This window comes from Sphingopyxis sp. GW821-FHT12C06, from assembly GCF_058807415.1.
This window is the reverse complement of sequence record NZ_JBXAQR010000005.1, coordinates 108,754-162,869: the sequence shown is the minus strand read 5'-3', so window position 1 is coordinate 162,869 and position 54,116 is coordinate 108,754. Positions and strand designations below refer to the sequence as shown.

Annotated in this window: 60 protein-coding genes (2 of these 60 only partly in view); 32 read left to right on the top strand and 28 right to left on the bottom strand. The window is 65.0% G+C overall.

Going from position 1 to position 54,116, the window contains the following annotated elements; translation table 11 throughout:
• The 4 genes from AC1RRJ_RS16090 to AC1RRJ_RS16075 all read left to right on the top strand — a co-directional run.
• On the top strand, nt 1-1,040 hold the 3' portion of the coding sequence (locus AC1RRJ_RS16090; RefSeq protein WP_493124451.1) for an efflux transporter outer membrane subunit. The gene continues 367 nt to the left of window position 1, outside the view; only the last 1,040 of its 1,407 coding nucleotides appear in the window; its start codon lies off the left edge, out of view; its stop codon occupies nt 1,038-1,040.
• Nucleotides 1,041-1,189: 149 nt separating this feature from the next.
• Nucleotides 1,190-1,978, top strand: coding sequence for an ImuA family protein (locus AC1RRJ_RS16085; RefSeq protein WP_493124449.1), 789 nt, complete (start codon nt 1,190-1,192; stop codon nt 1,976-1,978).
• Nucleotides 1,884-3,419 carry a Y-family DNA polymerase gene (locus AC1RRJ_RS16080; protein WP_493124447.1) on the top strand — a complete coding sequence of 512 codons (1,536 nt, stop codon included), beginning with the start codon at nt 1,884-1,886 and terminating at the stop codon, nt 3,417-3,419. Before AC1RRJ_RS16085 ends, AC1RRJ_RS16080 begins: the two co-directional genes overlap by 95 nt.
• Nucleotides 3,416-6,688 (top strand): error-prone DNA polymerase, encoded by a 3,273-nt coding sequence (locus AC1RRJ_RS16075; RefSeq protein WP_493124445.1) that lies wholly within the window; start codon nt 3,416-3,418, stop codon nt 6,686-6,688. The genes AC1RRJ_RS16080 and AC1RRJ_RS16075 overlap by 4 nt, the downstream gene beginning before the upstream one ends.
• Before the next feature lie 130 nt (nt 6,689-6,818).
• On the opposite strand, the gene AC1RRJ_RS16070 is transcribed toward AC1RRJ_RS16075, so the two are convergent.
• From AC1RRJ_RS16070 to AC1RRJ_RS16060, 3 genes are all read right to left on the bottom strand, one after another.
• Nucleotides 6,819-7,637: a flagellin N-terminal helical domain-containing protein gene (locus AC1RRJ_RS16070; RefSeq protein WP_493124443.1), complete on the bottom strand. Its 819-nt coding sequence runs from the start codon at nt 7,635-7,637 to the stop codon at nt 6,819-6,821.
• 233 nt (nt 7,638-7,870) lie between these two features.
• A complete protein-coding gene (locus tag AC1RRJ_RS16065; protein WP_493124441.1) occupies nt 7,871-8,737 on the bottom strand; it encodes a flagellin N-terminal helical domain-containing protein in 867 nt (288 codons plus the stop codon).
• Nucleotides 8,738-8,976: 239 nt separating this feature from the next.
• A complete protein-coding gene (locus AC1RRJ_RS16060; RefSeq protein ID WP_493124439.1) occupies nt 8,977-9,792 on the bottom strand; it encodes a flagellin N-terminal helical domain-containing protein in 816 nt (271 codons plus the stop codon).
• 247 nt (nt 9,793-10,039) lie between these two features.
• On the opposite strand from AC1RRJ_RS16060, the gene fliE reads away from it, so the two are divergent.
• The 17 genes from fliE to AC1RRJ_RS15975 are packed head-to-tail and all read left to right on the top strand — an operon-like array spanning nt 10,040 to nt 23,565.
• Nucleotides 10,040-10,381, top strand: coding sequence for a flagellar hook-basal body complex protein FliE (gene fliE, locus AC1RRJ_RS16055; RefSeq protein ID WP_493124437.1), 342 nt, complete (start codon nt 10,040-10,042; stop codon nt 10,379-10,381).
• A gap of 4 nt (nt 10,382-10,385) precedes the next feature.
• Entirely contained in the window at nt 10,386-12,032 is a 1,647-nt protein-coding gene (fliF, locus tag AC1RRJ_RS16050) for a flagellar basal-body MS-ring/collar protein FliF (protein WP_493124435.1), read from the top strand.
• On the top strand, nt 12,025-13,065 hold the full coding sequence (gene fliG, locus AC1RRJ_RS16045) for a flagellar motor switch protein FliG (RefSeq protein ID WP_493124433.1): 1,041 nt from the start codon (nt 12,025-12,027) through the stop codon (nt 13,063-13,065). The genes fliF and fliG overlap by 8 nt, the downstream gene beginning before the upstream one ends.
• Nucleotides 13,058-13,660: a FliH/SctL family protein gene (locus tag AC1RRJ_RS16040; RefSeq protein ID WP_493124431.1), complete on the top strand. Its 603-nt coding sequence runs from the start codon at nt 13,058-13,060 to the stop codon at nt 13,658-13,660. Before fliG ends, AC1RRJ_RS16040 begins: the two co-directional genes overlap by 8 nt.
• Nucleotides 13,657-14,988: a FliI/YscN family ATPase gene (locus AC1RRJ_RS16035; protein WP_493124429.1), complete on the top strand. Its 1,332-nt coding sequence runs from the start codon at nt 13,657-13,659 to the stop codon at nt 14,986-14,988. Before AC1RRJ_RS16040 ends, AC1RRJ_RS16035 begins: the two co-directional genes overlap by 4 nt.
• On the top strand, nt 14,985-15,431 hold the full coding sequence (locus AC1RRJ_RS16030; RefSeq protein WP_493124427.1) for a hypothetical protein: 447 nt from the start codon (nt 14,985-14,987) through the stop codon (nt 15,429-15,431). The genes AC1RRJ_RS16035 and AC1RRJ_RS16030 overlap by 4 nt, the downstream gene beginning before the upstream one ends.
• The gene (locus AC1RRJ_RS16025) at nt 15,428-16,582 is read left to right on the top strand and encodes a flagellar hook-length control protein FliK (RefSeq protein ID WP_493124425.1); all 1,155 of its coding nucleotides are present in this window, start codon (nt 15,428-15,430) and stop codon (nt 16,580-16,582) included. The genes AC1RRJ_RS16030 and AC1RRJ_RS16025 overlap by 4 nt, the downstream gene beginning before the upstream one ends.
• A 17-nt stretch (nt 16,583-16,599) precedes the next feature.
• Nucleotides 16,600-17,205 (top strand): flagellar basal body-associated FliL family protein, encoded by a 606-nt coding sequence (locus AC1RRJ_RS16020; protein ID WP_493124423.1) that lies wholly within the window; start codon nt 16,600-16,602, stop codon nt 17,203-17,205.
• A complete protein-coding gene (locus tag AC1RRJ_RS16015; protein WP_493124421.1) occupies nt 17,202-18,149 on the top strand; it encodes a flagellar motor switch protein FliM in 948 nt (315 codons plus the stop codon). The genes AC1RRJ_RS16020 and AC1RRJ_RS16015 overlap by 4 nt, the downstream gene beginning before the upstream one ends.
• The gene (fliN, locus tag AC1RRJ_RS16010) at nt 18,142-18,480 is read left to right on the top strand and encodes a flagellar motor switch protein FliN (protein ID WP_493124419.1); all 339 of its coding nucleotides are present in this window, start codon (nt 18,142-18,144) and stop codon (nt 18,478-18,480) included. Before AC1RRJ_RS16015 ends, fliN begins: the two co-directional genes overlap by 8 nt.
• Nucleotides 18,480-18,758, top strand: a complete 279-nt coding sequence (locus AC1RRJ_RS16005; protein WP_493124417.1) for a FliO/MopB family protein — start codon at nt 18,480-18,482, stop codon at nt 18,756-18,758. Before fliN ends, AC1RRJ_RS16005 begins: the two co-directional genes overlap by 1 nt.
• A complete protein-coding gene (fliP, locus tag AC1RRJ_RS16000; RefSeq protein WP_493124415.1) occupies nt 18,748-19,533 on the top strand; it encodes a flagellar type III secretion system pore protein FliP in 786 nt (261 codons plus the stop codon). The genes AC1RRJ_RS16005 and fliP overlap by 11 nt, the downstream gene beginning before the upstream one ends.
• A gap of 4 nt (nt 19,534-19,537) precedes the next feature.
• Nucleotides 19,538-19,807 (top strand): flagellar biosynthetic protein FliQ, encoded by a 270-nt coding sequence (locus tag AC1RRJ_RS15995; protein WP_088471796.1) that lies wholly within the window; start codon nt 19,538-19,540, stop codon nt 19,805-19,807.
• 7 nt (nt 19,808-19,814) lie between these two features.
• The gene (fliR, locus tag AC1RRJ_RS15990; protein WP_493124413.1) at nt 19,815-20,594 is read left to right on the top strand and encodes a flagellar biosynthetic protein FliR; all 780 of its coding nucleotides are present in this window, start codon (nt 19,815-19,817) and stop codon (nt 20,592-20,594) included.
• 3 nt (nt 20,595-20,597) lie between these two features.
• A complete protein-coding gene (locus AC1RRJ_RS15985) occupies nt 20,598-21,737 on the top strand; it encodes an EscU/YscU/HrcU family type III secretion system export apparatus switch protein (protein ID WP_493124411.1) in 1,140 nt (379 codons plus the stop codon).
• Between the two features lie 53 nt (nt 21,738-21,790).
• Nucleotides 21,791-23,164, top strand: a complete 1,374-nt coding sequence (fliD, locus tag AC1RRJ_RS15980) for a flagellar filament capping protein FliD (protein WP_493124409.1) — start codon at nt 21,791-21,793, stop codon at nt 23,162-23,164.
• Between the two features lie 11 nt (nt 23,165-23,175).
• On the top strand, nt 23,176-23,565 hold the full coding sequence (locus tag AC1RRJ_RS15975; RefSeq protein ID WP_088471939.1) for a flagellar export chaperone FliS: 390 nt from the start codon (nt 23,176-23,178) through the stop codon (nt 23,563-23,565).
• A gap of 192 nt (nt 23,566-23,757) precedes the next feature.
• On the opposite strand, the gene AC1RRJ_RS15970 is transcribed toward AC1RRJ_RS15975, so the two are convergent.
• The 14 genes from AC1RRJ_RS15970 to AC1RRJ_RS15905 all read right to left on the bottom strand — a co-directional run bounded on the left by AC1RRJ_RS15970 (nt 23,758) and on the right by AC1RRJ_RS15905 (nt 34,548).
• On the bottom strand, nt 23,758-24,903 hold the full coding sequence (locus tag AC1RRJ_RS15970; RefSeq protein WP_493124406.1) for a sigma-54 interaction domain-containing protein: 1,146 nt from the start codon (nt 24,901-24,903) through the stop codon (nt 23,758-23,760).
• A 97-nt stretch (nt 24,904-25,000) separates the two neighbouring features.
• A complete protein-coding gene (locus tag AC1RRJ_RS15965; RefSeq protein WP_493124404.1) occupies nt 25,001-25,864 on the bottom strand; it encodes a flagellar motor protein MotB in 864 nt (287 codons plus the stop codon).
• A complete protein-coding gene (motA, locus tag AC1RRJ_RS15960; RefSeq protein ID WP_493124402.1) occupies nt 25,864-26,727 on the bottom strand; it encodes a flagellar motor stator protein MotA in 864 nt (287 codons plus the stop codon). The genes AC1RRJ_RS15965 and motA overlap by 1 nt, the downstream gene beginning before the upstream one ends.
• Nucleotides 26,728-26,830: 103 nt before the next feature.
• A complete protein-coding gene (locus tag AC1RRJ_RS15955; RefSeq protein ID WP_493124400.1) occupies nt 26,831-27,637 on the bottom strand; it encodes a flagellin in 807 nt (268 codons plus the stop codon).
• A gap of 37 nt (nt 27,638-27,674) precedes the next feature.
• A complete protein-coding gene (flgK, locus tag AC1RRJ_RS15950; protein ID WP_493124398.1) occupies nt 27,675-29,006 on the bottom strand; it encodes a flagellar hook-associated protein FlgK in 1,332 nt (443 codons plus the stop codon).
• Nucleotides 29,003-29,302: a rod-binding protein gene (locus AC1RRJ_RS15945; RefSeq protein ID WP_493124396.1), complete on the bottom strand. Its 300-nt coding sequence runs from the start codon at nt 29,300-29,302 to the stop codon at nt 29,003-29,005. Before AC1RRJ_RS15945 ends, flgK begins: the two co-directional genes overlap by 4 nt.
• Nucleotides 29,299-30,408: a flagellar basal body P-ring protein FlgI gene (locus tag AC1RRJ_RS15940; protein WP_493124394.1), complete on the bottom strand. Its 1,110-nt coding sequence runs from the start codon at nt 30,406-30,408 to the stop codon at nt 29,299-29,301. The genes AC1RRJ_RS15945 and AC1RRJ_RS15940 overlap by 4 nt, the downstream gene beginning before the upstream one ends.
• Nucleotides 30,409-30,421: 13 nt before the next feature.
• Complete coding sequence (locus AC1RRJ_RS15935; RefSeq protein ID WP_493124393.1) at nt 30,422-31,090, bottom strand: flagellar basal body L-ring protein FlgH; 669 nt, start codon at nt 31,088-31,090, stop codon at nt 30,422-30,424.
• Complete coding sequence (gene flgG / locus AC1RRJ_RS15930) at nt 31,071-31,859, bottom strand: flagellar basal-body rod protein FlgG (protein ID WP_493124391.1); 789 nt, start codon at nt 31,857-31,859, stop codon at nt 31,071-31,073. The genes AC1RRJ_RS15935 and flgG overlap by 20 nt, the downstream gene beginning before the upstream one ends.
• Before the next feature lie 12 nt (nt 31,860-31,871).
• Nucleotides 31,872-32,615: a flagellar basal body rod protein FlgF gene (locus AC1RRJ_RS15925; protein ID WP_493124389.1), complete on the bottom strand. Its 744-nt coding sequence runs from the start codon at nt 32,613-32,615 to the stop codon at nt 31,872-31,874.
• 35 nt (nt 32,616-32,650) lie between these two features.
• Nucleotides 32,651-33,478, bottom strand: coding sequence for a flagellar hook-basal body complex protein (locus AC1RRJ_RS15920; RefSeq protein WP_493124387.1), 828 nt, complete (start codon nt 33,476-33,478; stop codon nt 32,651-32,653).
• A 4-nt stretch (nt 33,479-33,482) separates the two neighbouring features.
• Complete coding sequence (locus AC1RRJ_RS15915; protein WP_493124385.1) at nt 33,483-33,797, bottom strand: flagellar hook assembly protein FlgD; 315 nt, start codon at nt 33,795-33,797, stop codon at nt 33,483-33,485.
• A gap of 2 nt (nt 33,798-33,799) precedes the next feature.
• Nucleotides 33,800-34,207 carry a flagellar basal body rod protein FlgC gene (gene flgC, locus AC1RRJ_RS15910; protein ID WP_493124383.1) on the bottom strand — a complete coding sequence of 136 codons (408 nt, stop codon included), beginning with the start codon at nt 34,205-34,207 and terminating at the stop codon, nt 33,800-33,802.
• A 2-nt stretch (nt 34,208-34,209) separates the two neighbouring features.
• Entirely contained in the window at nt 34,210-34,548 is a 339-nt protein-coding gene (locus AC1RRJ_RS15905) for a flagellar basal body rod protein FlgB (protein ID WP_493124953.1), read from the bottom strand.
• Nucleotides 34,549-34,821: 273 nt separating this feature from the next.
• On the opposite strand from AC1RRJ_RS15905, the gene AC1RRJ_RS15900 reads away from it, so the two are divergent.
• From AC1RRJ_RS15900 to AC1RRJ_RS15875, 6 genes are all read left to right on the top strand, one after another.
• Nucleotides 34,822-35,340, top strand: coding sequence for a flagella basal body P-ring formation protein FlgA (locus AC1RRJ_RS15900; RefSeq protein WP_493124381.1), 519 nt, complete (start codon nt 34,822-34,824; stop codon nt 35,338-35,340).
• A gap of 187 nt (nt 35,341-35,527) precedes the next feature.
• Nucleotides 35,528-35,830: a flagellar biosynthesis anti-sigma factor FlgM gene (gene flgM / locus AC1RRJ_RS15895; RefSeq protein ID WP_493124379.1), complete on the top strand. Its 303-nt coding sequence runs from the start codon at nt 35,528-35,530 to the stop codon at nt 35,828-35,830.
• On the top strand, nt 35,830-36,135 hold the full coding sequence (locus tag AC1RRJ_RS15890) for a hypothetical protein (RefSeq protein ID WP_493124377.1): 306 nt from the start codon (nt 35,830-35,832) through the stop codon (nt 36,133-36,135). Before flgM ends, AC1RRJ_RS15890 begins: the two co-directional genes overlap by 1 nt.
• Nucleotides 36,136-36,213: 78 nt before the next feature.
• Nucleotides 36,214-37,044, top strand: coding sequence for a transglycosylase SLT domain-containing protein (locus tag AC1RRJ_RS15885; protein WP_493124375.1), 831 nt, complete (start codon nt 36,214-36,216; stop codon nt 37,042-37,044).
• Nucleotides 37,041-39,164, top strand: coding sequence for a flagellar biosynthesis protein FlhA (gene flhA / locus AC1RRJ_RS15880; RefSeq protein WP_493124374.1), 2,124 nt, complete (start codon nt 37,041-37,043; stop codon nt 39,162-39,164). Before AC1RRJ_RS15885 ends, flhA begins: the two co-directional genes overlap by 4 nt.
• Nucleotides 39,154-39,900, top strand: coding sequence for a sigma-70 family RNA polymerase sigma factor (locus tag AC1RRJ_RS15875; RefSeq protein WP_493124372.1), 747 nt, complete (start codon nt 39,154-39,156; stop codon nt 39,898-39,900). The genes flhA and AC1RRJ_RS15875 overlap by 11 nt, the downstream gene beginning before the upstream one ends.
• Before the next feature lie 57 nt (nt 39,901-39,957).
• Here the strand turns inward: AC1RRJ_RS15875 and AC1RRJ_RS15870 are convergent, their stop codons facing one another.
• From AC1RRJ_RS15870 to AC1RRJ_RS15855, 4 genes are all read right to left on the bottom strand, one after another.
• The gene (locus AC1RRJ_RS15870; protein WP_493124371.1) at nt 39,958-40,470 is read right to left on the bottom strand and encodes a MarR family transcriptional regulator; all 513 of its coding nucleotides are present in this window, start codon (nt 40,468-40,470) and stop codon (nt 39,958-39,960) included.
• Nucleotides 40,471-40,500: 30 nt separating this feature from the next.
• Entirely contained in the window at nt 40,501-40,914 is a 414-nt protein-coding gene (locus AC1RRJ_RS15865) for a hypothetical protein (RefSeq protein WP_493124370.1), read from the bottom strand.
• 27 nt (nt 40,915-40,941) lie between these two features.
• A complete protein-coding gene (locus tag AC1RRJ_RS15860; RefSeq protein WP_493124368.1) occupies nt 40,942-41,322 on the bottom strand; it encodes a hypothetical protein in 381 nt (126 codons plus the stop codon).
• A gap of 61 nt (nt 41,323-41,383) precedes the next feature.
• Nucleotides 41,384-41,863, bottom strand: a complete 480-nt coding sequence (locus AC1RRJ_RS15855) for a response regulator transcription factor (protein WP_493124366.1) — start codon at nt 41,861-41,863, stop codon at nt 41,384-41,386.
• A gap of 214 nt (nt 41,864-42,077) precedes the next feature.
• Here AC1RRJ_RS15855 and AC1RRJ_RS15850 point away from each other — a divergent pair, with 214 nt between their 5' ends.
• The 4 genes from AC1RRJ_RS15850 to AC1RRJ_RS15835 are packed head-to-tail and all read left to right on the top strand — an operon-like array spanning nt 42,078 to nt 46,426.
• Entirely contained in the window at nt 42,078-42,239 is a 162-nt protein-coding gene (locus tag AC1RRJ_RS15850) for a hypothetical protein (RefSeq protein ID WP_493124364.1), read from the top strand.
• Entirely contained in the window at nt 42,232-43,914 is a 1,683-nt protein-coding gene (locus AC1RRJ_RS15845) for an MFS transporter (protein WP_493124362.1), read from the top strand. The genes AC1RRJ_RS15850 and AC1RRJ_RS15845 overlap by 8 nt, the downstream gene beginning before the upstream one ends.
• Nucleotides 43,911-45,059, top strand: coding sequence for an HlyD family secretion protein (locus tag AC1RRJ_RS15840; RefSeq protein WP_493124360.1), 1,149 nt, complete (start codon nt 43,911-43,913; stop codon nt 45,057-45,059). Before AC1RRJ_RS15845 ends, AC1RRJ_RS15840 begins: the two co-directional genes overlap by 4 nt.
• On the top strand, nt 45,056-46,426 hold the full coding sequence (locus AC1RRJ_RS15835; protein WP_493124358.1) for an efflux transporter outer membrane subunit: 1,371 nt from the start codon (nt 45,056-45,058) through the stop codon (nt 46,424-46,426). Before AC1RRJ_RS15840 ends, AC1RRJ_RS15835 begins: the two co-directional genes overlap by 4 nt.
• On the opposite strand, the gene AC1RRJ_RS15830 is transcribed toward AC1RRJ_RS15835, so the two are convergent.
• The 7 genes from AC1RRJ_RS15830 to AC1RRJ_RS15800 all read right to left on the bottom strand — a co-directional run bounded on the left by AC1RRJ_RS15830 (nt 46,423) and on the right by AC1RRJ_RS15800 (nt 53,502).
• On the bottom strand, nt 46,423-47,145 hold the full coding sequence (locus tag AC1RRJ_RS15830; RefSeq protein ID WP_493124356.1) for a FadR/GntR family transcriptional regulator: 723 nt from the start codon (nt 47,143-47,145) through the stop codon (nt 46,423-46,425). The two genes, AC1RRJ_RS15835 and AC1RRJ_RS15830, sit on opposite strands and share 4 nt — an antisense overlap.
• A 22-nt stretch (nt 47,146-47,167) precedes the next feature.
• Nucleotides 47,168-48,355: a D-mannonate dehydratase ManD gene (manD, locus tag AC1RRJ_RS15825; RefSeq protein ID WP_493124354.1), complete on the bottom strand. Its 1,188-nt coding sequence runs from the start codon at nt 48,353-48,355 to the stop codon at nt 47,168-47,170.
• The gene (ahpF, locus tag AC1RRJ_RS15820) at nt 48,352-49,914 is read right to left on the bottom strand and encodes an alkyl hydroperoxide reductase subunit F (protein WP_493124352.1); all 1,563 of its coding nucleotides are present in this window, start codon (nt 49,912-49,914) and stop codon (nt 48,352-48,354) included. Before ahpF ends, manD begins: the two co-directional genes overlap by 4 nt.
• Nucleotides 49,915-50,047: 133 nt before the next feature.
• Complete coding sequence (gene ahpC / locus AC1RRJ_RS15815; protein WP_493124350.1) at nt 50,048-50,611, bottom strand: alkyl hydroperoxide reductase subunit C; 564 nt, start codon at nt 50,609-50,611, stop codon at nt 50,048-50,050.
• 165 nt (nt 50,612-50,776) lie between these two features.
• The gene (locus tag AC1RRJ_RS15810) at nt 50,777-51,070 is read right to left on the bottom strand and encodes a hypothetical protein (RefSeq protein WP_493124348.1); all 294 of its coding nucleotides are present in this window, start codon (nt 51,068-51,070) and stop codon (nt 50,777-50,779) included.
• Between the two features lie 89 nt (nt 51,071-51,159).
• Nucleotides 51,160-52,461 (bottom strand): Hsp70 family protein, encoded by a 1,302-nt coding sequence (locus tag AC1RRJ_RS15805; RefSeq protein WP_493124347.1) that lies wholly within the window; start codon nt 52,459-52,461, stop codon nt 51,160-51,162.
• A gap of 147 nt (nt 52,462-52,608) precedes the next feature.
• The gene (locus AC1RRJ_RS15800; protein WP_493124346.1) at nt 52,609-53,502 is read right to left on the bottom strand and encodes a MurR/RpiR family transcriptional regulator; all 894 of its coding nucleotides are present in this window, start codon (nt 53,500-53,502) and stop codon (nt 52,609-52,611) included.
• Between the two features lie 251 nt (nt 53,503-53,753).
• On the opposite strand from AC1RRJ_RS15800, the gene AC1RRJ_RS15795 reads away from it, so the two are divergent.
• A protein-coding gene (locus AC1RRJ_RS15795; RefSeq protein ID WP_493124344.1) for a TonB-dependent receptor plug domain-containing protein crosses the window boundary here: on the top strand, nt 53,754-54,116 show its 5' portion. Its footprint extends 1,833 nt past the window's final position; 363 of the gene's 2,196 nt are visible here — the first part of the coding sequence; its start codon is at nt 53,754-53,756; the stop codon falls past the right edge of the window.

The following is a 54,116-nucleotide window of genomic DNA, read 5'->3' as shown; positions in this document are numbered from 1 at the left end:
TCTCGCTGCGCGGCGGCATCACCGCCTTTGAACTCGACCTGTTCGGCAAGCTCGCCAACGCGACCGAGGCCGACCGCAATCGCGCGCTGGGCACAGAGGCCGCGTCACGCACGGTGCGGATCGGGCTGATCGCCGACCTCGCGCAGGCGTGGGCGAGCTATGGCGCCGACCGCGACCTGCTCGCCATCGCGCAGCAGACCGCCGCCAACGCCCGCGAAAATGTCCGGCTGACCCGCGCCCGGCTCGACGGCGGCGTCGCGCCGCGCACCGACCTGCGTCAGGCCGAACAGATATTGGCAACCGCCGAGGATTCGATCGCGCAGCAGACAAGCGCGCTCGCACAGGATGAAAATCTCATCCGCCTGCTCGTCGGCGGTGATGTCGATCGGGCGTTGCTCCCCGCCGGACTCACCGAAGTGACGCCTGCGATCGTTTCGCTTCCTGCCGGGGTCCGCTCCGACATATTGCTCCGCCGCCCCGATGTGATCGAGGCCGAATATGGGCTGCGCGCGGCCAATGCGAATATCGGCGTCGCGCGCGCGCGGCTGTTCCCGTCGATCTCGCTGACCGGGCTGCTCGGCTTCGCCAGCGACGCGCTCGGCGGACTGTTCGACGGCGGGGCATTCAACTGGTCGGCTGGCGGCGATGCCACTGCCACCCTCTTCGACGCCGGCGGTCGCCGCGCCGGGGTTGCGGTCAGCGAGGCGCAGCGCGACGCCGCGCTCGCGGGCTATGAGGGCACGATCCAGACCGCCTTTCGCGAAGTCGCCGATGCGCTCGCGGTGCAGGGCACGATATCCGAACGCGCGCGCGCAGCGGCGGCGAACAGCGAAGCTGCGGCCGACACCGCGGTGCTCACCGATGCCCGCTACAAGGGCGGGGTCGACAGCTTCCTTTCCAGCCTCGACGCCCAGCGCAGCCTCTATGCCGCGCGGCGCAGCGAGATTGCGACGCAGCTGTTGCTCGTCCAGACGCGGATCGCGCTGTTCCGCGCGCTCGGCGGCGATAGCGGCGCGGGGGCGGAGGCACCGACGCCCTAATAATCTTCGTCACCCCCGGACTCGATCCGGGGCCCATGCGGCGCGGCGGCGATAGATGCCGGATCGAGTCCGGCATGACGAACCTGACCTGACTCTTCTTGACAAGCGCCACCCCAAAAGCGCTAATAGAACATATCAGGAACAAAATCATGCGCGAGTCGTCTTCCCCACTCGCCGGGCTGCGGCAACGCGTCGCCCGGCTGGCCGCCAGTGGCGGCCTCGAAAGCCACCGCCCCGACGGCTGGCTGGCGACCGGGCATGGTGCGCTCGATGCCTCACTGGGTGGCGGACTCGCGGCGGGGCGTGTACATGAATTTTTTGCCACCGACGCACTCGACGCCGCGAGCGCTGCCGCTTTTGCGGCGCTGCTCGCGCTGCGCGGCGGTGGCGCGGCGCCAGTTTTGTGGCTGCGGACAAGCGACGCCGCGCGGCGCGCAGGACAGCTTTATGCGCCGGGAATCGCCGAGCTGGGCGGCAACCCCGACCGGTTGCTATTGGTCGAGGTCAGCGACGCAAAAGCCTTGCTCGGCTGCGCCAACGACGCCGCGCGCTGCCCTGGATCGGCGGCGGTCGTCGTCGAAAGCTGGGGCAAACTCCCCGCGCTCGACCTGACCGCGGGGCGGCGGCTCGCACTCGGCGCGCGCGATGCCGGAGTGACTTTGCTGTTTTTGCGGATCGATGCGCAGCCGGTGCCGAGCGCCGCCGAAACGCGCTGGAGCATCGCCGCGGCCGAATCGCGCGAACTGGAGGCGGCGGCACCGGGGGCGCCCGCCTTCGATCTGGAATTGCTCCGCTGGCGCGCGGGCCCTGCGGGGATGCGCTGGCGGCTGGAGTGGAATGGTGATGAACAAATCTTCCGGGAAGCGGCGCTATCTGGCGCTGTTCTTCCCCTATCTGCCCGCCGAGCGATGGTGCCGCGCGGCGCCGCAGCCGCCTGATGCCCCGCTCGTCTTCGTCGAAAAGCAGCGCGGCGCGCTCCGCCTCGCCAGCGTTGACGCGCGCGCGCAGGCGCTCGGCCTTGGCCCCGGCGTGGCCTTTGCCGATGCGCGGGCGCGTGTGCAGGAGCTTCTCGCCGTGCCGCACGAACCCGCCGCCGACGAGCAATGGCTCGACCGGCTGGCGCAGGGGTGCGGCCGCTACACCCCGCTGGTCGCGCTCGATCACCCCGACGGGCTGATCCTCGATATCGGGGGCGCCGCGCATCTGTTCGGCGGCGAAGCGGGGCTGGTTGCCGATCTTGAGGCCCGCATCACCGGGCTCGGCATGACGCTGCGCCACGCGAGTGCGGATAATCCCGATGCCGCGCGTGCGCTCGCGCGCCACCAGATGCTGCCCGCCCCCGATGAGGCGGCGGCGATCCGGCGGCTACCTGTCGCGGCGCTCGAACTCGATGACGAGGCGACGACCGGGCTGGTCCGCGCGGGGCTGAAGACGATCGGCGACCTTGGCGCGCGACCGATGGCGAATATCGCCGCACGCTTCGGCGCCGACGCCGCGACCGCGCTGCGCCGCATTCTCGGCGACGCAGCCAGTCCGCTCGCCCCGCGCCAGACGCTGTCGCCGGTGGCCGCCGAACGTCGCTTCGCCGAACCGATCGCGAGCATGCCCCATGCCGCGAAAATCCTGGGGGAGCTGATCGGCGAAGCCGCCGGGGAGATGACCCGGCGCAGCAAAGGCGGACGCCATTTCCGCGCAACCTTCTTTCGCAGCGATGGCCTCGCGCGCGCGATCGAGATCGAAACCGGCCACCCGACGCGCGACGTCGCGCTCGCGATGCGGCTGTTCGCCGAGCGGATGGACGCGCTGCGCGACCCGCTCGACCCCGGTTTCGGTTTCGACATGATCCGCCTCGTCGTCCCGCGGATCGAGGCGCTGGGTGCAACGCAGCTGAAACTCGAAGGCGGCGCGGTACAGAGCGCCGCGGTTGGCGCACTCGTCGACCGGCTGGCGACGCGGCTCGGGCGCGGGCGGGTCCGGAAATTTCGGCCCGCCGACACCCATATCCCCGAACAGGCGCAGCTCGAACTGCCCGCGATCGACGCCGCGCCGCTGCTGCCCTGGGCTACCCCCGAGCCCAGCGAACCGCCGACACGCCCCATCTATCTCTTCGACCCGCCGCAGCCGATCGAGGTGATCGCCGAGGTCCCCGACGGCCCGCCGCATCGTTTCCGCTGGCGCCGCGCGACCCACGCGATCCGCCGTTTCGAAGGCCCCGAACGCATCGCCGCCGAATGGTGGCGGCGCCGCGACAATGGCGGACTGACCCGCGACTATTACCGCGTCGAAGATGTTCAGGGCCGCCGTTACTGGCTGTTCCGCCACGGGCTGTACGAGGAAAAGGACGACCCGCGCTGGTATATCCACGGGCTGTTCGCATGAGCGATCCCCCCGCGCCCGATCCCGCTTTCGCCGAACTGGTCGCCGCGACCAATTACAGCTTTCTGCGCGGCGCCTCACACCCCGCAGACATGGTGGCAGAGGCAATCAACCTAGGCATGTCCGGCATCGGCATCGCCGATCGCAACAGCGTCGCGGGGGTGGTGCGGGCCTGGGCCTTTCTGAAGGAGCAGCGAGTCAAGCTGGGCGATGCGATGCCCGACTTCCGGCTGGTGGTCGGGGCCCGGCTGGCCTTTGCCGACGGCACCCCCGACATCATTGCTTATCCGACGACCCGACACGGCTGGGGCCGACTGACCCGCCTGCTCTCGACCGGCAATCTGCGCGCACAAAAGGGCGATTGCACCCTTTATCTGGAAGATCTTCTCGAACATTGTGACGACTTGCTGCTGATCGCAACGGGCGGAGATGCAGCACTGCTCCGCACCCTCAAACAAGCACGGCGGAAATCGGTATGGCTTGCAGCAACCATGGCACGGTCGGGCGCAGATGCGCGGCGACTGATCGAACGCGAGCGACTGTCCACCGCAACAGGCGTCCCGCTGCTCGCGACCAACGATGCCCTCTATGCGACGATCGCGCAGCGCCCCTTGCACGACATCATAACCAGCATCCGCGAAGGGATGACGATCCAGAAGGCCGGCAAGCTGCTCCGCGCCAATGCCGAGCGCTATCTGAAAGCCCCCGCCGAAATGGCGCGGCTGTTCGACAATCATCCGAAAGCGATCAAGGAAAGCGCGAAGCTGCTCACGCGCATCCACTTCCAGCTCGACGACCTGCGCTATGAATATCCGCATGAGCCCGTGCCGCCGGGGTGGAAGCCCTTTCCCTATCTCCACCATCTGGTGATGACGGCGGCGGAAAAACGTTATGGAACGCCCCTCCCCCCCAAGGTCCGCCAGCTCATCGGCAACGAATTGCGCCTGATCCGCCGGCGAAAATATGTCTATTATTTCCTGACCGTCTATGATCTCGTCCGCTTCGCGCGCGCGCAGCAGCCGCCGATCCTCTGTCAGGGACGCGGTTCGGCGGCCAATTCGATCGTCTGTTTCCTGCTTGGGGTGACCTCGGTCGATCCGATGCAGCACGACCTGCTCTTTTCGCGCTTCGTTTCGGCCGAGCGCGACGAGCCGCCCGACATCGACGTCGATTTCGAACATGAGCGGCGCGAAGAGGTGATCCAGTATATTTATGCGCGTTACGGCCGCGCCCGCGCCGCGATCGCCGCGACGGTCATCCATTACCGCCCGCGCAGCACGATCCGTGAGGTCGGCAAGGCGCTGGGCTTCAGCGAGGATGTCACCGCGCGGCTCGCCGACACCAGTTGGGGCAGCTGGGGCGACGAGGTTCCCGTCGAGCGCTTCATCGAGGCCGGGCTCAACCCGCACAATGGCGAGGTCGAGCGATTGCATCGCTTCGTCGGCGAACTGCTCACCTTCCCCCGCCACCTGTCGCAGCATGTCGGCGGCTTTGTCCTCACCGAAGGGCAGCTCGACGAACTGGTACCGATCCACAACGCCGCGATGGACGAGCGCACCTTCATCGAGTGGGACAAGGACGATATCGACGCACTCGGGCTGATGAAGGTCGATGTGCTCGCGCTCGGCATGCTCACCTGCATTCGCAAATGCTTCGACCTGATGCGCGACCATGGGCTGGGCGACAAAACGCTGGAACTCGACCTCGATGCCAAGGATCCGGCGGTTTACGACATGCTGTGTGCCGGCGACAGCATCGGGGTGTTCCAGGTCGAAAGCCGGGCGCAGATCAACATGTTGCCACGCCTGCGTCCCCGTATCTTCTACGATCTGGTCGTGCAGGTCGCGATCGTCCGGCCGGGACCGATCGAGGGCGATATGGTTCACCCCTATCTCAGGCGACGCAATGGCGAAGAGAAGGTCGAATTCCCCAAACCCGCACCACCACATGACCCGCACGAACTCAGAGACGTTCTCGGCAAAACCTTTGGCGTGCCGCTGTTTCAGGAACAGGCGATGAAACTGGCCATCACGGCCGCCGATTTTACCGCCGAAGAAGCGAATGGCCTGCGCCGCGCGATGGCGACCTTTCGCAACGTCGGCACGATCGAGAATTTCCGTGACAAGATGGTCGGCGGCATGGTCGCACGTGGCTATGAGAAAGCGTTCGCCGAACGCTGCTTCAAACAGATCGAGGGGTTCGGCAGCTACGGCTTTCCCGAAAGCCACGCCCAGTCCTTCGCGCGGCTCGTCTATGTGTCGTCATGGATCAAGCATTATCATCCCGCGGTGTTCGCCTGCGGAATCCTCAACTCGCAGCCGATGGGTTTTTACGCCCCGGCGCAGCTCGTCCGCGATGCACGCGAGCATGGGGTCGAAGTGCGCGAAGTCGATGTGAACGCCAGCGGCTGGGACAACAGCCTTGAACGGCGCGACGACGGTGCACTCGCGCTGCGACTGGGGTTTCGACAGGTCGACGGGTTTCGCGAGCTCTGGGCGGAGCAAATCGCCGTCGCACGCACGGCGCCCTTCACCAGCGTCGAGGAACTCGCCCGCCGCGCCGGGCTTCCTTCTCGCGCACTGCGCCTGCTCGCCGATGCCGACGCCTGCCGTTCGATGGGGCTCGATCGCCGCCCTGCGCTCTGGGATGCCCGGCGGGTGCGGCAGGGGGTGCTGCCGCTGTTCGGCGCTGCCGAAGCCGACGAGCTCGGCGCCGAGGCCGACGCAAAGCTGCCCGCCACCCCGCTCGTCGAACATGTGCTCACCGATTATCAAACGACGCGCCTGTCGCTGAAGGGGCATCCGATGGCCTTCCTGCGCCCCGCCTTCGCAAAGGAAGGCGTGCTGAGCTGTACCGGGGTCGCGGCGGCGAAAAATGGCTCGATCGTCCGCACCGCGGGCGTCGTGCTGATCCGCCAGCGCCCCGGCAAGGGCAATGCGGTCTTCATCACGATCGAGGATGAGGGCGGGATCGTGAATATCCTGCTGTGGGCGCGCCATTTCGAACGCTACCGCCGCGCCGTCATGGCGTCACGGTTGATGCTGGCGGAGGGCGAGGTGCAGCGAAGCAAGGAGGGCGTCATCCATCTGATGGCAACGCGGATCGTCGACCGCACCACGATGCTCGACGGACTGGGCGATGGAACGCCGGTGCACCCCGAACTGGCGTACGCCGACGAGGCCGCACACCCACAGGCGCCGCGCAGGCATGCCCCGCGCCATGGCCACCCGCGCGACGTCCGCATCCTGCCCAAGTCGCGCGACTTTCATTGAGGCTGGGTGAGGGAGCGCGCCGGCGCCGCTTCTCTCAGACAAAAAGACACCCCGGTCGTGGGGGACCGGGGTGTCGGATCAGGCTATCAAAGGGACCAACCAGATATAGCCTGAATTTTCGTAGCCCGGCTTAGCCGCGGAGCAGGTTCATCACGCCTTGCTGGCTCTGGTTCGCCTGAGCGAGCATCGCGGTCGATGCCTGCGACAGGATGCCAGCAGCGGCGAGCTTGGTCGATTCGGCCGAGAAATCGGCGTCTTCGATGCGCGACTTGGCGTCTGCCAGATTGGTGACGGTCGACGTCAGATTGTCGACGGTTGCTTCAAGGCGGTTCTGCTGCGCACCGAGGTTGGCGCGCGCGGTGGCGACCGTCTGGATGCCCGTGTCGAGCAGACCCAGCGCCAGGGAGGCGTTCGCCGCCGTCGACAGGTCGACCGTGTTAACGGCGAGGCCAGTGGCGGTCATGTCAGCGATCGCAATCGTGACCTTTTCACCGCTGTTGACGCCCGTCTGGATGTCGATCGCCGCTGCGGTGCCGTCGAGCAGCTTGGTGCCGTTGAAGGTCGTGCGGGTGGCGATATCGCCGATCTGCGCCATCAGCGCGGTGACTTCGGTCTGGATCGCGGTGCGATCGGTCGTTCCGTTGGTGCCGTTGGCCGACTGAACAGCCAGTTCGCGCATGCGGACGAGGATGTTCGAGATATTGCCCAGCGCGCCTTCGGCGGTCTGCGACAGCGAGATGCCGTCGTTGGCGTTGCGTACGGCCTGGTTGAGGCCGCGGACATTGGCATCCATGCGGGTCGCGATGGCGAGGCCGGCGGCGTCGTCCTTCGCGCTGTTGATGCGCTTGCCGCTCGACAGGCGTTCCATCGCCTGCGATTGCATTTTATTGGCAACGCGCGAGTTGTTCTGGGCGCGAAGCGCGCTCACATTGGTGTTGATAACGGTCATGATGTTCCTTTCCGGCCTCGATGGCCATTCCCGTAGCGTGCGGCTGGCTGAGCTTCACTCTATCCAGTAACGGCACGCGGCGGCGCAACTTAAGCCGCATTCATAAAAACCTCTCCGCACCCAGGCGCGTGAGGCCGATCCCAAAAAAAACGCCCCGGTCGTGGGGGACCGGGGCGCCTGATCAGGCCATCAAAGGGACCAGCCAAATTTGGCCTGAATTTTCGTAGCCCGGCTTAGCCGCGGAGCAGGTTCATCACGCCCTGCTGGCTCTGGTTCGCCTGAGCGAGCATCGCGGTCGATGCCTGCGACAGGATGCCAGCAGCGGCGAGCTTGGTCGATTCGGCCGAGAAATCGGCGTCTTCGATGCGCGACTTGGCGTCTGCCAGATTGGTGACGGTCGATGTCAGATTGTCGACGGTTGCTTCAAGGCGGTTCTGCTGCGCACCGAGGTTGGCGCGCTGCGTGGCAACCGTCTGGATCGCGGCGTCGAGAACGCTGAGGGCGTCCGAAGCACCCGCCACATCCGAAAGATCGATATCTTCCACAAGGGCAGCGGTGACAGCCGGCGGCCCTGCAGCGGCGGCACGGCCCAGAGCAGAGGCACGCAGGTCTGCGATCGTGATCGTCACCTTCTCACCCGAGTTGACGCCCGTCTGGATGTCGATCGGCGTGGTCGTTGCGCTGCCGTCGAGCAGCTTGGTGCCGTTGAAGGTCGTGCGCCCCGTAATGTCGCCAATCTGCGCGATCAGCGCGGTGATTTCGGTCTGCACCGCGTCGCGATCGGTCGTTCCGTTGGTGCCGTTGGCCGACTGAACAGCCAGTTCGCGCATGCGGACGAGGATGTTCGAGATATTGCCCATCGCGCCTTCGGCGGTCTGCGACAGCGAGATGCCGTCATTGGCGTTGCGCACGGCCTGGGTCAGACCGCGGACGTTGGCGTCCATGCGGGTCGCGATGGCGAGGCCGGCGGCGTCGTCCTTCGCGCTGTTGATGCGCTTGCCGCTCGACAGGCGCTCCATCGCCTGCGACTGCATCTTGTTGGCAACACGCGAGTTATTCTGGGCGCGAAGCGCGCTCACATTGGTATTGATGACGGTCATATTCTTCCTTTCCGGCCCGAAGGCCATTCCCGTGGCGTGCGAGTGGGCAAGCTTCTCTCGTCCAGTAACGGCAGACGGCGGCGGCGCTTAAGCGGCACGCACAAAAAGCCGTGGAAGCCCTCTCCTCACCCGAATCTGCAAGATCCGGCCCCGAAGATGCCCCGGTCGTGGGGGACCGGGGCATCGGATCAGGCTATCAAAGGGACCAACCAGATATAGCCTGAATTGAGTGGCTCGGCTTATCCGCGGAGCAGGTTCATCACGCCTTGCTGGCTCTGGTTTGCCTGAGCGAGCATCGCGGTCGATGCCTGCGACAGGATGCCAGCAGCGGCGAGCTTGGTCGATTCGGCCGAGAAATCGGCGTCTTCGATGCGCGACTTGGCGTCTGCCAGATTGGTGACGGTCGACGTCAAATTGTCGACAGTCGCTTCGAGGCGGTTCTGCTGCGCACCGAGATTGGCGCGCTGCGTGGCGACCGTCTGGATGCCCGTGTCGAGCAGACCCAGAGCCGTCGAGGCACCCGCCGCCGTCGACAGATCGACACCGCCGACGCCAAGGCCCGCGGCGGTCAGGTTGCCGATCGCGATCGTCACGCTCTCGCCCGAATTGACACCCGTCTGGATGGCGATCGACGTGCCGCCCGAAAGCAGATTGGTGCCGTTGAAGGTCGTGCGGGTCGCGATATCGCCAATCTGCGCAATCAGCGCGGTGACTTCGGTCTGGACTGCGGCGCGATCGGTCGTGCCGTTGGTGCCGTTGGCCGACTGAACCGCCAGTTCGCGCATACGAACGAGGATGTTCGAGATATTGCCCATCGCGCCTTCGGCGGTCTGCGACAGCGAGATGCCGTCGTTGGCGTTGCGCACGGCCTGGTTGAGGCCGCGGACGTTGGCGTCCATGCGGGTCGCGATGGCGAGGCCGGCGGCGTCGTCCTTCGCGCTGTTGATGCGCTTGCCGCTCGACAGGCGTTCCATCGCCTGCGACTGCGCCTTGCTGGCAACACGCGAGTTGTTCTGGGCGCGCAGCGCGCTCACGTTGGTGTTGATGACGGTCATAATGATCCTTTCCGGCCTCGATGGCCATTCCCGTAATGTGAGGGCTCGAGGAGCGGTCACGAAAATGAGTAACGGCGGGCGACAGCGGCGCTTAAGCTGGCCCGTCAAAAAAATGCCGGGCACCTGCGGAAGTTGGAACAGCCGCCGCATATATCACTGAAAATGCGCCATTAAGCATTCTGGCACGGCCTTTGCATCGTTCTCTGCGAGCGGCGCACAGCTGCACCTCAGAACGGATGAAAAGATAATGAGCACGATTGACCAGAGCCGGCTGTTGTTGATGCGCAGTTCAATCCTCAATCAGAATGTGGCGCTGCAACGCGCCGCCGGCCGCGGCGCAGCGGGCGGAAGCGAAGGCGCCGAGGGAGGCGCCGATTTCAGCACCGCGATCAACAATGCGCTGCAACAGGTCAACGCCCAGCAGACCAAGGCGAGCGAGCTGACTGAATCCTATGAACGCGGCGACACGCACGACATCGTGAGCGTGATGATCGAACGGCAGAAAGCCTCGCTTGGTTTCGAAACCACGCTGCAGGTGCGCAACAAGCTGCTCTCCGCTTACCGCGACATCATGAACATGCCGGTATAATCCGATGGCCGACGCACAGATGCTCACCCCGATCGATGCCGGACATGCGAACCGCCTGCCCGGCGCGACGCTTGGCGATCGCCTCGCGCCGCTGCGCCAGTTCGCGCAGCAACCCGCGGTGCAGCGTGCGCTGCCCGCCATCGCCACCACCACCGCGATCGGCATCGCTGCCCTCGCTTATTTCCTCAGCCAGTCGGCACCGCAAGCTCAGCTGTTCGCCGGGCTGGCCGACGCCGACAAATCGGCAGTCGCCGACGCACTCCAGACGTCGGGCATCGCGCACAGCATCGATCCGGTGACGGGCGCGCTGACGGTCGATGCCGACAAGCTTCATCAGGCGCGCATAGCGCTCGCCGGTCAGGGTCTGCCCAAGGCCCAGCCCGACGGCGACAGCCTGATCGCGGCGCTACCGATGGGGTCGAGCCGCGCAATCGAGGGCGAAACGCTCCGCGCCGCGCGCGAAGCCGAACTGTCGCGCACGATCGAAGCCATCGATTCGGTGAAAAGCGCGCGCGTTCATGTCGCCGCCGCCGAACCCAGCCTGTTCGTCCGCGAGGACAAGCCCGCTACCGCGTCGGTGATGCTGACGCTGCAGAACGGCCGCTCGCTCAGCGAAGGTCAGGTGCAGGCGATCCGCTTCCTCGTCGCTTCGTCGGTTCCCGGCATGAATGCCGATCAGGTGTCGGTAATCGACCAGCGCGGCGCGCTGCTGTCCGACACTGCGACATCGACCGACATGAAAGCGTTCCAGCTCCAGACCCAGATCGAGGATCGCTTCCGCCGCGCGCTCGACACGTTGCTCAGCCCGATGCTTGGCGCCGGCAATTTCAGCGTCGAGGTCCACGCCGACGTCGACATGTCGGAAAGCCAGGCGACGCGCGAAAGCTTCCCCGAAAACGACCGTGCGCTCACCAGCGAACAGATTACGCGCCAGGTCAGCGGTCAGGCTCCGCCGCCCGCCGTCGGCATCCCCGGCGCGCTGTCGAACCAGCCGCCGCAGGCAACGACAATCGGAGCGACAGCCCCGGTTCCGGCGCCCGCCGGCGCGCCCGAAACGCAAAGCAATGAAAATGCCCAGCGTGCCTATGAAGTCGGCCGCGAGATTTCGGTGACCCACCAGCCGCAGGGCCGCGTTCGCCGCGTCTCGGTCGCGGTCGCGCTCAATCAGGGCACGAAGGCGCTGACGCAGGCCGACATGATGAAGATCGACGGTCTGGTAAAGGGCGCGGTCGGTTTCGACATCGCGCGCGGCGACCAGGTCGCGATCAGCCAGCGCCCCTTCGTCAAGATCGAGGACACCACCCCCGCCTTTTACGACCAGGGCTGGTTCATGCCGCTGATCACACAGGTCGGCGCCATCCTTGCCGCACTGCTCGTCTTCCTGTTCATCGGCCGCCCGCTGATCCGCGCCGCCAAAGCACGCGCCGCAGCCCGCGCCGAACAGACCGCTGCGATCGAGGAAACCTTGCTCACCGCGACCAGCGGCCGTCCGGCACTGGAAAACGGCCGCCGCGAAATCACCCTCGACATGATCGAGGCCGCGCCGAGCTATGAAACCCGCGCCAATCTCGTTCGTGCCTTTGTCCGCCAGGATTCGGCTCGCGCCGCACTGGTCGTTCGCCAGCTGATGCAGGAGGGCGCCCGTGCCTGACGCCGCCGACACCGTATTGGGCATGCCCGCCAAAGCCAAACCCGCAATCGAAGGATCGGCCGCCGCCGCTATCCTCCTGATGCTGCTCGACGAAAGCGAAGCCGCAACGATCCTGAAGCAGCTCGACCCCGAAGAAGTCCGCCACCTCGCGAAAGCGATGTTCGACACGGCCAATGCCAGCGAACATCAAATCGAGCAGGCGCTCGACCGCTTCGTGCTCCGCAGCCGCGACGTCAGCGCGCTCGCGATCGGTGCCGACAGCCGCATCCGCACCGTGATCCACGAGGCGGTCGGCAACGTCCGCGCCGACAATATCCTCGCCGCCGTCGCGCCGCAGTCGAGCGCCGCGTCGCTCGAAATGCTGCGCTGGATGGATGTCGAGGCGATCAGCGGCCTGCTCGCCAGCGAGCATCCGCAGGTCGGCGCGCTGATCCTGTCGGTGCTGATCCCCGATGTCGCCGCGCGCGCGATCGAAACCCTCGACGAAGTGCTGCAGGCCGATCTGGTGCTGCGCGCTGCGCAGCTGACTTCGGTCCCCGCCGCGGCGATCGAAGATCTGGAATCGGTGCTCGCCAGCGCCAATGCCGACGGCCAGCGCGTCGCGAAGCAGACGATCGGCGGCCCCAGCGACGTCGCCAAGATCATGAAGAAAATGCCGAAGCAGCTTTCGGAACGCACGATCCGCGCGCTCAAAAAGACCGACAAGCTGCTTGCGCAGGCGATCGAGGAAGAAATGTTCATCTTCGAAAACCTCCGCGATCTCGACAAGAAGAGCCTCAGCACCGTGCTGCGCGCGGTCGAAGCCGCCGAACTCGCAATCGCCCTCAAGGGCACCGACGAAGAAATGGTCGACCTGTGCCTCGCCACCATGTCGCAGCGCGCATCGGAAACGATCCGCGACGAAATGGCCGAAATGACGATGGTCAAGCGCACCGACGTCGACGAAGCGCAAAAGGCGATCATGATGGTCGTGCGCCAGATGGCCGCCGCAGGCGAAATCATGATTGCAGGCGGAGGCGACGACTATGTCTGATCGCTTCCCTGAAACGGGTTTCGCCGCCGGCGCGCTCGGCGATGCGATGGCCCGCAAGGGCGGCTTCCGCCCGCTGTCCTTCGCGCCCGAAGCCCCCGACGCCGACATGGAAGATGAAACGGCCGATACCGTCATCGCCGACGATCCCTATGCCCTCGGCCTCGCCGAAGGCCAGCGCCTCGCCGAATCGGCCTATTCGGCCGAGCGCCACCAGCTGCTCGCACTGCTTGCCGGTGCCGAGGCGTTGCAGGATGAGCCGAGCGAAGAACTGGCACAGTTGATCGCCGAAACCGTCGAACGGCTGGTTCGCCAGATCGTCGAGACCGCGCCGATCGACGCGGCATGGCTTCAGGCGCAGGCCGAAACCGCCGCAGCGCTCGTGGCCGAAGCCGACAAGGCGCGCACCCTGTGGGTTAACCCCGCCGACGCCGCGCTGCTCGTCGACTGCCCGCTCCGCCTGCCGGTCGAAGCCGACGCGACGATGAAGCGCGGCACGGTCCGCATCGAAACCTCGGCAGGCTGGATCGAACATGGCCGCGCCGTTTACCTCGACGAACTGCGCGCCGCGCTCGGCGGCGCCGGAGACGGTGCATGACGCGCCGCCTGTCCCTGTCGGCGCGTCAGCTGCTCGATCCCATCGACCTCACCGACGCGAGCCCGCGCCGCATCGGCACGCTCGTCTCGCACGAAGGCATCATGCTCGAAGTATCTGGCTTTCCCCAGCCGCTCGGCAGCAATGTCCGCATCAAGTCGGCGAACAATGAATATGTGAACGGCGAAGTCGTCGGCTTTCGCGGCCACCGCAGCCTCGTCCTGCCGTTCGACGCCAACATGCCGCTCGTCACCGGCGCGCCGGTTGAACCGCATGGCGCATCGGGCATGGTCGCGTGCGGCAAAGCGCTGCTCGGCCGCATCATCGACGCGCAGGGCAACCCGCTTGACGGCCGCCCGCCGATCAAATCGCAATTCCAGTGGCCGCTCGCCGGGCGCAAGACCAATCCGCTGCGCCGCGGCCGCGTCACCAGGCCGCTCAACATGGGCGTCCGCGCAATCAACGGCCTGCTCACCGTCGGCGAAGGCCAGCGCGTCGCGATCATCGCGGGCTCGGGTGTCGGTAAATCGGTGCTGATGGGCCAGATGATCGCCGGCACCGAATGCGACGTCATCGTCGTCGGGTTGATCGGCGAACGCAGCCGCGAGGTCAGCGATTTCGTCGAAACCAAGCTTCCTCCCGAAGTCCGCAAAAAGGCCGTCGTCGTCGCGGTTCCCGCCGACCATCCGCCACTGCTTCGCCTGCGCGCCGCGATGCGTGCGACCGCGATTGCAGAAGCCTTCCGCGCCGACGGCAAAAAGGTGCTGCTGTTGATCGACAGCCTGACCCGCGTCGCGCATGCGCAGCGCGAGATCGGCCTGACGCTGGGCGAACCGCCGACGATGAAGGGTTATCCGCCTTCGGTCTTCGCTTTGATCCCCTCGCTGTGCGAACGCGCCGGCATCGACCGCGAAACCGGCGGTTCGGTTACCGCACTCTACACCGTCCTCGCCGATGGCGGCGATATTGACGACCCCGTCGTCGATAGCGCCCGCGCGATCGTCGACGGCCATATCATCCTGTCGCGCACCATGGCCGAACAGGGCGTCTATCCCGCGATCGACGTCGCGCGTTCGCTGTCGCGCACGATGGTCGATTCGGTCGATGCCCCCCATGCCGCCGCCGCCGCACGCTTTCGCCAACTGTGGTCGGCCTATGAGGAGAATCGCGATTTGATGCTGATGGGCGCCTATGTTGCCGGCACCGATCCGGTGCTCGACGAAGCCATTTCCCGGCGCGCCGACCAGCTCGCTTTCGTTTCGCAACCCGCCGCCGCGCAGGTCGATTTCCAGGCCTCGCGCCAAATACTGATCGAAGGATATACCGCATGAACGCCCGCACCGAACGCCGCAAACGGATCATTCGCGTGCGCTCCGTCGAACATCAGATGGCCGAAGCCAATCTCGCACGCGCCAATGGCGAACTTGCGAGCCTGGTCGAACTCGCACGGCGCCTCGAAACGTTGCGCGTCGACCTTGCCATGGCCAAGGGCGCGGTCGCAGCCGGCGCACTCAACACGATCGGCGAGCTCGCGATGCGGCTCGACATCGCACAGGAAAATCTGACCGCACCGCTCAGCAACGCCAGCGCGCGCCGCGACCATATGGGCGTGCTCGCCCAGAGCGCGATGGTCAAAGAAGAATCGGCGGTCCGCCTTTACGAACGCAGCCGCAAGGCGGCCGAAGTCGAACAGGAGCGGCGCAGTGACGCCAACCGTCCATACCGTGCCGGCGTCGGCATGCGCCTGCGCCTGATCGAAGGCGGCGCAGCATGATGAGCGCACTGCCCCAGCCCGCGACCTCCCCGGCGCTTGCGACCTTTCTTGCAGCGATCGGTCAGGCCCCCGCGACCGGCGGCGAAAACGGCAGCTTCAGCCAGCTGCTTGCCGCCGCGCCCCAGTCCGCGCCCGGCGCTGGCGCGATCCCGGTCATCGCCAAGCTCCAACTGCCGCAGAGCGTCGAAGACGCGGCGCTGTCCACCACCGAAACGACCGAAATCGACGCTACTGCCAAGCCGGTCGTGGCCAAGGACGTCGTGCCCACCGATACCGCGGCTGCGACCGCAGCCAACCTGCTGATCGCAATCGCGGGCGCGGGCGCGGGTGCTATCGCCCCTGGAACGAAGCCCGTGCCGGGCCAGCCCGCCGGGGCTGCGTCAGAGACTGACGCCGAAGCGAGCGCCGACCCCGCCGCCGCGATGACTCTTGCCATCACCGAACCTGCCGTACCGGTGACCACCTGGTCACCCATCGTCGCAGCCGCCGGGAAGCCCGCCAAGCCGGCCGACACCGCCGCACCCTCGATCGACGACATGACGTCAACGATTCCGGCCGCCGCGAAACAGGTTTCCGCCTCGCTCCCGACGCTCGCCGCGCTTCCGACCGAACCGTCTTTCGCTAAAGCCGCGCCTGCCGAAGCGTCAATGACCGTGCTGTTCACCCAGCCGGGGACGCAGGGAACCGTCGCCCCCGGCGAAGCGGTGCAACCCGCGATCGTGACCGAACGCACGCTCGACCTTGGCAGCGACGACGCCTGGATCGAGCAGCTCGCACACGACATTGCGGCAACCAAATCGACGACCGGTGACGTCAGCTTTCGCCTGATGCCGCGCCACCTCGGCCGTCTCGACGTCGCGATGCAAATGGGCGACGAGGGCATGTCGCTGAAACTCGACACCCAACATGAAGCAACCGCGGTCATCGTCACCGCCGCGCAGACCCGTCTCGTCGAAGACCTGCGCCAGCAGGGTGTGCGCGTCGCCGGCGCCGAAGTGACCTGCACGCCGGGCGAAACCGGCCGGCAGTCACAGCAAGGCCAGGGCCGCGGCGCCGCTCAGGACGCCGCCCATCTTATCGAAACCGCCACCGAACGCGCCGAGCCGCGTGACGACGACCGCGCCGCCGACCGCCGCGGCCGCTTCGCCTGATCAGGAAAGATCCGACTATGACCAAGGACAAAATCGAAACCGAGCCCAAAAAGGGCAAGTTCAAGAAGCTGATGATGATCGTCATCGGCGCCGCGGTGCTGATCGGCGCCGGTGCCGGTGCGGGCATGTATTTCGGCGTCGGCATGGCCGCGCATGCCGCCAAGCCCGAGGACAATTATCCCAAGCTGGTGGAACGCAGCAGGAAGGACGAACCGCCCCCGGCCGAGGACAAGAAGGAAGAGGCCCCGCTGAAGGTCGGCACCGTCGCGGTTCCCAACGACCGCTTCAAGGTCGATCCGCGCAAATATGAAATCACCTATTATCCGATCACCGATGCCTTTACGACAAACCTTGCCGACGGCTCGGGTTTCCTGCAGATAGGCATCAGCCTTTCCACCTTTTATGATGGCAAGGTTATCAATAATATCAAACGGCAGGCTGTGCCGATCCGCTCGGTTGTGCTTATGGTACTCGCCGAACAGGATCCGGTTTTGCTCTCGACATCGCAAGGAAAACAGCGATTGCAGCGTCAGCTGACTGGCGCAGTCAACGGGGTGCTGCGCGAGAAGGAAGGTTTTGGAGGTATCGATAATGTCTATTTCACGAGCCTGGTCGTCCAGTGAAAGCTGACGCCAAACCGGTCAAGGCGGTCAAGGCGCCAGCAGCGAAACAGCCGGCGGCGTCGGACACGTCCGACGCCAAGGCATCGTTGCTGCTACGCAAGACGGAGGGCAGCTATGCCTTTCCGGCGCTTGATACCGTCGCCAACCAGTTTGGCCGCAGCCTGCGCGACCTGCTGCGCGCGCTCGGCGCAACGGCCATTCAGGTCGAGCGCGCCGGGGCGGAGCAGATGAGCTTTGCCGACTGGTGCCGCGAAGCCGCGCCGGCGATCTTCTGGCGCTATCATGCGCCGCCGCTCAAAGGCCCCGTGCTGCTTTCCGCAGCGCGGCCATTGATCCTTCAGCTGGTCGATATTTTCTATGGCGGCAAGGGCAAGCTTTCGGGCGAACGCGAAGACCTGACCGATGCCGAGGAACGCTTTGCCGCGCGGCTCGGCCGCGACATGGGGATCCAGCTCGCCGCCGCCTGGGGCGACAAGCTGCCGATCGAACCCGAACTCGACTGCGTCACCTGCGACAGCGCGAAGCTCGCCGCGGTGCGCGCCGACGACGAACTGCTCGTCCAGCGCTTCGTCCTTCGCGGTGCGCCGTTCGAGGGCCGCACGGTCCTGTGCGCCTATCCGCTTGCGGCGCTGCGCGGGATCGCCGGCGCCGAACCCGTTCCCGAGGTGCGCGAGACGCATTCGGCCGACCCGGTATGGAGCGCGACGCTGAACAAGGCGCTACGCGACATCCGCCTGCCCGTCCGATCGGTGCTTGCGCGCCCCGAAATCAGCCTGGTAAAATTGCTTGGGCTCGAAGTGGGCGATGTCATCCCCTTCACCATGCCCCGCCATGTGCCGGTGACCGTTGCGGGCCGCAACTTTGCCGTGGGCAGCATTGGCGAGGCCAATGGCAACGCCGCCATCATGATCGAACATATCGAAGAAGGACCGGACCATGACTGACATCAGCGAAGCCCCCGCGGCCGCGCGCCGCGAACGCCGCGATAACAAGGACATCGCATCCTCGCCCAATTTCGACCTGCTCGCCGGCGTATCGCTGCGCGTGTCGGTCGAGGTCGGATCGACCTCGATGACCCTCGCCGAACTGCTCGCCTTGTCCGAAGGCAGCGTGATCGAACTCGACCGCGCGGCGACCGACATGCTCGACATTTATGCGAACGGCACCTTGATCGCGAAGGGCGAGATCGTCAGCGTCGACGGCCGCTATGGCATCCAGGTCGCCGAAGTCGTTGCCCCTGACCGCGGACTTGGCGGCCTCGACCGGAGGAAGTGATGTTCGAATATATCCTCCGCCTCCTGATCCTGCTGCCAATGATCGGCGGACTGGCCTGGGGCAGCCTGTGGCTGTGGAAACGCGTCCAGATGGGGGTGCCGCTGGTTGGCGGAACCGCCAAGGCGCGCTCGATCCAGATGATCGACGTGCTGCCGCTCGGCCCCGGATCGAAGCTGGCGGTCGTCGAATTCGGCGGGCAACAGATTTTGATCGCGGTATCGCGGAACGGCATCACCCGCCTTGCCGACGACAGCCAGGGCGACTTCCATGTCGACTGAGCGCTCCCTCTTCTCCAAAATCGGCTGGCTGCGCGGTGCAGCGCTCGTCGGCGGTCTCGCGCTCCTCGTCGCGGCACCCGCCGCCTATGCGCAGGCCACCGACGGGCTGAACCGCGCCGTCGCCGAAATCGGCGGCAACGGTCGCCCGCTCTCGCTGTCGCTGCAAATTTTGGTGATGATGAGTTTGCTGACGGTGCTGCCGTCGCTGCTGCTCATGATGACCAGCTTTACGCGCATCATCATCGTCCTGTCGATTCTGCGCCACGCGCTGGGTTTGCAGCAGACGCCGCCGAACCAGGTGCTCGTCGGGCTCAGCCTTTTCCTGTCTCTGTTTGTGATGCAGCCGGTGATTACCGAGGTGAATCGCGTCGCGATCGAGCCCTATGGCCAGGAGCAGATCGATATTGGCGAGGCCGTATCGCGATCGGGGGTCGCGCTCCACGGTTTCATGATGAAGCAGACGCGCAAATCCGACCTGATGATGTTCGCCAAGATCGCCAAGGCGCCAAGTTATGCGAGCCCGAAGGATGTTCCCTTCTCGATTCTGCTGCCCGCCTTCGTCACCAGCGAACTCAAGACCGCTTTCCAGATCGGCTTCCTGATCTTTCTGCCCTTCCTCGTGATCGACCTGATCGTTGCCTCCGCGCTGATGTCGCTGGGCATGATGATGCTGTCGCCGATGATCATATCGATGCCCTTCAAGTTATTGCTCTTCGTCCTCGTCGACGGCTGGGCGCTAACAATGGGCTCGCTCGCTTCCTCTTTCGTGAGTTAGCGAAATGGAGGCCGATTATTTCATCGGGGTGGCGCAGCAGTCCTTGTGGATTCTCGCGCTTGCCTCGGCGCCATTGCTGCTGCCGGTGCTCGTCATCGGCGTGCTGCTCGGCATGGTGCAGGCCGCGACCTCGATCAACGAACAGACGCTGACCTTTGTCCCCAAGCTGATCGTCGCCGCGATCTGCCTCGCGATTTTCGGCAGCAGCATCCTCGTGCTGCTCACCGATTTTACGCGCGAGATCTTCGCGCAAATTCCCGCCCTGGTGAAGTAGGCCGGGAATGAATCCCGCCGACATCCCGAATGTCGAGGCGATGCTTCAGCTGTGGATGCTGGGGATGATCCGCCCCGGCGCCGCCTTTCTGGCCGCACCGGTGTTCGGCGCCGCCAACGTACCCGTCCAGCTCCGCCTCGTCATCGCGCTCGCGGTCGGCGTGCCTGCAGTCGCAGCATCGGGGATGGCGCTGCCACCCGAGGGCATCGTATCCGTCCCCGGCCTGTTGTTCATCATTGGCGAGGTGATGATCGGCCTTGGTATCGGTTTCGTGCTGCAAATGGGACTCGCCGCCGCCTTGCTCGGCGGCGAGGCGATCAGCAACGCGATGGGGCTAGGTTTCGCGGCGATGGCCGACCCGATGAGCGGGCAGATGAGCTCGGCGATCGGGCAATTCCTCTCGATGCTCGCGACCGCGCTCTTCCTCGCCGCCGACGGCCATCTGCTGCTGATCGACATTGTCGTGGAGAGCTATATCGCCCTGCCGCCCGGCGGCGGCGGCCTGTCTTTCGAAGCGATCGGTGGCATCCTGCGCTTCGGCAGCCTGATGTTCGCCGCCGGGCTGACGATCGCGCTGCCCGTCGGCTTTGTCCTCATCATGGTTCAGATCATCATGGGTGTGATCGGCCGTTCGGCCCCTGCACTCAACCTGTTCGCGGTCGGCATCCCCGCGACCCTTCTCGCGGGCGTCATCCTGCTCGCGATCGGAACGCCGGTGATGGCCGAGGCGATCGCGCGCATATTGTCGGACGCGCTCGATGCCGCGCGCAGGATTGCCGGCGGCTGAGCCATGGCGGGGCAAACTGAAAAAGACCAGAAAACCGAACAGGCGACGCCCAAGAAGCGCGCCGACTCTACGCGCGAGGGCGATGTGCTGATGTCGCGCGAGCTTGCGACCGCGCTGATGATGCTCGCCGCAGCAGGGTGGATCATCGCCGCAGGCGGCTGGTTCGTCCAGTCGGCGGGCGACCTGGTGCGCCGGGGGCTGACGCTGACCACCGCCGATGTCGCCGATTTCGCCCCGGGCGAGGCCTTGTTGCGCAACGGGGTCGAGATTCTGCTGCCGCTCGCCAGCCTGTTCGCGCTGGCGCTGGGCGCCGCGATCGCGGGGCCGGCGCTGCTTGGCTCGTTCGGCTGGCGCGGCAAGGCGCTCGCCTTCAAGGGCAATCGCCTCAACCCGATGACCGGGCTCAAGCGCATGTTCGGGACGCAAGGGCTGGCCGAACTGGGCAAGGCGATCGCCAAGGTTCTGCTTCTGGGCCTCATCGGCTATTGGCTCGTCGCGCGCAGCCTGCCCGCGATCATGTCGATGGCGGCGAGCGACCTCTCCTCCGCGATCGGCCTCGCGGGACAGGCGCTCGGCCATGCGATGCTCACCCTTGCCGGCGGGCTGGTCGTCATCGCGCTGATCGACGTGCCAGTGCAATGGTTCCAGCGCAACAAGCGGCTGATGATGAGCAAGCAGGAAATCAAGGAGGAAATGCGCCAGTCGGACGGCGCGCCCGAACTCAAACAGGCCCAGCGCCAGCGCGCGCACGAAATGATGAGCGGTTCGGCGCGCAAGGCGGTGTCCGATGCCACCGTCATCCTGACCAACCCGGCGCATTTCTCGGTCGCGCTGCGCTATCGCCCCGGGGTCGACGCCGCGCCGGTCGTCGTCGCGCGCGGGCGCGGTGATGTCGCGCTGGCGATCCGCGAACTGGCGCGCGCGGTCGATGTCCCGATCCTCGAATATCCGCAGCTCGCCCGTGCGATTTACTTCACCGCGCGCGCCGGGCGCGTGATCCCCGAAGAATTGTTTGTCGCCGTGGCGACCGTGCTCGCCTTCGTCTTCCGGCTCGAACGCGCGGTCGCCGAAGGCACACCGCAGCCCAGCGTCGATGTCCCCGCGTCGCACCGCTTCGATCCCGACGGGCGCCGTCAGGATTAAATCGACTTAATGCCGTCCTCGCGCTGCCGTTAAGAAGTGCGAAGGAAATTACCATGAGCTCAATCATCAACAGCCTCGGTGCCGGATCCGGGATCGACATCAAGCAGCTGGTCACCGACCTGTCCAACGCATCGCGCGCGCCCAAAGTCGCGCGGATCAACACGCTGGCGCAGCAGAATCAGGCTCGGATCAGCGCCGTCGCGCAGGCGCGGTCGGACCTCGACGGCTTTGCCAACTCGCTGGAACAGATGGTCGCCGACGGCACCTTGCGCAGCACCCCGACGGTGTCGGACGAAAGCGTTCTCGGCGCGACCGCGCGCGCCGGCATCCACGCCGACAGCTTTGCCGCAACCGTGGTAGTGAATCAGCTTGCGCGTGCGCAGACCACCTATTCGGGCGTGGTTGCCGACCGCGCCGCCGCGATCGGAACCGGTACGATGACGCTGACGATCGGGGGCGTTGCCAAAACGATCACGATCGGCGCTGCAGACAACAGTCTCGACGGCCTCGCCAAGGCAATCAACGCCAGCGGCAGCGGCGTGACCGCGTCGATCATCGCCGACGAAGGCGGACATCGCATGATCCTGAAAGGACCGTCGGGCGAAACCAACGCCTTCACCCTGACCGCCGATGCCGGCGCCGACCCGGCGCTCGCGGCCTTTGGCTATGGGTCGGGCGGCGGCATGACCTTGGGTCAAAGCGCCGCCAACGCCGAATTCACTATCGACGGCGTGGCATTCAGCCGCGCGAGCAATATCGTCGACGACGTCGTGCCCGGCATGTCATTGACGCTGAAAAAGGCCGCCCCCGGGCAACCGGTCGACATTGGCGCCAGCCGCCCGCTCGCCATGATCAAGCAGACGGTTGGCGATTTCGTCTCGGTCTACAACCAGATGAAAAAGAGCCTGGAGTCGGCGTCCAAAATGTCGGGACCGACAAAGTCGCTGCAGGAACTCGAGCGCGAACTCGCCAGCCTCGTCAGCAAGGTCCTCTCGAGCCATGGCAGCATCAACAAGCTGACCGATATCGGTATTTCGACGACGAAGGAAGGCACTCTCGCCCTCGACAGCAAAAAGCTGGACGCGGTGCTCGCCGCCGACGCGGGCGCGGTCGAGGCGCTGTTCAACCCGCGCCGCGACGCAACCCACACCGAAGCGACCGATCCCGGCATCGCCTTCGCGCTCGACGCGATCCGCGACAAGGCGATCGCCACCGATGGTGTCATGGACCGGGTGTCGAAATCGCTCACGACCAGCCGCGAGGCGCTGACCGAAACGCTCGAGAAGATCGAGGTCCGCGAAGATGCCTATCGCAAGCGGCTCGAGAAGCAATATGGCTCGCTGGAAGCGCGCCTCGCGACGATCAAGGCGACGCAGACCTATCTCGAACAGCAGATCAAACTCTGGACCAACTCGCGTAACGACTAAGGGCCCTGACCGTGGCAGCTACCGCTTCAACCGTCCGGGCGACCGGGCTTTATCGCAGATTGCAGCATGAAAGCCGTGCCGCGACCGCCAGCCCTGTTGAGCTGGTGACGATGCTTTATGACGAGCTGGAAACCGCAATCGGTGTTCTCGGTGCGATGGTGCGCCAAGGGCAGCGCATTTCAGCGACCGATCCCGCTCACCGCGCGCGCGCGATCCTGATCGGGCTCGACGCCGGGCTCGACCATGAAGCAGGGGGCGACGTCGCCGGGGCGCTGTCACGTGTCTATCGCAGCATGCGCCGCAAGCTCGACGAAGCCGTCGCCGCGAACAGCGAAGAAGCGTTGGCGGATCTGCTCGAGGGAATTTTGACGATCAGCTCGGCCTGGCGACAATTGGGCTAGCGTTCGTCCAGCACGTAGAAAAAGGCATCGGCCCGCGCCGCCTGGAAAGGGCGGCGCGGGCCGATGCCTTTTGGGTAAGACAAGGAAATGTCCCGCTGGTTACCCGGCCGTCCAGTGGGGTTGGACGGCCGGGTGATAGGGACGGACCAGAGCCCCCATTTTTTCAGCGGGTGCTGAAACTCTGCAGGCGCGTTACGCGGCCTGCTGGTGAACCCCATATTTGCGCATTTTTTCGATCAACGTCGTGCGCTTCAGCGTGAGCAGGCGCGCCGCTTCCGAAATAATGCCGTCGGCAAGGTCGAGCGCGACGTGGATCTGTTCGAGTTCGATTGTTTCGATCTCGCGCTTGAGATCGATCGGCCGCCCCGGTGCCGGTGCCTTGCTATGCGCGGCGGCCGGAGTGGCCAATTCTTCCGCGCCGGTATGCGCCGGGACAAAACTGATGGGCGCAGCGTAGCGCGGAGCAAAAGCTGCGGTCGGATTCAAAAGCATCGCGACATCGTCGGCACCGAGTGTCTCGCCGCCATGCAACACGCTGGCGCGTTCGACGAAATTGCGCAGTTCGCGCACATTGCCGGGCCAGCGGTGCTGCATCAACAGCGCCATCGCGGCATCCTCGAAACGGCATTTGGCGTCGGCGGGCATCTTGCGCTGGAAGTGCCGGATCAGCGCGGGAATATCCTCGACGCGGCTGGCAAGGCTGGGGACCTGCAACACAACCACGCCGAGCCGGAAGAACAAATCTTCGCGGAACTTGCCGTCGGCAATCGCGCCATCCAGATCCTGGTGCGTCGCCGAGATGACACGAACATCGACGCCGCGCACTTCGCTGCTGCCGACGCGGACGATCGTCCGGTCTTCGAGCACGCGGAGCAGTTTGACCTGCATGTCAAAGCGCATGTCGCCGATTTCGTCGAGAAAGATGGTGCCGCCCTCGCTGGCCTCGAAATGGCCGAGGCGGCGGGCGGTGGCGCCGGTGAACGAGCCTTTTTCGTGGCCGAACAATTCGGATTCGATGAGCTCGCCGGGGATGGCGCCGCAGTTGATTGCGGCAAAGGGCTTGCCCGAACGGACGCCCTCGTCGTGGATCGCGCGGGCGACCAGTTCCTTGCCCGAGCCCGACGGGCCGCAGAGCATGACCGATGCGTTCGAGCGAGCGACGCGGCGGATCATCTCGCGCAGGTGCTGCGCCGCCGGGCTGTGCCCGATGATCAGCGCCTCAAGCGCCGTCATTGCGTTGTTGTGCCCACCCTCGATCATCTTTGTCTCCATCGCCCCCCCGGGCGTCTTTTCGATGCCCCAGAGATTGACGAAATTGGTAAACAAAAGATTATCCATTGAATCATAACCCTTTCAAAACAAAGGATTATTGCCAAGTTGGCAGCAATGGTCGCGCTATTGCGTCATTGATGGTTTTAATACTGCCAAATTGGCACTAATTCCCGCCACCATCACCCCAACCCAGCGTGATCGAGATACGGCGGTTGCGCGGATCGAATCGGTCGCTGGGGATATAGGGCTCGCGATCCGCGACCCCTTCGATCCGCGAAAAACGGTTCGGGGTGATACCGCGATACTCCAGAAAGTTGCGCGTCACTTCGGCGCGGTCGACCGACAGCCGCCAATTGTTGGTTCCGGCCTTTGCCGACCACGGCGCAGAATCGGTGTGGCCCCGGATCATCAGCTGGTTGGGTGCCGCGGCGATCGCCACTGCAATCTCGCGGAACAGGCGCGCGCCGTCGACGGTCAGCTGGCTGGTGCCGATCACGAACATCGAGAAATCGGCATCGTCGATAATATCGATACGCAGTCCCTCGGAAGTTTCGGTGAAACGCAAATTGGGCGCCAACCGCTTGAGGTCGGCCTTGGCCTGCACGCGATCGACCAGCGACTGGGCAAGCTGCCGAAAGCGCTGGTTTTCCTTTACGCGCTCGCGCCCGGACGCCTCTCTCGGCCCGCCCACGGCGTCGCGCGGGATGGTCATCGAGCGCGTCCCGGTCTGCGCCGCCCCGTGCGGATATTTGTCGGCCGCAACGAGTGAGTCGCCGCCGAACATACCGGTCGACCCGGCACTGTCGGTCTTGGTCTGAACGATCGTGGGCGCAAAATAGTCGGCAAGTGCCTTGCGCTGTTTCTCGTCGGTCGCACCGAGCAACCACATCAAAAGGAAGAAAGCCATCATCGCGGTGACGAAGTCGGCATAAGCCACCTTCCACGCGCCGCCATGATGTCCGGCGTGGGGGGCCTCGATGATCTTCTTGACGATGATCGGCCGCGGCATGTTGGGACGCGCGGCCATCAGCGACCGCGCATTCCGTCAAATACCTCGGCAAAGCTCGGCTGATTGGCATGGTCAACGCCCGACCGCGCGGCCTCGATCACCAGCGGCTGCGGATGGCCATGGAGCGAGGCGATGATCAACTGCTTCACCGTATGATAAATCGCGGCGTCGCTTTCGATCACGGTGCGCGCGCGCGTCGCGAACGGACCAACCAGGCCATAGGCAAGCAGCACGCCCAGGAAAGTGCCGACCAGCGCCGAACCGATCATTCCGCCAAGCACCGCCGGCGGCTGGTCGATCGAGCCCATCGTCTTGACGACGCCGAGCACCGCCGCGACAATCCCGAGGGCAGGCAGCGCGTCGGCAAGGCCTTGCAAACCATCGGCGGGCTTGATCGCGTGGTGGTGGTGGCTTTTCAGCGCGCTATCCATCACTTCCTCGACCGCGTGCGGATCAAGCGTTCCCGACGACACGACGACGAGGCGCAGCGTGTCGCAGATCAGGTGGACGAGCGTCTGATCTTTCAAGAGCTTGGGATATTGCTGGAAGATCGGCGAGTTCGCCGGATCCTCGATATGGGGTTCGACCGCGACGGGGCCGTCGGTGCGCATCATCTTCATCAGCGTCGAAACGAGCAGAATGCAGTCGAGATAGTCGGCCTTCTGGTACGTCGGCCCCTTGAACACCTTACCGAGCCCGCCGGCGAGCGCCTTGAGCTCCTTGCCCGAATTGCCGATGATCAGCGACCCGATGGCGGCGCCGCCGATGATCAGCATCTCGTGCGGAAGCGCGTGCATGACGGGACCGAGATTGCCGCCGGTGAGCGCGAAGCCCCCGAAGACCAGCAGGATCAGTACGATGATGCCGACAACGGGAAACATGCAGGGCCAACTCCATTCGGGCGCCCCGTTTCAGGAACGGGGGCCCGCTAAATTCGAGAACGTCTTGATGATTAACGGCAGCAGCGCCGCGATGTTGAGTCGATCAGTTCAAAAGATCGAACAAACTCTGCCGGTTGATCTTCGCAAAGGCCGCCTGGGCGGCGTTCAGGGTCAAGTCCTGCGCGTTTAGCTGCGCAATCGCGACCGACAAATTCGTGTCTTCGACCGCCGAACGTTCGTCCGCCAGCGCGATGCCGCGGCTCTCCAGCCCGTCGCCGATACGTTCGAGCCGCCCCGCCGAAAGGCCAAGCGCCGCATTCTGGTCGGCGACATGACCGATCGCGGCATTGAGCGTCGTGAGCGAGGCACCCATCGCGACCTTGTCACCCGAAGTGAGCGCCGCGGCGGCATCGCGCAGCCCGGTCGACAGACTGTTGCCGCCCATCACAAAGGCGTCGCTCGCCGACGGCACAGGCGCGAAGCTGACATCGGAATCAAAGCGCACGACCTTGGCATTGCTTGCCGCAAACAGCGGCTCGCCATTGGAATCGCGCGTCGCCGCAAGCCCGTCGAGCTCGTTGGCGATCGCGCTGAGTTCGGCCGCGATCGTCGCGCGATCGGCCGGATTCACTGAATCGCTGGTCGCCGACAGCATCAGTTCGCGTGCGCGGACCAGCATATTGCCGGTCGATTTCAGCACGCCATCGGCCTGCGAGACAAGCGCCTCGGCCGATTTGATGTTGGTCGACCAGGTCTTCATGCTCGCCTGCGTCTTGCCGATCGTCGCGATGCGCCGCGCCGCGACCGGGTCGTCGGACATGCGCTGGATCAGCTTGCCGCTCGAAATCTGCACCATCGTGCGTTCAAGCTGGCTGGAGAGTTTCTGCTGGCGCGCGATTTCGCGCGTCATGCGATTGCCCACGGCATTAATCATGGTGTTCGTCTTTCTAGATCGAATTGAGCAATGTTTGCATGGTTTCGCGCGCGACCTGGATCGTTCGCGCCGCGGCTTGATAGGCTTGCTGGAAGCGCATCAGTTCGGCGGCTTCCTTGTCGAGATCGACCTGGCTGACCGCATCGCGCGCCGCGGCCGATGCGTCGGCGCGCGTTGCAGCGGCGGCATCCTGCGCCCGCGCCGAAGCGGTCGCCTGCGCCTGCGTCGCCAAATGGCCCGACCAACGTGCCTCTGGATCATTGGCACCGCGCAGCGCGCCGAACGCCAGCATATTGCCGTTCACCGACGTCGCATTGGCCGCCGCCACCTGATTGCCCGTCAGCGGCGCGACGGTCAGCGACGCTGCTCCGCCGGTGCCGGTGAACAAGGCCGCGCCGGGGTTGCCCGCCGCGTCGAGGCCACCCTGATGCGCTGCGTTGAGCTGGTTCGCGAATTGCGTCGCCATCGCATCGAGCCCGGCGCGCTGGTCGGCGATATGATTCGCCGCCTCGGCCAGCCCCGCCAGCGAGCCGGTTGTAGTGGTAAAAGGCGCACCACCCCCGACGGTGAGCGACAGACGTCCGTCGGCGGCCGTGGTGACCGCGATGGGCGTCACGACGCCGCCGCCGACGAGCAGGTCGCCCGAACCGCTGACGCGTAGCGTCACGGCGCCACGTTCGTCGAAGCTGGCCTTGACCCCGCCCTGCGCCGACAAGCGGTCGAGCAGACGGTCGCGCTCGTCGAGCAGGCTCGCCTCGTTGCTCGATCCCGGCCGCGCCTTGCGGAGGCCGACGTTGATCGACTCCAGCGCCTGAAGATTGGTGTTGAACTGATCGACCTCGCTCGCTGCAGCGCCCGAAACTCCCTCGGCCATGTCCGACAACTGGCCGGCGGCGGTACGAAAGCCCGAGGCGACATCATCGGCAGCCTGCAAAAACTGCGTCCGCAGCGTCTGGTTCGACGGATCGGCGGTGAGCAGATCGGCGGTGGTGAAAAGCTTGGTCAGCCCGGTCTTGATGCCGTTGGTGTCGTTGCTCAGCGCGCCTTCGACCTTGTTCATCCAGTCGAGCCGCGTCGCCGCACGTTCGGAACCCCCGAACGAGATGCGCGAATCTTCGATCAGCCAGGCGTCGACCGACCGGTCAATCCCGCGGATCTCGACCCCGCCGGGACGGATACTGGCGCGCGTCAGCGTGGTGTCGCCGCCTGCCCGCGCTTCCATGAGTTCGAGCCGGCGGCGCGCATATCCCGGCGTCTGGGCATTGGCGATATTGTCGCCGACGGTCGACAGCGCGCGTGAATAGGCGCGGAGCCCGCTATATCCGATGCTGAGAAGATCGCTCATGGCTTGCCTCCGGCGAGACCGCGGAACTGCCGGTCGACCATATCGGCGATGCCGAACTGGCGCATCGCGGCGATGCTGTCGGCGGTGCGCGCATCGGCCATTTCGCGGAAATTCTCGGTCGCGCTCGATCCGAAGACATCCTCGCCAAGTTTCGCCTGACGCATCGACGCCATCATCTGGCGCAGGATCACGGCTTCAAAGGCTTCGGCCGCCTTGCGGAGGCCGGCATCGCCGCCACCCGCGCCCGCCACGGGCGCCGTGGCGGACAGGGAGGAAGAAGAAACAGGGGTCGTCATATGATTACCAATTCTGCGGTCAGGGCGCCGGCCTGGCTCAGCGCCTCGAGGATGGCGACAAGGTCGCCGGGAGGAACGCCCATGCGGTTGATCGCATCGACCAATTCCGAAAGCGACGCGGTGGGCTTGACGAGCATCACCGGGCGGTAATCCTCCTTCACTTCGATCTCGCTCGACTGTTCGACTGCGGTCTGGCCGCGGCTGAAGGGCGCGGGCTGGACCACCATCGGCGATTCCTTGATCGACACGGACAGCTTGCCCTGCGTCACCGCGGCGGTGCCGACACGGACGGCGCCGTTGATCACGACGGTGCCGGTGCGCGCGTTGACGATCACCTTTGCAGGCGGTTCGGCGCGCTGGACACCCAGATTTTCGATCTGCGACATCAACCGCATGCGCGTGTCGCCATTGCCCGTGGACCGGATCGCGACGCTGGCGCCATCGATCATCGACGCGCTGCCCGGGATTGCGAGGTTGATCGCGTCGGTCACGCGCTTGGCATTGGTCGCGTCAAACTGGTGGAGATTGAAGGTGAGCCAGTCGCCGGTCGCAAAGCCGGTATCGACCGCGCGCTCGATGGTCGCGCCGCCGGCGATCCGGCCGCTCGACGGCACATTGACCGTCAGCTTCGATCCGTCGGCCGCATCGATGCCAAGCCCGCCAATGACGAGGTTGCCCTGCACCATCGCGTAAATCTGTCCGTCGGCGCCATAAAGCGGTGCGAGGACCAGCGTCCCGCCGCGCAGGCTTTTCGACTTGCCGATCGCCGACACAGTGACGTCAAGACGCTGGCCGGGCTTGGCAAAGGGCGGAAGTTCGGCGGTGATCATCACCGCCGCCGCATTTTTGAGCGCCGGATTGACCCCGGCAGGCAAGGTCAGGCCGAAGCGCGATACCGCGCCCTTCATCCCCAGCGTCGAATAATCGAGGCTGTCGTCGCCGGTCCCGGCGAGGCCGACGACGATGCCGTAGCCGGTCAGCTGGTTGGCACGCAGGCCCTGGAACTGGCCCATGTCCTTGATGCGCTCGGCCGAGGCTGGTGCAGCAAAGCCAAGGCCGGCGAGCAGCAGCGCCAGAAGCGCGAACAGGGTGGAACGCTTGATCACGTTGTTATCCTCTTCAGAAGGGGCTGAGAATCGCGAAGAAACGCTGGAGCCAGCCTTGCTGGCTGGCGCGCGCGATCTCGCCCTTGCCGACGTAACGAATGTTGGCGTTGGCGACGCGGGTCGACAGAACGCGATTGTCGGGGGTGATGTCCATGGCGCGGACGAGCCCCGAAATCTGGACGCGTTCGTCGCCGCGGTTGAGCGTCAGCAGCTTTTCGCCGCGTACGAGCATCGTCCCGTTCGGATAGACGGCGGCGACGGTCACACTGACTTCGCCCGACAGGGCGTTCGATTGCGACGCATCGCCCTTGCCCTTGAACTGCTGGCCACCGCCCATGCCGATATCGCTGGGGTTGAACAGTGACAGCGGGCCGGTGGCAGGCGGGGTCAGGCCAATGCTGCCGTCGCGCTGGGTACCCGCGGCGTTGCTCTTGGTCGCGGCGGTGCGCTCGACGAGCTGGATCGTGATGATATCGCCGACCTGCCCCGCGCGTCCACCCGAGGTGAGCGGGGTGTAGCTGCCCTGGAAGATCGAGCCATTGGCCGGCAGCGGCGCCGAAGGCATCGGCAGCGTTGCGGCAAAGGGATCGGGCCCCGGCGCCTCCTTCGCAGCTGCCCCCATCGGGGCCAGCGCGAAGGACAGCATCAGCAGCCCTGCGAGATCAGAGCGTCTGCGCAGCATTTTTCATCATTTCGTCGGTGGCCTGGATCATCTTGGAATTGACCTCATAGGCACGCTGGGTCTCGATCATGTCGACGAGTTCCTCGACGACATTGACGTTCGATCCCTCGAGCATCCCGCCGCGCAGGCTGCCGCGGCCTTCCATGTCGGCAGCGCCGACCTGCGGCGCGCCCGAGGCGGCGGTTTCGACCAGCATATTGCCGCCAATCGCCTGCAGCCCGCCCGAATTGGGGAAGCGCGCAATTTCGATCCGGCCCAGTTCAGTGACTTCATTCTGCCCCGGGACGCTCGCCGAAACGGTGCCGTCGGCGCCGATCGAAATGCCGGTAGCATCGTCGGGGATCTGGATCGCAGGGGTCAGCGGCTTGCCGTCCGAGGTCACGATCGTGCCGTCTTGCGAGCGGCTGAAATTACCGGCGCGGGTATAGCCGGTGCGCCCATCGGGGAGCTCGACCTGAAAATAACCAGCGCCGTCGATCGCGATGTCGAGCGCATTGCCCGTCGCCGCAAAGGTGCCCTGCGTATCAATCCGCGCGGTACCGCCCAGCGAGACGCCGGTGCCGAGGTTGAGCCCGGTCGCATAGCGATTCTCGGCCGACGACGGCGCCCCCGGCGCGGTCATCATCTGATAGCTCAGCGTTTCAAAGCTGGCGCGATCGCGCTTGAAGCCCGTGGTGTTCACGTTGGCGAGGTTGTTGGCGATCACCTGCATCCGGAAGCCCTGGGCATCCAGACCGGTTCGCGCGACGTGCAAGGCACCGAAGCTCATGTCATATTCTCCTTAACGGGGCAGCTGCATCAGGTTCGCGGTCGCGCTGTCCATGTCGCGTGCGTCACTGACGAGTTTGATTTGATTGTCCCAGCTCCGGCTCGCTTCGATCATCTCGACGAGCGCAGTGGTGGCAGCGACGTTCGATCCTTCGATCGAGCGGGTAACAAGCCGCGCCTCGGGATCGTCGGGCAAAATGCCCCCGCCCTTGACGCGGAACAGATTGTCGAGGCCCTTGACGATATCCGACCCGGTCGGGACCGCGAGCCGCAGCCGATCGACTTCGACCGGATTTTCAGGATCGCCGCCGGCGGGAACCGCCCAGATGCGCCCTTCGGAATCGATCTTGACCGAATCCGACGGCGGGACGGTGACCGGACCCTGAGTGCCTTGAACCGGATGACCGTCGCCGGTGGTGAGCAGGCCGCTCGAGGACAGCTGCAAATCGCCGCGCCGTGTATAGGCCTCCTCGCCATTCGCTGCCTGGACGACGAGCATCGCTTCGCCCTCCATCGCGACGTCGAGGTCGCGTCCGGTTGCCGTGATCGTGCCGGTACGCATGTCGGCGCCGATCACCTCTTCGGACGACACGGCGCGGGCATCGAGCCCGCCGCCGTGCAGCCACAAGGTCTGCGCTTCGGCCAGATCGCCACGAAAGCCGGGCGTCTGCGCATTGGCCAGATTGTTGGCGATCGCCGTCTGCCGGGCCGAGCTGCCCCGCATCGCGGAGAGGCTGGTATAAATAACGCGGTCCATCGAAATTCTCCTGGCAGGCAGCGATCAGCGAAACGTCAGCGCATGCCGATGATCGTCTGGGTCAGCTGTGACGCGCCCTCGATCGCCTTGGCATTGGCCTGGAAATTGCGCTGCGCCGCCATCAGCATTACCAGTTCCTCGGTGATATCGACGTTCGAGCGTTCGAGCGCGCCCGAGCGCACTGCACCCATCGCGCCGCTTCCGGGCGAATCGATTTTCGGGGCGCCGCTGTCGCCGGTCGACTGCCAATGCGCGTCGCCAGTCGGGCGCAGCCCTTCCATCGCGGGGAAGGTCGCCATCGCGATCTTGCCCATTTTCTGGTTCGACCCGTCGGCGAAGGTCGCGGTGACGAGGCCGTCGAGGCCGACCGACATATTGATCAGCGCGACGTCGGGCAGGCCCGGGGCGTGCGGCGGCAGGACAAGGTCGAAAGCGCCCGCGAGCGTGCGGTTGGTGACGTCGCCATTGGCATCAACCGGCAGCAACTGCAGCGTCGATCCGGTGGTGTCGACGACGCGGCCGTCGGGAAGCGGCGTGAAGGCGCCGTTGCGCGAATAGCTGACTGCATTGGTCGGCGGTGCGCCCTTGACGATGAACAGGCCCTCGCCAACGATCGCCATGTCGAGCGTCTTTTCGCTCGCTTCATACGACCCCTGGGTGAATTGCTGGGTGATGCCGTTCAGGCGCACGCCCTGACCTGCGATGGTCTTGGTCGACTGGTTCGGCGACGCGGCGAAGATGTCGCCGAACTGCGCCTTGCTGCGCTTGAAGCCGACCGAGCCCGCGTTGGCGATATTGTTCGAAACGACCGACATGTCGGTCTGGGCGCCCTTGAGGCCCGAAAGCGAAGTATAGAATGACATGAGATTATCCTTCCGTGGGAGTGGGTGTCGGGGTCGGTGCCGGGATCGAGCCCCCGGCCTTGATGTCCTTGAGCAGCTGCGTCTGCGCCGCGATCTGCTTGGAGATTTCGGCAAGTACCGTGTTGGTGTCGTTGATCCCGGCGAGGCTGGAGAATTGCGCCATCTGCGCGACCATCTGCTGGTTATCGACGGGATTGAACGGGTCCTGCTGGCTGAGCTGCGCGGTCATCAGGCGCAGGAAATCCTGCTGGCCCATCTGGTTCGCGCTGCCCTTGGGCTGAAGCACCGGGTTGGTGTTGGTTACGCCGTTGACGGCCATGACTATTGTCCCATCCTGAGAGTTTCGTTGATCAGACCCTTCGCGGTTTCGAGGACCTGGACGTTGTTCTGATATTGGCGCGCGGTCTCGACCATCTCGACCAGCTCGGCGGCGCTATCGACCGCGGCTTCCCAGACGTTGCCGTCCTTGTCGGCGAGCGGGTTCGTCGGATCGTGCCGTTTCGACGGCGCGATTTTCGCCGCCGTCACCTGATCGACCTGAACCGTCGCACGGCCATAATCGTCCATCACGGTGCGGAAGACGGGCTTGAGCGAGCGAAAGGCGCCCGCTTCGCTGCCCGCAACCGTTCCCGCATTGGCGAGGTTCGACGCGGTGGTGTTGAGCCGGACGAGCTGCGCCGACATCGCGCGGCCGCTGATGTCGAAGACCGAAAAGGCGCTCCCGTTCATCGTCACTCGCCCTTGATCGCACGGGTCAGCGTGTTGACGCGCCCGCTGAGGAACGAAAGGCTCGAGCGATAGGCGAGCGCATTTTCGGCGAAGGCGGTCTGCTCGGTCGCCATTTCAACGGTGTTGCCGTCGAGCGACGACTGGACGGGGACGCGGTACAGTACCGCCCCCTCGGTCGAGCCGCCCTGGCGCGCCAGATCGAGCGCCTTGGAAAAATCGAGGTCGCGCGCCTTGTAATTGGGCGTCGCGGCGTTGGCGATGTTCGACGCGAGCATCATCATGCGCTGGCTGCGCAGCTGAAGCGCCGCCGCATGCACGCCAAAGAGTTTCTCGGATGCCATCATCACATTCCTTCATTTGCCGCCTGTCGGAACCGGCCTGACCGGCCCAACCGTGCGGGACACAAGGCATGATGCAATCGCCGTGCCAAAATGATCTTCGCTATGAATTTCCGTCGGTTTTTCTGCCGACACGCGTTGCGCCGCCGCACGCGCCGCGTCGCTCGTCAAAAGTTTGACGACGCCCGGTCTGCGCCCGCAATATCAGCGCACAACCGCGACTGGCACGCTTCCTGCTTCTCGGCGGGCGATCGATTTGGACCACAGGAGATGGACATGTATCGCAAGACAAGCGCCGCGCTCGCCGCCGGCCTGCTCGCCGCCGCAATCCCCGCCGAGGCCCAGCAGGGCCATGAGGATTGGCAGAAGATCGACGCACTGACCACAATGGTCGCCCAGGCGATGGGCCGATCGGCCGCTCCGATCGACCGCCGCATCAAGCTCGCGCGCTGTCCCGAACAGGCGACCGTGACCCCGATCGACGGCCAGGCGCTCGCGGTTCGCTGCCCCTCGCTCGGCTGGCGCCTGCGCGTGCCGATGACCGGCCCCGCAGCCGGATCCGCCGACGCCGCCCCCATCGCCGCCAGCCCGGCCAAGCCCAGCGGCGCTCCTGCGATCCGCCGCGGCGACAATGTTCGCGTGACGATCGAGACCGACAGCTATTCGATCAGCTATGCCGCAATCGCGACCCAGGACGGACGTGTCGGCGAAACCATTGCATTGCGCGGCAACGACGCCAAGAGCATGCTGAGCGCGACCGTCGTCGGCCCGGGACGCGCCCGCCTCGACAATTAGAGGCCACCGCCCAGGGTCGAACCTCTGCCCCGTTGATCGCGGGCCCGCCCGGCGCTGTCGTTTTTCCGACGCCGCCGGGTTTTCTTTTACCTTTTTTTACCCTTCGCCTTAATCGCCCGCCGCCGCCGCCGTTAAGCCCCTTCGAACAAGGTCGTCACTTTTCTGACGGCGCGGCATGGAGGCGAAAATGTCGGGTGACAGCAAGATCGGGCTGCAAGCCGTCGGCGGATATGTCCGCACGGGCGCGCCGCGCAAGATCCTCGGCGATGCGGCGGCGGCGATGCGCGCGCCGACCCCGGCGCTCGCCGCGCGGGATCCGTTGCCCGCGACCCGGCTGACGAGCCTGGCAGGCGAACTCGCCGGGCAAGGCCCGACCATCGATGTGTCGCGCGTCGCGACGCTGCGCACCGCTATTGCAAACGGCAGCTATGCCGCCGACCCCGCAGCCATCGCCAAGGCAATGGCGCAATTCCACCGGGGCAACGCCTGATGCTGACGCAAATGGACGATGTGCAGCAAAAGCTCGACCATCTGATCGGGGCGCTTGACGGCCATGATGCCGGCGCGATCATCGCGGCGACCGAGGAGCTCGCGACCGCAGTCATCCTGATGCGCGGCGCTACGATCGCCGACGGCACCGAACATCGCGCCCGCGCGCTGATGACCCAAACACTCGCCCAGCTCCAGGCGGCATCGATGCGCGTCAACATATTGAAGCACTGGACGCGTCAGAGGATTGACAAAGGCCATGCCCTCCGCGGAACCCAGCCACGAGGCATCGCTTTAACCTATTGATAATCAACATTTTCAGGTCAAAATCTGAAAATGGCACGATGATTGCTTTTGGTCTGCCGAACCAGCGGAACCAAAATCATGTATGCAATCAACAACCCGACCCCAAGCACCCGCGTCGCCGCACCCGTATTGGATGCGGTGCAAAATGCGTCGGCGCGCTCGGGCATCGACTTCAACTATCTGTTCGACGTCGCGCGCGTCGAAAGCGCCTATAATCCGACCGCGAAAGCGGCGACCTCGTCGGCGCGCGGCCTGTTCCAGTTCACCAGACAGACATGGCTCGCAACGCTGCGGAAGCACGGCGCCGATCATGGCATGGCGTGGGCCGCCGACGCGATCGGCCGCGACGCATCGGGTCGCCTGTCGGTCACCGACCCGGCGCTGCGCCAGCAGATTCTTGACCTGCGCGACGACCCCGCCGCCTCGTCGAGCATGGCCGCCGCGCTGACTGCCGACAATCGCGACCATCTCGAAAGCCGAATCGGCCGCTCGGCCGAGCCCGTCGACCTGTATCTTGCCCATTTCCTCGGCAGCGGCGGCGCGGTCGAATTCCTGTCGGCCATGGCGGCGAACCCCGACCAGCCCGGCGCGACGATGATGCCCGAGGCTGCTGCCGCCAACCGGTCGGTCTTTTACGCCCCCGACGGCAGCATGCGCAGCCTCGCCGACATCCGCGAGCGCTTTCGCGCCAAGCTCGAGGACGGCGGCAAGGCCGAGAATATCAAGATTGTGCCGGCCGCCGGCTGGCAAATCGCGGCGAGTAGTTCCGCAAGCAGCGCGCACGGCGCGGGCGGCGGGCGTCCCCCGCTACAGATGATGGATATCCAACCCATGCCCCGGAAATTGTCGATGGGCTTTGCCGCCGATGCCTATCGCCGGCTTGCCAGTTTGTCGGGAGGCGCATCATGATCGCGGGCTTCAACTTCCGCAGCCTCGGCCCCATGGCGGGCGCCGCCGCGCTGCCCGCCGGGATGCTGATACTCGTCGGCTTGATGGTGATCCCGGTATCGCCACTGATCCTCGACATCAGCTTCGTCGCCAATATCATGGTCAGCCTCGCCATCCTGATGGTCGCGCTGTCGGCAGCCAAGCCGCTCGATTTTTCGTCCTTCCCGACCGTCTTGCTGCTCGCGACGCTGTTCCGCCTCGCGCTCAACGTCGCCTCGACGCGCGTTGTCCTCGTCCATGGCCATGAAGGCACGGCGTCAGCGGGCCATGTGATCGAGGCGTTCGGCCAGGTGCTGATCGGCGGCGACTATGTCGTCGGCCTGTTCGTTTTCGTCGTGCTGATGATCATCAACATGGTCGTCATCACCAAGGGCGCCGGGCGCGTGTCCGAAGTGTCGGCGCGCTTCACCCTCGACGCCCTGCCCGGCAAGCAGATGGCCATCGATGCCGATCTCAACGCCGGGCTGCTCAGCCCCGAAGAAGCCAAGGCGCGCCGTGTCGAAGTCGCGACCGAAGCCGATTTCTATGGCTCGATGGACGGTGCCTCGAAATTTGTGAAGGGCGACGCGATCGCCGGCCTGCTGATCCTGTTCGTCAATATCGTCGGCGGGTTGATCCTTGGCATCTTCAGCCACGGCCTCAGCTTTTCGGAAGCTGGCGGTACCTATATCACGCTCGCGATCGGCGACGCGCTCGTCGCGCAGATCCCGGCGCTGCTGTTGTCGATCGCCGCCGCATCAATCGTCACCCGCGTTACCTCGCCCCTCAACCTCAGCGACCAGATCAGCAGCCAGTTCGCCTCGTCGCACGTCTGGCTGGCGGTTGGCGCGATCCTGTTCATCCTCGGGCTCGTCCCGGCGATGCCGCAAATGCTGGTCCTGCCCGCTGCGGCCATCGCCCTCGGCCTCGGCTGGCACCTGAAGCGCGCCGCCGCCGAAATCGCAGCGGCCCCCGCACCCGCCGCACCCGCCCCCGACCCGCATCATATCGATTGGGCCGATGTCAGCGACGCGAGCGCCTGCCAGCTCGAAATCGGCTACGCGCTCGTTGCGCTCGTCGACGAACGCAAGGGCGCGCCGCTGATGGGCCGGATCACCGGCATTCGTAAGCAATTGTCGAAAGAGCTGGGCTTTGTCGTCCCGGCGGTAAAGGTCAGCGACGATTTGTCGCTGCCCGGCAACGTCTATCGCATCTCGGTCGCTGGCGTGATCATCGGCGAGGACGAGGTTTTCCCCAATGAGATGCTCGCACTCGATTCGGGTGACCTCGTCACCAAGGTCGCCGGGCGGGCATGCAAGGATCCGACCTTCGGGCTCGATGCGCTGTGGATTCCCAAAACCTCCCAAAATGACGCGATCGCGGCGGGTTATACCGTCGTCGACCCGGCGACCGTCGTCGCGACCCACCTCAACAACAGCATCGTGGGATCGGCGTCGGACCTGTTCGGCATCGACGATGCCCAGGCGCTGATCGACAATCTGAAGATCCACTATCCGCAGCTTGCGCAGAATCTCAGCCCGCAAAATTATGCGCTGCCGCGCATTGCCAGCCTGTGCAAATCGCTGCTGATCGAACGCGTTCCGCTGCGCGATTTCCGCAAGATTGCCGAGGCGATGGTATCGCTGGCGGCTCAACAGCTCGGCGAAGCCGATCTGGTCGAGGCCGTACGCCAGCGCATCGGCGCGCTGATCGTCCAGACGATCGTGCCGAGCCGCATGCCGCTGCCCGTCGTGACCTTCAGCCCCGAGATCGAGATGCTGCTCAACCAGGCGGTGCGTGCGAACCCGGGGGCCGAGTGGCCGTTCGAACATGGTATGGCGATGAAAATCATCGGCGAAGTCGGTCAGGCGGTCGAGCCGCTGTTGCTCCAGACACGCAGCTTTGCCCTCGTCGCCTCGCCGATCTGCCGCTCGGCACTGTCGCGGCTGGTCCGCGCAACATTCCCCGACGTCGCCGTCATTTCCTACCTCGAAATTCCGGCGACCAAAGCGACCGAGATCGTCGCAACGATCGGCGGCGAAGTCCCGCGCCTCACCCGTGACGAGAGCGCCCAGATGGAGGACGAATTGCATGAGAATTGAGCCCGCCGAGCAATTCGCCGGCGCTGCTGCCCGCGTCCTGCGCCCGCATGGCTATGTCGACAGCGTCGACACGCTGGTCGCGGACCATGCACCGCTGGTACGTAAGATTGCCTGGCAAGTATTCTCGCGCGTAGCGCGGACGAGCGAGCTCGATGACCTGATTCAGACCGGGCTGATCGCGCTGATCGAGGCGAGCCGTCATTATGAAGAACGCGGCTTTGCCTTTACCACCTATGCCACGACCCGCATCCGCGGCGCGATGATCGACCAGCTGCGCCGCGAAGCCGATGTCGGCCGATCGGCGATGGTCGCGAACAAGCGGATCCAGACGATGCGCAAGACGCTCGAACAACAGCTGATGCGCGCACCAACCACAGCCGAAATGGCGGCGGCGCTCGAGATGTCGGCCGAAGATTATTTTGTGCTCGAACGCAGTGCGACCCACGGCCGCTCGACCTCGCTCGACGAACTGATGGATGGCGGCGACTTCCTGGTCGCCGACAGCGGCGGCGATGCCAGCGACCAATGCGAGCAGGAAGACATGCTCCAGGCGCTGCAGCAATGCATCGGCCGGTTGTCGGAGCGCGAGCAGATGGTGCTCCAGCTATACTTCTTCGAGGAGTTGAATTTGCAGGAGATCGGCCTGACGCTCGACGTCAGCGCCGCGCGTATCTGTCAGATCAAGCGCGAGGCGATGGCCAAAGTCGACCGCATGATGCGGGAGATGACCGATTGATCCGGCGCCCGTCTGTGGCGTGCCGGACCGCCGTTGGCGGTGCCCAACGGGGAGACATCAGGCCGCGCGCGGCTGACCCTCTTGCCAGGCCGCACCGATGATATCGAAATAGGTGGCCATGCGTTCGGCGCCGTTTTCGGTCAGCCGGACGATTGAGCGCCGCCGGTCGCGCTCGTCAATGCTGCGCTTGGCGAGACCGTGCATTTCGAGCGCCGCGATCATCCGAAGGCCGGACGACAAGGGGACGCTGGCGCCTGTCGCAAGGTCGCTGGCGCTCAGTTCGCGGCCATGCGTATTGGCCAGCATCAGGTCGAGCATCATGTCCCATGCCGGCCCCGTCAGCGGGGCGCCGCCGAAATGACTTTTGCGCATCCGCCGCATCTGGATGTTGAACGCCACCTGGTTCGCCAGAGCCGGGCGCGGCGCGATCCGCAGGGCCTGCGCATCGCGAGCCTGACCCAGTTCGTCCATGACGACCGGCGCATCGCTCCCGCGGCTTGCCAGCATTTCGTGGATTTGGTCGATCCGCGACTTGATCTCGGCAATTTCTTGGTTTGAAAATTGCTGCATATGATGAAGACCCCTCGGGTGCAGCATGTGCTACGCCCTAACCTCACCCCTCCGTTTCGCCGACCCCGATGCATAAAGAATGACAAAGAGGATCGGGTAGGAAATATACATTGAAAGCAGCGCATAAGGGCGCTCCAATATCTCCGAAAACATCAGCTTTTGGACATGCCCGAAAATCGCGATCAATTGCCAACCGGTGATCCAGTATGGCCAGAAACGATGCGTTTTCAATGCGATGATCCAAAAACTCATCAACGCAAGAACGTCGATGACGAAGATCTGGGTCTCAATGTCAGTCCATTTTGGATAGGGTACCAAAATACTGGTGAAGACCGAGGCGAGCAGCGCGGTATACGCTGCCCACCGCTCCAACCGGCCGCCGCGCCGCATGGCAACGGCGACCGTGACGAGCAGCACGCCATAGTAGGCCGCCACGGTCCACATCTAACTTGTCTGCCTTCTGCCGGTGCGTCAGGACGCCTGGGCGAACGACCGTGCCGCAACATCGGCCAGGGTCTGATCGTTGCTGCCTTCGTCGCTCAGCATCCCGCTTGGCGGCTTGACCCCGGCACCGAACATCCGTGTGCCCAGACCAACTTCTTTCTGGGTGACGGTCAACGCCAGATGCGCGTCGGTCAAAAGCTGGCGCACGTCACCCGCCGCAGCCAGCGCATGTGCAACCTTCCCCATCGCGGTCTGACCGACGATCGCCGACATGTTGGTGTCGCGCCGCGCCGCAGGTAAGGTCGCCGCCAGCCGCGCGATACAAATCATCGCTTCATCGAGGGCGTCTTCGGCCTGATGCAGTTCGGATGCGATCTTCTTCGCTGCAGAAACCCGTTCGTTCAGCATGGTCTTAGTCCCTTGAAAAGAGAATGCTAACGGACCCCCCCGCAGCATCTCGCCTCGACATTCACTTCAGAACGCGGCCGAGTCCGACAAGGATTGAATAGAGAGCGGAGAAGGCCAAAATGGTCGCAAACGCGATCAGAATCGGCCAGATTACCCTTTCCAACAACCCATGCCGGTTGACCGGCTGGGACGCGGTCGGAAATGGCGAACCTATATCAAATATCCGCCTGAACGAACTGCGCCCCACATCCGCATCGGCGGGAGGGAGGTCGCTGCCTAGGTCGATCAATTGATATGTCAAAGGTTGATAAGGGGTAACATCATCGAAGACGCCATGCGCCGCGAGAATTCGAGATGCCTCTATCCTGTTGGAAACATTTAACTTTTTCAGAGATCGCCGCACCCGCTCGTCGACCGTATGGGGTGACACGCCCATGATACGGGCAATTTGCTTGGAATTTTTATGCTCGAAAACATGCCGCAGCGTTTCAATTTGCGCGGCCGAAAGGAGACTGATGTAATTGTCTGGGTCGCCTTGCACGGCGCCCGGAATAGAGCATCACGAGTCGAAATCAAGTTGGGTAAACGGAGGATTCATGCACAGGGGGCCATGACGCTCTCTCCGGCATGCCCCGAAAAGAGACGCCCGCACGCCGCCGAAAGCGACGAGCAAGGTTCCGAACGCCAGCCCGGGGGCGGTTTTCCGTTAATTGTCCTTCGGCATTTTCTTGCAATTTCGGCTCGAAACCCGGGCCATGCCGGGCTATCGTGCAGCGCGCCAAAGCCGCGATGACGCGCATTCGATCGCGGGCTTGCGGAGGAGACAAAGGATTCAGCCGATGCCCGTCCTGCCGCGCACCCACATCGACGGCGTCCATCATGCCGGCGTCGACAGTCTGCTTGTCCGCCATGGCTGATCCAGCGAATGGCAGCCCCGCGTCGGGCGGCTATATCTTCAAACCGCATGAGCGGCCGATGATGCCGGGTTCGCCCGCGAACCCCGACCATCCGTCATCGCGCAAATTCGCCTATTTCCTGATCGGCACTTATCTGGGCATCGTCGGCGGATTTCAGAACGGCCTGCTGCTCGCCAATCTGACCGCGCTTCAGGGGCATCTCGACCTGACTCCGGTCGATGCCGGCTGGGTCACCGCCACCTATAGCATGACCAACGCATGCATGAGCATCCTGCTGTTCAAGGCGCGCCAGCAATTCGGCATCCAGCGCTTCGTGCGCGTGGTCATGCTGGCGCTTCTGCTCGCCAACTTTCTCCAGCTGTTCGACGCCGGTTACCGGATGGAGCTGGTCGCGCGGGGCGTATCGGGTGTCGCCGCGAGCGGCCTTTCCACGCTGGCGATCTTCTATCTGATGCAGGGCGTCCCCGCCAAAGCGCGGCTCGGCGGATTGCTGATAGGCATCGGCCTGACGCAGGTCGCGCTGCCCTTCGCGCGCGCCATCTCGCCGCTGTTGCTCGCCGACGGCGACGTCACCAACCTGTTCGTGCTGCAGTTTGCGCTGTCGCTGGTCGCGGTGGGGCTGGTCAACATCCTGTATCTGCCGCCCGGCGAGACGATCCGTTCGTTCGAAAAGCTCGATCTCGTCACCTTTCCGCTGCTCGCCGCCGGGGTCGGGTTGCTGTGCGCCTTCCTGATCCAGGGGCGGATCATATGGTGGTCGACGCCATGGCTGGGCGGTGCGCTGGCGGCGTCGATTCTCCTGATCGGCGTAGCATTTCTGATCGAGCATAACCGCGCCAACCCGATGCTGCACACGCGCTGGATGGGCAGCCGTGACTTGCTGAAATTTGCGCTGGCGGGCGCCTTTGTGCGCGTCCTTTTGTCCGAACAGAATTTCGGTTCGACCGGATTATTGTCCGCGCTCGGCATGGTGAACGACCAGCTTGTCACCTATTATACGCTGCTGACGCTCGCGACGCTGTTCGGCGCCATTCTCGCGGTGGCGCGGCTCGACCCCAACGACCTCAGGCGACCGACGCTCGTCTCGCTGGCCGTCATCGCCGTCGCCGCCTTCGCCGACACCCATTCAGGCCTGCTGACCCGCCCGGCCAATCTTTACCTGACGCAGGCCGCGCTCGCTTTTGCGGCTGTCTATTTCATGGGACCAATGCTGATGGAGGGTTTCGTGCGCGCGCTCGCCAAGGGACCGTCGCATGTGATCAGCTTCCTCGCGCTGTTCAACCTCTCGCAAACCCTCGGTGGCCTTGCCGGGGTCGCGGCGCTATCGGCCTTTCATACGCTGCGGGCCAAAGCCCATCTGATGATGCTGGGACAAAGCGTATCAACCAGCAACCCCGGGGTCGCCAAGGCGATCAACGATCTGGCCGCGAGCATGAGCGGAACGATGACCGACCCGGTATTGCGCAGCGCGACGGCGGGCGCGCTGGTGGTGCAGGAAGCGGCGCGCGAGGCGGCGATTCTGGCCTTTAACGACGTGTTTTTCGTGATCGGCACCGGAGCGTCGCTGGGGTTTCTGATCATGACGGCGCGCTGGCTTTACGATCGCAAGCGCGGGGTCAATCCGTTGGCCAAGGAACTGGAGGCGCTTCAGAAGATGATGACGAGAAACCAATGACCGACAAGCAAGACGACACACCGCCCCCCGCCGACACGGCGAAGGAGGTTCCGGCATCGGCGCCCGCCGCACCCGATCCCGAAGAACGTCCCGCCAGCGGATGGCGGCCCGACCGATCGCGCAAGCAATTTGTCCTGTTCGGCGGCGTTATCCTCGTCGGCGTTCTCGCCATTCTTTACGCCTGGGGCCTGCCGCCCTTCCGGCCCGCCAGCCAGTCGACCGACAATGCCTATGTCCGCGGCCAGACGACGATCATCGCGCCGCAGGTCGGCGGCTATGTCACCGCGGTTCTGGTGCAGGATTTCGAACGGGTGAAGGGGGGCCAAATCCTCGTCACCATCGACGACCGCATCTATCGCCAGCGCGTCGCGCAAGGAAGCGCCAGCATCGCGGCCCAGTCGGCCAACCTCAGCAACAGCGAACAAAGCCGCCGGTCGGCCGAAGCGCAGGTGCAATTGCAGGATGCGAGCATCGGCAATGCCAAAGCCCAGCTCGCCCGCGCGCAGGCCGACATGCGCCGCGTCAACGAGCTGGTCAACGAAGGGTCAGTCTCGCTGCGCGAACGCGATCAGACGCTCGCGGCGTTGCGTCAGGCCGAAGCGGCGGTTCGCCAGGCCGAGGCCCAGCGCCAGATCGCGCTCGAACAGGTCCGCTCGGTCGGGGTTGGCCGCGGCGGGCTGGAGGCCGGGGTCGCCAATGCCGAAGCGGCGCGCGGCCTTGCCGACATCGACCTGCAAAACACAATCGTCCGCGCCCCGCGTGACGGGACGCTGAGCGAAGTGCCCGTGCGCGTCGGCCAGCTCGTCAATCCGGGCAGCCAGCTCATGTACCTTGTCCCCCAGCGCCATTGGGTGGTTGCCAATTTCAAGGAAGCCCAGACCGCCAAAATCCGCGTCGGCCAACGCGCAACACTGATCATCGACGCCCTCGGCGGCGCCGAGCTGAAAGGGCATGTCGAGAGCATCGCTCCCGCCGCAGGCAGCGAGTTCAGCGTGATCAAGCCCGACACCGGGTCGGGCAATTTCGTCAAAGTGCCGCAACGCATCGCGGTGCGCATCCGGATCGACAAGGACCAGAAGCTGACCGAACGGCTCGGTCCCGGCATGTCGGTGGTCGCGACCGTCCACACGGGGGACGGTGGATGATCCGCCGTCCGATGCGCGCCGCCTTGCTGCTTCCATTCCTCCTCACGGCCTGCATGCCGGCAATCGCGCCGCGCCCCGAAGCCAGCGCGGTCGCACCGCCCGCCGACTGGCGCACCGCATCGCCCGCAACGGGAGTAATCGACCGGAACTGGTGGAACGGCTTCGGCGATGCGCAACTTGCCGCGCTCGTCGAACAGGCGCGCGCGAACAATGCCGATCTTGCCATCGCCGCGGCGCGCGTCACCGAAGCGCGGGCGCAGGAGCGCGTGTCGCGATCGCTGCTGCTCCCCAGCCTGAGCGCCAATATCCCCGGCGCCGAATCGCGCAGTCTCAATGCCTTTGGCGCCGCAACGGAGAATTTCGCCGCGCAGCCCGCCTTCCAGGCCGCCTATGAAATCGACCTGTTCGGCCGCAACGCCGCGCAGGTCGACGCCGCGCGCGCCAATGCAGCGGCGGTGCAAGCCGCACGCGAGGCCGCGATGCTGTCGGTCAGCGCCGCAACCGCGAGCAACTATATCACCCTGCTCGCGCTCGACGAACGGCGCGAACTGCTGATCCAGACGCTCGCCTCGCGCAGCGAGGCGCTGCGCATTGCTCGCGACCGCGCCGAGGCCGGCTATACCTCGCAGCTCGAACTGCGGCAGTCGGAGGCCGAGTATCGCGCCACCGAACAGCAAATCCCTGCGATCGAAGCGGCAATCGCGCGGCAGGAAAACGCGCTGTCGCTGCTGGTCGGCGACACGCCGCACGCCATCGCGCGCGGGCGCGACTTTGCCACGCTGGCGACCCCGTTGGTGCCGGGCGTCGTGCCGTCGGACCTCGTCCGCCGCCGCCCCGACATCGCGCAGGCCGAATATGCCCTCGCCGCGACCGACGCCAATTTGCGCGTCGCACGCGCACAATTCCTGCCGCAGGTCCGCCTGTCGGCGTCGGCGGGCGCCGTCCTCTCCTCCGCTTTGCCCGATCCGGTGAGCATCTGGTCGATCGGGGGCAGCATCCTGGCCCCACTGTTTCAGGGCGGGCGGTTGCAGGGCCAGTTCGATGCCGCGACCGCGCAGCGCGATCAGGCCGCCTTTGCTTACCGGCGTACCGTGCTCACCGCGTTTCGCGAGGTCGAAGACCAGCTCGCGGTGATCGACCGGCTCGGCGCGCAGGAAGTTGCGCTGCTCGCCCAGCGTGCCGCCGTCGCCGATGCGCTGCGCCACGCAACCAACCGCTATCGCGCGGGCTATTCGCCCTATCTCGAACAAATCGATGCGCAACGCGCGCTGCTGGCCGTCGATCTCGCGCTCATCCAGCTGCGCGCCGATCGGCTCGCCGCCTATGTCGCGCTCTATCAGGCGCTCGGTGGCGGCACGGCAACCTAGTCAGACAGATCCCGTCCGCCTTCTTTCAGCGCGCGATAGCGTTGGATCGATTTTTCGATATGGCAGCGCGCCGCCTCACGGGCGGCGGCGGGATCCCTCGCCTCGATCGCAACAAAGATCGCCCCATGGTCGGTGTTGATCGTTTGCGCATAGTGGCGATGTCGCACTGGATCGTCGCCCTGCAAATAGAGGCGTCGCGACGGGACGAGCCGGATGCCCATGAATTGCGTGAAGCGCAGGAAATAGGGATTGCCCGTCGCGCGCGCGATTGCGGCGTGAAAGGCGGCGTCGGCGGCAATCGAGGCATCGACGTCACCGCCATCCTCCATCGCCGCCAGCGTCCAGCGTAGCTCGACGAGGTCGCTGTCGGCCCGCCGCTGCGCGGCAAGTCCCGCCATCTCGACTTCGAACCCCAAGCGCATTTCGAGCAGTTCCAGCACGTCGTCGATCGCGCTGACTTCCTCGGCGGTGACCTGAAAGGCACGATACTGCGCGCCGTCGGCGACATAGGCACCCGATCCGCGCCGCGAGACGAGCAGGCCGCGCGCCGAAAGCCGCGAATAGGCCTCGCGCACCACCGCGCGGCTGACCTCGAAATCCGCGGCAATCGCCTTTTCGGTCGGGAAGCGCGATCCGGGGGGCATGTCGCCCACCTCGATCCGTTCCTCGAAACGCCGGACCAGGTCGTCCGCCAGCGATGCCGCCTTGGTCACCGTCATCGATCGAGGCCCGGCATGCGCGTCACCAGCTCCACAAGGTTCCGTCCTCCAGCCGGTTCACCGGCAGATAGGCGCGGCTGTACGCATGGGTTTCGGCAAGCGCCTCGTCGATATCCACCCCCAGCCCCGGCACATCGCCCGGATGGAGCATGCCATCGGCGAAGCGATAAGCATGCGGAAAGACCGCGTCGGTTTCCGGGGTGTGGCGCATATATTCCTGAATACCGAAATTGGGGATCGCGAGCCCGAGGTGAAGCGCTGCCGCCATCGTTACCGGCGACAGATCGGTCGCGCCGTGACAGCCAGTGCGAACCTGATGCAGGTCGGCGAGTGAGGCGATCTGGCGCATATGGGTGATCCCTCCGGCGTGCAGGACCGTTGCGCGAATATAGTCGATCAGCCGGTTTTCGATCAGATGCTTGCAGTCCCAAATCGAGTTGAAAATCTCTCCGACCGCGAGCGGGGTTGTCGTGTGCTGGCGGATCAGGCGAAACGCCTCCTGATCTTCGGCCGGGGTCGCATCCTCGATCCAGAAGGGCCGATGGGGCTCGAGATCCTTGCCGAGCCGCGCCGCCTCGATCGGGGTCAGCCGGTGGTGGACATCGTGGAGCAGATGAACCTCCCAGCCCAATGCCTCGCGCGCGGCAGCGAACAATTCGGGCACAACGCGCAGATATTTGGCCGTCGACCAGATATTCTCGGTCGGCAGATCATTGTCGGCGGGCTCATAGAAATAGCGGTCCTTGCTGACGCCATAGGTCGACGCCATCCCCGGCACGCCGCATTGCAGGCGGATCGCCTTATAACCCTGGCGCTGATAATCGAGCGCCGCCTCGACCGTGTCGGCGATGCTCGTCCCGTTGGCGTGGCCATAGACCATGCAGCCTTCGCGCGCCGCGCCGCCGAGCAATTGATAAACGGGCAGTCCCGCGAGCTTGCCCTTGATATCCCACAGCGCCATGTCGACCGCGGCGATCGACGTCATCGTCACCGGCCCGCGCCGCCAGTATGCGCCCTTGTAGAGATATTGCCAGATATCCTCGATCCGGTGCGCGTCGCGCCCGATCAGGCACGGGACGACATGGTCGGCGAGATAGCTTGCGACCGCGAGTTCGCGGCCGTTCAGCGTCGCGTCGCCCACCCCGGTGGTACCATCGTCGCAGGTGATCTTCAGCGTCACGAAATTGCGCCCCGGGCTCGTCACGATCACCCCTCCGAACGGATCAGATGGTCGAAGGCCGACAGTGCGGCGGTCGATCCCTGCCCCATCGCGATAACGATCTGCTTGTACGGCACCGTCGTCACGTCGCCGGCGGCGAAAATGCCCGGCTGGCTGGTCGCGGCGCGCGCGTCGATTTCAATCTCGCCGCGGTTCGACAGCGCGATCGCGCCGTCGAGCCATTCGGTGTTCGGAATCAGGCCGATCTGCACGAAAATCCCTTCGAGCTCGACCAGATGCTCTTCGTCACTATTGCGGTCGCGATAGCGCAGGCCGACGACGCGCTCGCCGTTGCCGAGCACTTCGGTGGTGAGCGCCGAAGTGATAATCGTGACGTTGACGAGGCTGCGCAGTTTCTTCTGCAGCACCGCATCGGCGCGCAGTTCGCTGTCGAACTCGATCAGCGTGACATGGGTGACGAGGCCCGCAAGGTCGATCGCCGCCTCGACCCCCGAATTGCCGCCGCCGATCACCGCGACGCGCTTGCCCTTGAACAAGGGCCCGTCGCAATGCGGGCAGTAAGCGACGCCCTTGTTGCGATATTCCTCTTCGCCCGGGACCCCCATCTGGCGCCAGCGCGCACCGGTCGAGAGGATCACCGTCTTGCCGCGCACGCTCGCGCCGCTTTTCAGCTTCACCTCGTGGAGGCCGGTCGCGCCGCCGGGGATCAGCTGGGTCGCCTCCTGCAGGTTCATGATATCGACGTCATATTCTTTGACATGTTGTTCGAGCTGCGCCGCGAGCTTGGGCCCTTCGGTGTGCTGGACCGAGATGAAATTTTCGATCCCCAGCGTGTCGAGCACCTGACCGCCAAAGCGTTCGGCGACGACGCCGGTGCGGATGCCCTTGCGCGCAGCATAGATGGCCGCTGCAGCCCCGGCGGGGCCGCCGCCGATCACGAGCACGTCGAACGCATCCTTGGCGGCGATTTTATCGGCGGCGCGGGCGACCGCGCCGGTGTCGAGCTTCGCCATGATCTGGGCGAGGTCCATGCGGCCCTGACCAAAGGGTTCGCCGTTCAGATAGACCGCAGGCACCGCCATCACCTGACGCCGCTCGACCTCATCCTGAAACAGCGCGCCGTCGATCGCGACGTGGCGCACATTCGGATTGAGCGCCGCCATGATGTTGAGCGCCTGCACGACATCGGGGCAATTCTGGCAGGTGAGCGAAAAGAAGCTTTCGAAGACAAATTCGCCCTCAAGCGCGCGCACCGCGTCAAGAAGTTCGGCGTCTTCCTTCGGCTGATGGCCGCCGACGTGGAGCAGCGCGAGGATCAGCGAGGTGAATTCATGCCCCATCGGCAGGCCCGCGAATACCGCTTCGGCCCGGCCCTCATCGGCGCGGATCGCGAAGGACGGCCGGCGGGCGTCGTCGCCGTCGAAGCGTGCCGCCACCAGGTCGGACTGCGCCGCAACCTCTTCGACCAGACTGCGCATCTCGGCCGACTTGGGCGAGCCGTCGAGACTCGCGACCAGCTCGATCGGACGGCGCAGATTGCCGAGATAGGTTTTGAGCTGGGCCGTCGTGTTGGCGTCGAGGATGGGCATGGGAGAGGGCCTTTCCGGGCAGGCGCAAGGCTTCGCGGCCGAACGGGCGGTCGCGGCGACCTGGCTACGATGTGCTATTGGGGGGGGAGGCCGGGCGGGCAAAATACCCGCCCGGCGATCCGGTAGCTGCGGCTTAGATCTTGCCGACGAGTTCGATCGAGGGAGCCAGCGTCTCGGCGCCTTCTTCCCACTTCGCGGGGCAGACCTGACCGGGGTTGGCGCGCACATAGACGGCGGCCTTGATCTTGCGGACCAGTTCCTCAGCGTTGCGGCCGACGCCTTCCGAGGTGATTTCCATCACCTGGATCACGCCGTCGGGATCGACGACGAAGGTCGCACGGTCGGCGAGGCCCGAATCTTCACGCAGCACACCGAAATTGTTGGCGAGGACGTGGTTCTGGTCGCCCAGCATGTGATAGTTGATCTTGCCGATCGCCGGCGAGCTGTCGTGCCATGCCTTGTGGCTGAAATGCGTATCGGTCGACACGGCATAGACTTCGACGCCGAGGCCCTGCAGCGTTTCATACTGGTTGGCGAGGTCTTCGAGCTCGGTCGGGCAAACGAAGGTGAAGTCGGCGGGGTAGAAGAAGAAAACCGCCCACTTGCCCTGGGTGTCGACGTCCGACACGGGGACGAACTTGCCCTGATGGTACGAGGTGGCGTTGAACGGTTTGATCGAGCTTCCGATGATACCCATGGGAGAGTTTCCTTTGTTTGTTGCACTGCAATAATCTCTTGCACGGGGGCAGTTATGGATCGCGGCCCCGCCCGGCAAGTTCAAAATATCTTGCAGACTTATCGGTTAAATCGATCAAGACGCTTTTCATAGCCGCGCCGGGGCGATCAGCGGCCTGCGGGCGGCCTATTCGCGGCCGGCAGGCGCTTCGGTCATGATGTCAATCACTTCGCGATCGAAGGCATCGGCTTCGCAGGGGGTGATTTTGCGAAAGCGCCGCGCGCAATAGGCAGCTCTCGGACCAAGGTCGGGCGCGCCCCGGAAACGCAGCGCAATGCCATGATGCCCGGTCACCACATCGACCATATCGCCGATGACTTCGCGCACAGTGAGGATGACGCCCGGACGGACTTCAGGCGGATAGCGCTCGTGGCGGCTAATGCACAGCGCCAGATCGTCGACATTCCAGTCGTCGGCCATCGTCTGCCCTCCTCTTCCCATGCGCAGGCTGGCAGAGGCATCATATCACACAGCGGTGCCGGCGGAGAGGAATTAATGCGACCGCGCGATCAAGCCGCCCAGGGAGTCATATCCTCTTCCTGCGCGATCAGCGCGAGCCCGTGTGCGATCGAGGTCAGCTCGTCGCCGCTCATGATCGCCGCCTCGCCGAAGCGCCGCACGAACAGTGCGCGGATCGCAGGGGTAAGCGAGGTACCGCCAGTCAGGAACACGCGGTCGATGTCGCGCTCCTGCACGCCCGCCGCGACGAGCGCGCGGTCGACCGTGGCCTCGACCGCCGCGACATCTTCGGCGATCCAGCCTTCGAATTCGGCGCGGGTGACATCGGCCTCGATCTCCAGCCCCGCGCCCGCAAAATGGAAATGCGCGGCGTCGCCATCGGACAATGCACGCTTGAGCCGGCCGACCGCATCGTAAAGCGGATAGCCCAGCTCATTCTCGATCACCGCGATCATCCGCCCGATCGCGGCGGCGTCGACCGCGCTCTGCTGAAGCCGGCGGAGCTGGTCGAGTGTGCGGCGATTGCGCATCAGCGCGAGGCGCGACCAGTCGGCGAAATCGCGAAAATGCCCGCCGGGTATCTCGAGCAATTTGTCGAACGAGCGATAGAGCCCGCCCTTGCCGAGCATCGGCAGTACCAGCCGGTCGATGATCCGGTAATCGAAACGGTCCCCCGCAATCCCGATACCCGCATGGCCAAGCGGTACACAGCGCCGCGCGGCGCCGGGTTCGGCCACCTTGACCACCGAAAAATCGCTCGTCCCGCCGCCAAAGTCGGCGACGAGCAAAGTCGCCGGCTCGGTCAGCCGCGAGGCATAGCTGAACGCCGCGCCGATCGGCTCATAGACATAGTGGATCTCGGTGCCGAAGCCCGCAAACATGGCGTCATAGCGCTGGCGCGCGATGACGGGGTCGGGGCGGCCCCCGGCATATTCCACCGGGCGACCGACGACGACGCGGCGCGGCCGCTCCGCAAGCGGGGCACCGGCATGCGTGACAAGCTTGTCGAGGAACAGGCGCCCCAGTTCCTCGAAGCGATAGCGTTTGGTGAAGATCGAGGCGGTGTCGAAACTCGCGCTGGCGGCGACCGATTTGAATGACTGCAGGAAGCGGCTGTCCTGCGGCCAGGACAGATATTCGGCGATCGCCCACGGCCCGGCCTCGACCGCAAGACCGCCGCGGACATCCTCATCCTGCCAGAAGCAGAGCGCCGAACGGAAAACCGGTCCGCTGGCGGCGGGGCCATCGAAGCCGACGAGTTCGGGCGCACCATCATCACCGGCGATCGCGGCAACGCTGTTGGTCGTACCGAAATCCAGCCCCAGGACCGGACCGGCGGGGCTGGTCGTCATATGCTTTTCCATTCTTGAGGCGCACGCGCAGCCCGAATGGCAGCGCAGGGCCAACGGGAGCGTACCGGGTTCCGGAAGGGCAGGCCCATAGGCGCGTCGACAACGCGCATCAAGCCTCAGAGCGGCAGAAATGCACCGGCAGGCCGGTCAGAAACGCTTGATCGACAGCACTTCGAATGTCTGGCGCAGCGTTTCGGTCGAGCGGTCATGGTCGGCGAGCGCCAGCGCCGCGATCAGCGCATCCGCGACGCAAAGTTGCGCGATGCGGCTCGTCATCGCCTCGGTGCGGAAACGCGTCTCGCGCGCCATGGTGAACAAGACGACATCGGCATAGGCCTGGATGGGCGAGCGCGCGAAATTGGTGATGACGATCGTTCGCGCACCGGCTTCTTTCGCCAGCCGCGTCGCGGCGACCGTTTCGTGCGTCGCGCCGCTGTGCGAAATTGTCAGCACCGCCACATCAGAATCGCAGCGCGACGCGCTGATCGCCTGGATATGGCTGTCGGTCACCACGCGGGCATCGAGCCCGATTCGCAGCATGCGATAATGCGTGTCCTCGGCCATCGGCGCCGAGGAGCCGATGCCATAAATCTCGACACGTTTCGCGGTGCGGATCGAGTCGACGGCGCGCGCGAGCGACTGCGGATCGAGCACCGACAGCGAATCGCGCAGTGCCTGAATCCCCGAATGGAAAACCTTGCGACATATCATGTCCATATCATCGTCGCGCCCGACATCCTCGTGGATGAACTGCACCGGTTCGACGATCTCGCGCGCGAGGCTGAGCTTCAAATGCTGAAAACCGGACAAGCCGATACTCCGGCAGAAATTGACGATGCTGCCCTCGCTCACCCCGACCGCGTCGGCCAGTTCGGTGATCGACATCCGCACGATCCCCTCGGGCCGCGCGAGAATATAGTCGGCGATCCGCCGCGCGCCCTTGGCCATATTGCCCTGCGCCATTCTCATTCGCGCCAGCGCATTTTCGACCGGCCCCTGATCGTCGGCCGCACCCCGGCGTCCTGCGGATTTTTCGTTCATATCCGGCAATTCTCTGGCTGAATCCGCTGTCCCGCGTCTTTGGGGCCGACCATATTACCCCAGAACCCGCCCATCTCAAAAATAAATATTCTCATTTTTATATAAATTTAAAAATGAGAATATTTCATCCAACTGTCACATGCCGCGCCTAGCCGGGCCTCGAACATTGGTGCGGCGCAGCATCGAGTCGCCCAACGCGATCGACCTCTGCCCCGCCAATGTGACCGCGATCCTTCAACAGGGGCAATATTGTGCAAAACTCTCCCAAATTTCGTGCGGCCATTCATCTTGGCCTGTTCCTGACCGCGAGCGCGCTGCCTGCCACCGCCTGCGCGGCCGAGGCGACGACCGACGCCGCCGAGGCAGGGGACGAGATCGTCGTGACCGGCGCCGTTACGGTCGAAGCGACGCCGCTCGCTGCTCAGGCGGTCGAATATGGCAACGCCGTCCAGATCATCAGCTCCGAACAGATTGCCGAAACCGGCGCAACCAACTTTGCCGAGATCGCACAATTTCTGATCAAGGGTGCCAACATCGGATACTCGCCCGACGAAGGCGAATATACGATCCGCCTCGACGGCGGCAGCGACCGCGATACGCTGGTCGTGCTCGAT

What these genes read in the sequence shown, in the direction of transcription:
- AC1RRJ_RS16020 (WP_493124423.1), top strand. Translation starts at nt 16,600, where the DNA reads ATGACCAAGGACAAAATCGAAACCGAGCCCAAAAAGGGCAAGTTCAAG.
- AC1RRJ_RS15800 (WP_493124346.1), bottom strand. Translation starts at nt 53,502, where the DNA reads ATGAACGAAAAATCCGCAGGACGCCGGGGTGCGGCCGACGATCAGGGG.
- AC1RRJ_RS15835 (WP_493124358.1), top strand. Translation starts at nt 45,056, where the DNA reads ATGATCCGCCGTCCGATGCGCGCCGCCTTGCTGCTTCCATTCCTCCTC.
- AC1RRJ_RS16060 (WP_493124439.1), bottom strand. Translation starts at nt 9,792, where the DNA reads ATGACCGTCATCAACACCAACGTGAGCGCGCTGCGCGCCCAGAACAAC.
- AC1RRJ_RS15885 (WP_493124375.1), top strand. Translation starts at nt 36,214, where the DNA reads ATGTATGCAATCAACAACCCGACCCCAAGCACCCGCGTCGCCGCACCC.
- fliN (WP_493124419.1), top strand. Translation starts at nt 18,142, where the DNA reads ATGACTGACATCAGCGAAGCCCCCGCGGCCGCGCGCCGCGAACGCCGC.
- AC1RRJ_RS15840 (WP_493124360.1), top strand. Translation starts at nt 43,911, where the DNA reads ATGACCGACAAGCAAGACGACACACCGCCCCCCGCCGACACGGCGAAG.
- AC1RRJ_RS15945 (WP_493124396.1), bottom strand. Translation starts at nt 29,302, where the DNA reads ATGACGACCCCTGTTTCTTCTTCCTCCCTGTCCGCCACGGCGCCCGTG.
- AC1RRJ_RS16065 (WP_493124441.1), bottom strand. Translation starts at nt 8,737, where the DNA reads ATGACCGTCATCAATACCAATGTGAGCGCGCTTCGCGCCCAGAATAAC.
- AC1RRJ_RS15875 (WP_493124372.1), top strand. Translation starts at nt 39,154, where the DNA reads ATGAGAATTGAGCCCGCCGAGCAATTCGCCGGCGCTGCTGCCCGCGTC.
- AC1RRJ_RS15905 (WP_493124953.1), bottom strand. Translation starts at nt 34,548, where the DNA reads ATGGCATCCGAGAAACTCTTTGGCGTGCATGCGGCGGCGCTTCAGCTG.
- AC1RRJ_RS15920 (WP_493124387.1), bottom strand. Translation starts at nt 33,478, where the DNA reads ATGTCATTCTATACTTCGCTTTCGGGCCTCAAGGGCGCCCAGACCGAC.
- AC1RRJ_RS15870 (WP_493124371.1), bottom strand. Translation starts at nt 40,470, where the DNA reads ATGCAGCAATTTTCAAACCAAGAAATTGCCGAGATCAAGTCGCGGATC.
- fliF (WP_493124435.1), top strand. Translation starts at nt 10,386, where the DNA reads ATGGCCGACGCACAGATGCTCACCCCGATCGATGCCGGACATGCGAAC.
- motA (WP_493124402.1), bottom strand. Translation starts at nt 26,727, where the DNA reads ATGTTTCCCGTTGTCGGCATCATCGTACTGATCCTGCTGGTCTTCGGG.
- fliP (WP_493124415.1), top strand. Translation starts at nt 18,748, where the DNA reads ATGTCGACTGAGCGCTCCCTCTTCTCCAAAATCGGCTGGCTGCGCGGT.
- AC1RRJ_RS15915 (WP_493124385.1), bottom strand. Translation starts at nt 33,797, where the DNA reads ATGGCCGTCAACGGCGTAACCAACACCAACCCGGTGCTTCAGCCCAAG.
- AC1RRJ_RS15965 (WP_493124404.1), bottom strand. Translation starts at nt 25,864, where the DNA reads ATGGCCGCGCGTCCCAACATGCCGCGGCCGATCATCGTCAAGAAGATC.
- AC1RRJ_RS16040 (WP_493124431.1), top strand. Translation starts at nt 13,058, where the DNA reads ATGTCTGATCGCTTCCCTGAAACGGGTTTCGCCGCCGGCGCGCTCGGC.
- AC1RRJ_RS15985 (WP_493124411.1), top strand. Translation starts at nt 20,598, where the DNA reads ATGGCGGGGCAAACTGAAAAAGACCAGAAAACCGAACAGGCGACGCCC.
- AC1RRJ_RS15810 (WP_493124348.1), bottom strand. Translation starts at nt 51,070, where the DNA reads ATGGCCGACGACTGGAATGTCGACGATCTGGCGCTGTGCATTAGCCGC.
- AC1RRJ_RS15955 (WP_493124400.1), bottom strand. Translation starts at nt 27,637, where the DNA reads ATGACGCGCGAAATCGCGCGCCAGCAGAAACTCTCCAGCCAGCTTGAA.
- fliR (WP_493124413.1), top strand. Translation starts at nt 19,815, where the DNA reads ATGAATCCCGCCGACATCCCGAATGTCGAGGCGATGCTTCAGCTGTGG.
- AC1RRJ_RS16035 (WP_493124429.1), top strand. Translation starts at nt 13,657, where the DNA reads ATGACGCGCCGCCTGTCCCTGTCGGCGCGTCAGCTGCTCGATCCCATC.
- ahpC (WP_493124350.1), bottom strand. Translation starts at nt 50,611, where the DNA reads ATGGGTATCATCGGAAGCTCGATCAAACCGTTCAACGCCACCTCGTAC.
- flgK (WP_493124398.1), bottom strand. Translation starts at nt 29,006, where the DNA reads ATGAGCGATCTTCTCAGCATCGGATATAGCGGGCTCCGCGCCTATTCA.
- AC1RRJ_RS15845 (WP_493124362.1), top strand. Translation starts at nt 42,232, where the DNA reads ATGGCTGATCCAGCGAATGGCAGCCCCGCGTCGGGCGGCTATATCTTC.
- AC1RRJ_RS15850 (WP_493124364.1), top strand. Translation starts at nt 42,078, where the DNA reads ATGCCGGGCTATCGTGCAGCGCGCCAAAGCCGCGATGACGCGCATTCG.
- AC1RRJ_RS15830 (WP_493124356.1), bottom strand. Translation starts at nt 47,145, where the DNA reads ATGACGGTGACCAAGGCGGCATCGCTGGCGGACGACCTGGTCCGGCGT.
- flgG (WP_493124391.1), bottom strand. Translation starts at nt 31,859, where the DNA reads ATGAGCTTCGGTGCCTTGCACGTCGCGCGAACCGGTCTGGATGCCCAG.
- AC1RRJ_RS15865 (WP_493124370.1), bottom strand. Translation starts at nt 40,914, where the DNA reads ATGTGGACCGTGGCGGCCTACTATGGCGTGCTGCTCGTCACGGTCGCC.
- AC1RRJ_RS16025 (WP_493124425.1), top strand. Translation starts at nt 15,428, where the DNA reads ATGATGAGCGCACTGCCCCAGCCCGCGACCTCCCCGGCGCTTGCGACC.
- AC1RRJ_RS15805 (WP_493124347.1), bottom strand. Translation starts at nt 52,461, where the DNA reads ATGACGACCAGCCCCGCCGGTCCGGTCCTGGGGCTGGATTTCGGTACG.
- fliD (WP_493124409.1), top strand. Translation starts at nt 21,791, where the DNA reads ATGAGCTCAATCATCAACAGCCTCGGTGCCGGATCCGGGATCGACATC.
- AC1RRJ_RS15970 (WP_493124406.1), bottom strand. Translation starts at nt 24,903, where the DNA reads ATGGATAATCTTTTGTTTACCAATTTCGTCAATCTCTGGGGCATCGAA.
- flgC (WP_493124383.1), bottom strand. Translation starts at nt 34,207, where the DNA reads ATGAACGGGAGCGCCTTTTCGGTCTTCGACATCAGCGGCCGCGCGATG.
- AC1RRJ_RS16080 (WP_493124447.1), top strand. Translation starts at nt 1,884, where the DNA reads ATGAACAAATCTTCCGGGAAGCGGCGCTATCTGGCGCTGTTCTTCCCC.
- flhA (WP_493124374.1), top strand. Translation starts at nt 37,041, where the DNA reads ATGATCGCGGGCTTCAACTTCCGCAGCCTCGGCCCCATGGCGGGCGCC.
- AC1RRJ_RS15925 (WP_493124389.1), bottom strand. Translation starts at nt 32,615, where the DNA reads ATGGACCGCGTTATTTATACCAGCCTCTCCGCGATGCGGGGCAGCTCG.
- AC1RRJ_RS15860 (WP_493124368.1), bottom strand. Translation starts at nt 41,322, where the DNA reads ATGCTGAACGAACGGGTTTCTGCAGCGAAGAAGATCGCATCCGAACTG.
- AC1RRJ_RS15890 (WP_493124377.1), top strand. Translation starts at nt 35,830, where the DNA reads ATGCTGACGCAAATGGACGATGTGCAGCAAAAGCTCGACCATCTGATC.
- AC1RRJ_RS16085 (WP_493124449.1), top strand. Translation starts at nt 1,190, where the DNA reads ATGCGCGAGTCGTCTTCCCCACTCGCCGGGCTGCGGCAACGCGTCGCC.
- AC1RRJ_RS16070 (WP_493124443.1), bottom strand. Translation starts at nt 7,637, where the DNA reads ATGACCGTTATCAACACCAATGTGAGCGCGCTTCGCGCCCAGAACAAC.
- AC1RRJ_RS15995 (WP_088471796.1), top strand. Translation starts at nt 19,538, where the DNA reads ATGGAGGCCGATTATTTCATCGGGGTGGCGCAGCAGTCCTTGTGGATT.
- fliE (WP_493124437.1), top strand. Translation starts at nt 10,040, where the DNA reads ATGAGCACGATTGACCAGAGCCGGCTGTTGTTGATGCGCAGTTCAATC.
- AC1RRJ_RS16005 (WP_493124417.1), top strand. Translation starts at nt 18,480, where the DNA reads ATGTTCGAATATATCCTCCGCCTCCTGATCCTGCTGCCAATGATCGGC.
- AC1RRJ_RS16030 (WP_493124427.1), top strand. Translation starts at nt 14,985, where the DNA reads ATGAACGCCCGCACCGAACGCCGCAAACGGATCATTCGCGTGCGCTCC.
- flgM (WP_493124379.1), top strand. Translation starts at nt 35,528, where the DNA reads ATGTCGGGTGACAGCAAGATCGGGCTGCAAGCCGTCGGCGGATATGTC.
- AC1RRJ_RS16075 (WP_493124445.1), top strand. Translation starts at nt 3,416, where the DNA reads ATGAGCGATCCCCCCGCGCCCGATCCCGCTTTCGCCGAACTGGTCGCC.
- ahpF (WP_493124352.1), bottom strand. Translation starts at nt 49,914, where the DNA reads ATGCCCATCCTCGACGCCAACACGACGGCCCAGCTCAAAACCTATCTC.
- AC1RRJ_RS15900 (WP_493124381.1), top strand. Translation starts at nt 34,822, where the DNA reads ATGTATCGCAAGACAAGCGCCGCGCTCGCCGCCGGCCTGCTCGCCGCC.
- AC1RRJ_RS15935 (WP_493124393.1), bottom strand. Translation starts at nt 31,090, where the DNA reads ATGCTGCGCAGACGCTCTGATCTCGCAGGGCTGCTGATGCTGTCCTTC.